Source organism: Streptomyces sp. NPDC000880, assembly GCF_053599675.1.
Genome location: NZ_JBSFMS010000001.1, coordinates 117208 through 173208 on the forward strand (window position 1 = coordinate 117208; position 56001 = coordinate 173208).

General features: G+C 70.3%; 54 protein-coding genes and 3 pseudogenes (2 of these 57 cut by a window edge). 30 read left to right on the top strand and 27 right to left on the bottom strand.

The features are described from left to right. From ACWDO5_RS00385 to ACWDO5_RS00450, 14 genes are all read left to right on the top strand, one after another. Positions 1-770 carry the 3' end of an eCIS core domain-containing protein gene (locus ACWDO5_RS00385; RefSeq protein ID WP_450527082.1) on the top strand. Its footprint begins 6010 nt before the window's first position, so 770 of the gene's 6780 nt are visible here — the last part of the coding sequence; the start codon falls outside the window, past its left edge; the stop codon is at positions 768-770. Between the two features lie 33 nt (positions 771-803). Continuing rightward, positions 804-1490 (top strand): hypothetical protein, encoded by a 687-nt coding sequence (locus tag ACWDO5_RS00390; RefSeq protein ID WP_450527084.1) that lies wholly within the window; start codon positions 804-806, stop codon positions 1488-1490. A 48-nt stretch (positions 1491-1538) separates the two neighbouring features. Beyond that, positions 1539-2219 (top strand): hypothetical protein, encoded by a 681-nt coding sequence (locus tag ACWDO5_RS00395; RefSeq protein ID WP_450527086.1) that lies wholly within the window; start codon positions 1539-1541, stop codon positions 2217-2219. Positions 2220-2225: 6 nt separating this feature from the next. Further along, positions 2226-2576 (top strand): LysM peptidoglycan-binding domain-containing protein, encoded by a 351-nt coding sequence (locus ACWDO5_RS00400; RefSeq protein WP_450527087.1) that lies wholly within the window; start codon positions 2226-2228, stop codon positions 2574-2576. After that, a complete protein-coding gene (locus tag ACWDO5_RS00405; protein ID WP_450527088.1) occupies positions 2569-3708 on the top strand; it encodes a hypothetical protein in 1140 nt (379 codons plus the stop codon). Before ACWDO5_RS00400 ends, ACWDO5_RS00405 begins: the two co-directional genes overlap by 8 nt. A gap of 26 nt (positions 3709-3734) precedes the next feature. Then, positions 3735-4262, top strand: coding sequence for a phage baseplate assembly protein V (locus ACWDO5_RS00410; protein WP_450527089.1), 528 nt, complete (start codon positions 3735-3737; stop codon positions 4260-4262). A 32-nt stretch (positions 4263-4294) separates the two neighbouring features. After that, positions 4295-4630, top strand: coding sequence for a hypothetical protein (locus tag ACWDO5_RS00415; protein WP_450527090.1), 336 nt, complete (start codon positions 4295-4297; stop codon positions 4628-4630). Continuing rightward, the gene (locus ACWDO5_RS00420) at positions 4627-5004 is read left to right on the top strand and encodes a GPW/gp25 family protein (protein ID WP_450527091.1); all 378 of its coding nucleotides are present in this window, start codon (positions 4627-4629) and stop codon (positions 5002-5004) included. Before ACWDO5_RS00415 ends, ACWDO5_RS00420 begins: the two co-directional genes overlap by 4 nt. Then, on the top strand, positions 5001-8219 hold the full coding sequence (locus ACWDO5_RS00425; protein ID WP_450527093.1) for a putative baseplate assembly protein: 3219 nt from the start codon (positions 5001-5003) through the stop codon (positions 8217-8219). Before ACWDO5_RS00420 ends, ACWDO5_RS00425 begins: the two co-directional genes overlap by 4 nt. Next, a complete protein-coding gene (locus ACWDO5_RS00430; RefSeq protein ID WP_450527095.1) occupies positions 8216-12007 on the top strand; it encodes a putative baseplate assembly protein in 3792 nt (1263 codons plus the stop codon). The genes ACWDO5_RS00425 and ACWDO5_RS00430 overlap by 4 nt, the downstream gene beginning before the upstream one ends. Further along, positions 12004-14163, top strand: coding sequence for a hypothetical protein (locus ACWDO5_RS00435; RefSeq protein WP_450527096.1), 2160 nt, complete (start codon positions 12004-12006; stop codon positions 14161-14163). The genes ACWDO5_RS00430 and ACWDO5_RS00435 overlap by 4 nt, the downstream gene beginning before the upstream one ends. A gap of 60 nt (positions 14164-14223) precedes the next feature. Then, the gene (locus tag ACWDO5_RS00440; protein WP_450527098.1) at positions 14224-15798 is read left to right on the top strand and encodes a DUF6519 domain-containing protein; all 1575 of its coding nucleotides are present in this window, start codon (positions 14224-14226) and stop codon (positions 15796-15798) included. Positions 15799-15824: 26 nt separating this feature from the next. Then, positions 15825-16709, top strand: a complete 885-nt coding sequence (locus ACWDO5_RS00445; protein WP_450527099.1) for a peptidoglycan-binding protein — start codon at positions 15825-15827, stop codon at positions 16707-16709. 103 nt (positions 16710-16812) lie between these two features. Further along, a complete protein-coding gene (locus ACWDO5_RS00450; RefSeq protein ID WP_450527101.1) occupies positions 16813-17751 on the top strand; it encodes an ornithine cyclodeaminase family protein in 939 nt (312 codons plus the stop codon). A 12-nt stretch (positions 17752-17763) separates the two neighbouring features. On the opposite strand, the gene ACWDO5_RS00455 is transcribed toward ACWDO5_RS00450, so the two are convergent. The 3 genes from ACWDO5_RS00455 to ACWDO5_RS00465 all read right to left on the bottom strand — a co-directional run bounded on the left by ACWDO5_RS00455 (position 17764) and on the right by ACWDO5_RS00465 (position 21949). Beyond that, positions 17764-19308: a hypothetical protein gene (locus ACWDO5_RS00455; protein ID WP_450527102.1), complete on the bottom strand. Its 1545-nt coding sequence runs from the start codon at positions 19306-19308 to the stop codon at positions 17764-17766. Next, on the bottom strand, positions 19305-21293 hold the full coding sequence (locus ACWDO5_RS00460) for a hypothetical protein (protein ID WP_450527104.1): 1989 nt from the start codon (positions 21291-21293) through the stop codon (positions 19305-19307). Before ACWDO5_RS00460 ends, ACWDO5_RS00455 begins: the two co-directional genes overlap by 4 nt. Before the next feature lie 269 nt (positions 21294-21562). Next, a complete protein-coding gene (locus tag ACWDO5_RS00465) occupies positions 21563-21949 on the bottom strand; it encodes a winged helix-turn-helix transcriptional regulator (RefSeq protein WP_450527105.1) in 387 nt (128 codons plus the stop codon). Between the two features lie 159 nt (positions 21950-22108). Between ACWDO5_RS00465 and ACWDO5_RS00470 the strand changes: the two genes are divergently transcribed. Further along, complete coding sequence (locus ACWDO5_RS00470) at positions 22109-23080, top strand: NADP-dependent oxidoreductase (RefSeq protein ID WP_450527107.1); 972 nt, start codon at positions 22109-22111, stop codon at positions 23078-23080. Positions 23081-23100: 20 nt separating this feature from the next. On the opposite strand, the gene ACWDO5_RS00475 is transcribed toward ACWDO5_RS00470, so the two are convergent. The 4 genes from ACWDO5_RS00475 to ACWDO5_RS00490 all read right to left on the bottom strand — a co-directional run bounded on the left by ACWDO5_RS00475 (position 23101) and on the right by ACWDO5_RS00490 (position 24151). Beyond that, positions 23101-23235 (bottom strand): DUF2000 family protein, encoded by a 135-nt coding sequence (locus ACWDO5_RS00475; protein ID WP_450527260.1) that lies wholly within the window; start codon positions 23233-23235, stop codon positions 23101-23103. A gap of 208 nt (positions 23236-23443) precedes the next feature. Continuing rightward, positions 23444-23617, bottom strand: coding sequence for a CsbD family protein (locus ACWDO5_RS00480; RefSeq protein ID WP_450527109.1), 174 nt, complete (start codon positions 23615-23617; stop codon positions 23444-23446). Positions 23618-23694: 77 nt separating this feature from the next. After that, a complete protein-coding gene (locus tag ACWDO5_RS00485; RefSeq protein WP_450527111.1) occupies positions 23695-24009 on the bottom strand; it encodes a WhiB family transcriptional regulator in 315 nt (104 codons plus the stop codon). Next, complete coding sequence (locus ACWDO5_RS00490) at positions 23987-24151, bottom strand: hypothetical protein (protein WP_450527113.1); 165 nt, start codon at positions 24149-24151, stop codon at positions 23987-23989. The genes ACWDO5_RS00485 and ACWDO5_RS00490 overlap by 23 nt, the downstream gene beginning before the upstream one ends. Before the next feature lie 198 nt (positions 24152-24349). Between ACWDO5_RS00490 and ACWDO5_RS00495 the strand changes: the two genes are divergently transcribed. From ACWDO5_RS00495 to meaB, 5 genes are all read left to right on the top strand, one after another. After that, complete coding sequence (locus tag ACWDO5_RS00495) at positions 24350-25882, top strand: MFS transporter (protein WP_450527115.1); 1533 nt, start codon at positions 24350-24352, stop codon at positions 25880-25882. Positions 25883-25984: 102 nt separating this feature from the next. Further along, entirely contained in the window at positions 25985-26212 is a 228-nt protein-coding gene (locus ACWDO5_RS00500) for a hypothetical protein (protein ID WP_450527116.1), read from the top strand. A gap of 96 nt (positions 26213-26308) precedes the next feature. Then, positions 26309-28189, top strand: a complete 1881-nt coding sequence (locus tag ACWDO5_RS00505; RefSeq protein ID WP_450527117.1) for a methylmalonyl-CoA mutase family protein — start codon at positions 26309-26311, stop codon at positions 28187-28189. Beyond that, positions 28189-30393 carry a methylmalonyl-CoA mutase gene (gene scpA / locus ACWDO5_RS00510; protein WP_450527119.1) on the top strand — a complete coding sequence of 735 codons (2205 nt, stop codon included), beginning with the start codon at positions 28189-28191 and terminating at the stop codon, positions 30391-30393. The genes ACWDO5_RS00505 and scpA overlap by 1 nt, the downstream gene beginning before the upstream one ends. 13 nt (positions 30394-30406) lie before the next feature. After that, positions 30407-31396 carry a methylmalonyl Co-A mutase-associated GTPase MeaB gene (meaB, locus tag ACWDO5_RS00515; RefSeq protein ID WP_450527120.1) on the top strand — a complete coding sequence of 330 codons (990 nt, stop codon included), beginning with the start codon at positions 30407-30409 and terminating at the stop codon, positions 31394-31396. A gap of 73 nt (positions 31397-31469) precedes the next feature. Here the strand turns inward: meaB and ACWDO5_RS00520 are convergent, their stop codons facing one another. Continuing rightward, on the bottom strand, positions 31470-32165 hold the full coding sequence (locus ACWDO5_RS00520) for a type 1 glutamine amidotransferase domain-containing protein (protein ID WP_450527122.1): 696 nt from the start codon (positions 32163-32165) through the stop codon (positions 31470-31472). Positions 32166-32340: 175 nt separating this feature from the next. Between ACWDO5_RS00520 and ACWDO5_RS00525 the strand changes: the two genes are divergently transcribed. The 3 genes and pseudogenes from ACWDO5_RS00525 to ACWDO5_RS00535 all read left to right on the top strand — a co-directional run bounded on the left by ACWDO5_RS00525 (position 32341) and on the right by ACWDO5_RS00535 (position 34533). After that, on the top strand, positions 32341-32928 hold the full coding sequence (locus tag ACWDO5_RS00525) for a putative glycolipid-binding domain-containing protein (protein WP_450527124.1): 588 nt from the start codon (positions 32341-32343) through the stop codon (positions 32926-32928). A 43-nt stretch (positions 32929-32971) separates the two neighbouring features. After that, a pseudogene (locus ACWDO5_RS00530) lies at positions 32972-33196 on the top strand (ArsR family transcriptional regulator); the annotation flags it as partial. Further along, positions 33193-34533: a 6-phospho-beta-glucosidase gene (locus ACWDO5_RS00535; RefSeq protein ID WP_450527125.1), complete on the top strand. Its 1341-nt coding sequence runs from the start codon at positions 33193-33195 to the stop codon at positions 34531-34533. The pseudogene ACWDO5_RS00530 and the gene ACWDO5_RS00535, both read left to right, overlap by 4 nt. 600 nt (positions 34534-35133) lie before the next feature. Here the strand turns inward: ACWDO5_RS00535 and ACWDO5_RS00540 are convergent. The 5 genes from ACWDO5_RS00540 to ACWDO5_RS00560 all read right to left on the bottom strand — a co-directional run bounded on the left by ACWDO5_RS00540 (position 35134) and on the right by ACWDO5_RS00560 (position 37571). Further along, a complete protein-coding gene (locus ACWDO5_RS00540; protein WP_450527126.1) occupies positions 35134-36105 on the bottom strand; it encodes an NAD(P)-dependent oxidoreductase in 972 nt (323 codons plus the stop codon). Between the two features lie 153 nt (positions 36106-36258). Beyond that, a complete protein-coding gene (locus tag ACWDO5_RS00545; RefSeq protein ID WP_450527128.1) occupies positions 36259-36519 on the bottom strand; it encodes a type B 50S ribosomal protein L31 in 261 nt (86 codons plus the stop codon). A 46-nt stretch (positions 36520-36565) separates the two neighbouring features. Further along, positions 36566-36730 carry a 50S ribosomal protein L33 gene (gene rpmG, locus ACWDO5_RS00550; protein ID WP_307665137.1) on the bottom strand — a complete coding sequence of 55 codons (165 nt, stop codon included), beginning with the start codon at positions 36728-36730 and terminating at the stop codon, positions 36566-36568. Between the two features lie 162 nt (positions 36731-36892). Continuing rightward, positions 36893-37078, bottom strand: a complete 186-nt coding sequence (locus tag ACWDO5_RS00555; RefSeq protein WP_450527130.1) for a hypothetical protein — start codon at positions 37076-37078, stop codon at positions 36893-36895. A gap of 226 nt (positions 37079-37304) precedes the next feature. Continuing rightward, on the bottom strand, positions 37305-37571 hold the full coding sequence (locus tag ACWDO5_RS00560) for a hypothetical protein (RefSeq protein WP_450527132.1): 267 nt from the start codon (positions 37569-37571) through the stop codon (positions 37305-37307). 278 nt (positions 37572-37849) lie between these two features. Between ACWDO5_RS00560 and ACWDO5_RS00565 the strand changes: the two genes are divergently transcribed. From ACWDO5_RS00565 to ACWDO5_RS00575, 3 genes are read left to right on the top strand one after another with little or no spacing between them, the layout of a single operon-like run. Further along, positions 37850-40201 (top strand): FHA domain-containing protein, encoded by a 2352-nt coding sequence (locus ACWDO5_RS00565; RefSeq protein ID WP_450527134.1) that lies wholly within the window; start codon positions 37850-37852, stop codon positions 40199-40201. A gap of 14 nt (positions 40202-40215) precedes the next feature. Beyond that, positions 40216-41010 carry a hypothetical protein gene (locus tag ACWDO5_RS00570; RefSeq protein WP_450527136.1) on the top strand — a complete coding sequence of 265 codons (795 nt, stop codon included), beginning with the start codon at positions 40216-40218 and terminating at the stop codon, positions 41008-41010. Then, a complete protein-coding gene (locus ACWDO5_RS00575) occupies positions 41010-42026 on the top strand; it encodes a serine/threonine-protein kinase (protein WP_450527138.1) in 1017 nt (338 codons plus the stop codon). Before ACWDO5_RS00570 ends, ACWDO5_RS00575 begins: the two co-directional genes overlap by 1 nt. Positions 42027-42034: 8 nt before the next feature. On the opposite strand, the gene ACWDO5_RS00580 is transcribed toward ACWDO5_RS00575, so the two are convergent. Beyond that, positions 42035-43303: a streptophobe family protein gene (locus tag ACWDO5_RS00580; RefSeq protein ID WP_450527140.1), complete on the bottom strand. Its 1269-nt coding sequence runs from the start codon at positions 43301-43303 to the stop codon at positions 42035-42037. A gap of 200 nt (positions 43304-43503) precedes the next feature. Here ACWDO5_RS00580 and ACWDO5_RS00585 point away from each other — a divergent pair, with 200 nt between their 5' ends. Further along, on the top strand, positions 43504-44814 hold the full coding sequence (locus ACWDO5_RS00585) for a DUF6777 domain-containing protein (protein WP_450527142.1): 1311 nt from the start codon (positions 43504-43506) through the stop codon (positions 44812-44814). Between the two features lie 46 nt (positions 44815-44860). On the opposite strand, the gene ACWDO5_RS00590 is transcribed toward ACWDO5_RS00585, so the two are convergent. The 7 genes and pseudogenes from ACWDO5_RS00590 to ACWDO5_RS00620 all read right to left on the bottom strand — a co-directional run. Next, on the bottom strand, positions 44861-45280 hold the full coding sequence (locus tag ACWDO5_RS00590) for a hypothetical protein (RefSeq protein ID WP_450527144.1): 420 nt from the start codon (positions 45278-45280) through the stop codon (positions 44861-44863). A gap of 44 nt (positions 45281-45324) precedes the next feature. Then, positions 45325-45705: pseudogene (locus ACWDO5_RS00595) on the bottom strand (amino acid permease); the annotation flags it as partial. Positions 45706-45823: 118 nt separating this feature from the next. Continuing rightward, positions 45824-46375: a cysteine hydrolase family protein gene (locus ACWDO5_RS00600; protein ID WP_450527145.1), complete on the bottom strand. Its 552-nt coding sequence runs from the start codon at positions 46373-46375 to the stop codon at positions 45824-45826. A 65-nt stretch (positions 46376-46440) separates the two neighbouring features. Further along, positions 46441-47991 (bottom strand): FAD-dependent oxidoreductase, encoded by a 1551-nt coding sequence (locus ACWDO5_RS00605; protein WP_450527146.1) that lies wholly within the window; start codon positions 47989-47991, stop codon positions 46441-46443. 24 nt (positions 47992-48015) lie between these two features. Beyond that, positions 48016-48981: an LLM class F420-dependent oxidoreductase gene (locus ACWDO5_RS00610; protein ID WP_450527148.1), complete on the bottom strand. Its 966-nt coding sequence runs from the start codon at positions 48979-48981 to the stop codon at positions 48016-48018. Positions 48982-49099: 118 nt separating this feature from the next. After that, complete coding sequence (locus ACWDO5_RS00615) at positions 49100-49456, bottom strand: hypothetical protein (RefSeq protein ID WP_450527261.1); 357 nt, start codon at positions 49454-49456, stop codon at positions 49100-49102. Between the two features lie 58 nt (positions 49457-49514). Next, positions 49515-50015, bottom strand: a pseudogene (locus tag ACWDO5_RS00620) (hypothetical protein); the annotation flags it as partial. A 98-nt stretch (positions 50016-50113) separates the two neighbouring features. Here ACWDO5_RS00620 and ACWDO5_RS00625 point away from each other — a divergent pair. Further along, the gene (locus ACWDO5_RS00625; RefSeq protein WP_450527150.1) at positions 50114-50359 is read left to right on the top strand and encodes a DUF6158 family protein; all 246 of its coding nucleotides are present in this window, start codon (positions 50114-50116) and stop codon (positions 50357-50359) included. A gap of 65 nt (positions 50360-50424) precedes the next feature. On the opposite strand, the gene ACWDO5_RS00630 is transcribed toward ACWDO5_RS00625, so the two are convergent. Beyond that, positions 50425-50961, bottom strand: a complete 537-nt coding sequence (locus tag ACWDO5_RS00630) for a type 1 glutamine amidotransferase domain-containing protein (protein WP_450527151.1) — start codon at positions 50959-50961, stop codon at positions 50425-50427. Positions 50962-50965: 4 nt separating this feature from the next. Then, positions 50966-51391, bottom strand: a complete 426-nt coding sequence (locus ACWDO5_RS00635) for a CBS domain-containing protein (protein WP_450527152.1) — start codon at positions 51389-51391, stop codon at positions 50966-50968. Between the two features lie 445 nt (positions 51392-51836). Between ACWDO5_RS00635 and ACWDO5_RS00640 the strand changes: the two genes are divergently transcribed. Both ACWDO5_RS00640 and ACWDO5_RS00645 read left to right on the top strand, forming a co-directional pair. Continuing rightward, positions 51837-52313 (top strand): Dps family protein, encoded by a 477-nt coding sequence (locus ACWDO5_RS00640; RefSeq protein WP_450527154.1) that lies wholly within the window; start codon positions 51837-51839, stop codon positions 52311-52313. A gap of 59 nt (positions 52314-52372) precedes the next feature. Then, positions 52373-53671: a cytochrome P450 gene (locus tag ACWDO5_RS00645; RefSeq protein WP_450527155.1), complete on the top strand. Its 1299-nt coding sequence runs from the start codon at positions 52373-52375 to the stop codon at positions 53669-53671. Positions 53672-53698: 27 nt separating this feature from the next. On the opposite strand, the gene ACWDO5_RS00650 is transcribed toward ACWDO5_RS00645, so the two are convergent. From ACWDO5_RS00650 to ACWDO5_RS00665, 4 genes are all read right to left on the bottom strand, one after another. Then, positions 53699-53971: an alpha/beta fold hydrolase gene (locus tag ACWDO5_RS00650; RefSeq protein WP_450527263.1), complete on the bottom strand. Its 273-nt coding sequence runs from the start codon at positions 53969-53971 to the stop codon at positions 53699-53701. After that, on the bottom strand, positions 53893-54081 hold the full coding sequence (locus ACWDO5_RS00655) for a hypothetical protein (protein WP_450527156.1): 189 nt from the start codon (positions 54079-54081) through the stop codon (positions 53893-53895). The genes ACWDO5_RS00650 and ACWDO5_RS00655 overlap by 79 nt, the downstream gene beginning before the upstream one ends. A gap of 124 nt (positions 54082-54205) precedes the next feature. Further along, positions 54206-54502 (bottom strand): hypothetical protein, encoded by a 297-nt coding sequence (locus tag ACWDO5_RS00660; protein ID WP_450527158.1) that lies wholly within the window; start codon positions 54500-54502, stop codon positions 54206-54208. 323 nt (positions 54503-54825) lie between these two features. Then, positions 54826-56001, bottom strand: partial view of an alpha-mannosidase gene (locus ACWDO5_RS00665; RefSeq protein ID WP_450527159.1) — the end only. It continues 1854 nt past the right edge of the window; only the last 1176 of its 3030 coding nucleotides appear in the window; the start codon falls outside the window, past its right edge — the gene reads right to left on this strand; its stop codon occupies positions 54826-54828.

Here is a 56001-nt window from a genome sequence, read left to right on the forward strand (position 1 = left end):
CAGATGGGCCGCTGGCAGCCGACTTCAAGGCCTCGTACATCAAGAAGAGGACACCCAAAGGCACCGAGATGGGAGAGCGCAACAAAGTTTCCCCAGAGGGTTGGGACACGCTGTCCTTGCAGGCCCGGCGGACAAATTGGGTGCGCATGCACATGCTGCCGGCACGGCTCGGCGGACATGCATCAACCTCGAACCTGGTGCCAGCGCGGAAGCTTCAGAACAACGATGCGGCGAACGAGGTCGAGCACCCCGCAGCGCTCGCGGTCGGGAAGACCGGAGACAACGGAACAACGCTCGGCAGACACAAGCTCCCGGCAAACCTGGAGAGGATGGTCTGGTATGACGTGAACATTACTTACCACTCCGGCCATCCAGGCTTCCCGAGCGCCGTCAAGGTGAGTTGGGGCAGCTACGAGATCAAGAGCGGCCGTTGGGAACGAGACGGCGGCAAGGGCCGATGGCCCGGTTCATTCCCCCCACCGACCGCAGCCGACCTGAACACGTCGGGCCGGCCGGTAAAGGTCAATGTCAACGAAGCCAGTGCGGGTGAGATTAGTCAGGCAACAGGCGTCTCCGACCACTTCGCACAGGCCATCGCGAGAATCGCCAATACCAGGCACATCAAGAATCTCAACGACTTGGTAAAGGCACTCGAAAACGGAGAGGATCTCAACTCCGGCGGCACCGGGACCGCTCCAAATCGAAGGGAACGCGAAGAGGCGATCGATCTGGTGATACTTGCAGCGAAGAAGATCAAGTTCCGGCGTTGAGCTGCCACCACCCGCAAGGAAAATGGACAGAGCATGACCATCCTGACCCCTTACGAGAGCCTCTGGCTCGAAGTCCTCGAAGAGTTGAAAAATTCTCCGGCGATCCATGTCTACAGCGACCTCGAAGAGCCAATCGACGAGCTTCTCGCGGATGCTCGCACGGCAGCCAGCGAAATCGCCGAGGACTACGGGGTCAACCTGGATCCGATGCTCAGCCAGTGCTACCTACGGTTCACCAGGCTCGGCAGTTCCTGGGAAACCACTGAGCAATACCCTCATGTGTCCGGAGAGTTCTCTATTGCGAGCCTTCAGCGGGAACTTGAAGAGCCCCCACCTGAGCTGGGGTGGGTGAACCCATCGGCTGACGACCTTCAACTTCTGTCCGAATTGCGCGCGATCGACGGAACCCCGGACAGTGGCGTGGGCACCCTCGCCGCACTCCGCATTCAGCCCGGGGTGGACAACCCCGAGATCTGGTTCGATCACGGACCGCGTGGCGCCTGGAAGATGGACATCGACTACCGCGGATACCTGGAGGTCCTCCGTGTAACAAAGGGCACCTTCGGCTGGCAGTACCTGTTCACGGACGTGTCACTCCGGAGCGATGACTTCGAAGCCGTTGGCAGACGGTTGGCGGACATGATCAAGGTCTTCCCTGCGCTCTTCCCCGGCCACGACTACGAATCTCTGCGCACGCGCTTGGCCGAGCGCCTCAGGTAGCGAAGGCAGAATCCGGGACCAAACGAATTCAAAGAAGGTGAAGGCAAATTGACTCGCTATGCCGACATCCCCAAGCCCATCCGCTCCGGCATCGTCATCGTCGACCCCGAACGCGGCACCCCCCAGCGCATCATCGTCCTCCAGTTCAACCCCGACACCCTCGAACGCTCCGTCGCCCCCCAGTCCGCCGGTGGAGGCGGTGATGCCGGCGGCGGAGGCAGTGGAGGGGACAGAAACGAGGCCCTCCGGCTCAAGGGCCCCGCGCAGGAGACGTGGAAGTTCACCGCTGAGATCGATGCGACCGATCAGCTCGACGTCGCGGCTCCCGACGGGATTCATCCGCAGCTCGCCGTGCTGGAGATGCTCGTGCAGCCCACCACCGCTCAGCTCCGGGAAGCCTCGCGTCTGTCGCAGAAGGGAACCATCGAGATCAGTCCGATCGAGACGCCGCTCACCCTCTTCACCTGGGGCAGCAAACGCGTCATGCCGGTGCGGCTCACAGAACTCTCCGTCAACGAGTCTGCATTCGACATCAATCTCAATCCGATACGGGCGAGCCTCAGCATCGGGCTGAAGGTGCTGACCGTCAGCGATCTGCCCGCCGGCCACCGCGGGGCCGAGCTCTATCTCGCGCATCTCGCGCAGAAGGAGCAACTCGCCAGGGCCGCGTCCGCCGGGCAGCTCGGGATCCTCGGGCTCAGCGGTACTGGAATCGGGACGGGGAGGTAGACGCACATGGTCGAGCCCTACGAGAGCGCCTGGGACGGGATACCGGGGGCACATCCGTACCCCCGCACCAGCCGGTACCACGACGCCGAGATCGGCGTGCACCGCCTGCCCGACGGCACCGAAGTGCGCTACACCAAGCGGCGGTTGCTGCCACCGCTCGGCGAGGCCGCCGAGGAGACCGCGCCGCACACCGTGAACAGCGGTGAGCGGCTCGACCACCTCGGGCAGCGCTATTTCGGCGACCCCGGCCAGTGGTGGCAGATCGCGGACGCCAACCCCGTTCTCGACCCGGGCGAGCTGACCGCCGAGCCGGGGCGGGAGATCGAGATTCCTTTGCCGGGTGGATTCCATGGCTGATGAGCCAATCGGGAGCGGGCCCATACATCTCACCCTGCGCATGGGGCCCAAGCTCACCCGCCCGGTGCCGGCCGAGGTGACCGAGGCGCTGCTGTCCGCGCAGATCACCATGACCGCCGGTGAACGCAGCGGGTTCCAGCTCGCCTTCGACCTGACCAAGCGGGGGCTGATCACACAGCGGCTGCTGCCCGAGGGATTCTTCGATCCGAAGACCCGGGTCATCGTCATCACCTCGGTCAAGGGGACCCCCACGGTCGTTCTGGACGGCCTGATCGTGCGGCAGGAGGTGGGGGCGAGCAATATCCCGGGCCAGACCACGCTCACCGTCACCGGCGAGGACCTGACCCTGCTCATGGACCTGGAGGAGCGCACCGACCGGTATCCGAATCTGGCTCCTTCGAAGCGCGTCGAGCGGATTCTCCAGAAGTACGCCGACTACGGCATCGACCCCCGGATCTTCCGCGAGCAAGTGCACCAGCCACCCCACGAGCAGCTGCGCGTCGACTACCAGACCGGCACCGATCTGCAGTACGTGAACGAGCTGGCCAGGGCGAACGGTTACACCTTCTACCTCGACCCCGGGCCCCGCCCCGGCCGGTCCACGGCCTTCTGGGGACCCGAGCAGCGCCTCGGTGAGCGCCAGCATGCGCTCAACGTCAACATGGACGTCAACTCCACCGTCGACCAGCTGACTTTCGCGTACGACGGGACAGCGAGCGAGGAGCCGCAGGCGCGCTGGCAGGACCCCCGGACGCGGGACACGCAGCTCCTCCCCCAGCCCGACATCAGCCCGCTGCGCCCGCCGCTGGGCCGCCGCGCCTCGCCCGCCCTCAAGCGGAAGACGCTCTCCGGGACCGCGAAGAAGGCCCTGGAACAGGCCCAGGCCGAGATCCTGGGCCGCGCCGCGACCTCCGCCGACGCGATCTCCGGTTCCGGTCAGCTCGACGTCAACCGGCACGGATACGTGCTGCGGCCGCGCGAGCTGGTCGGAGTGCGCGGGGCGGGCGTGACCTACGACGGCGACTACTACGTCAAGTCCGTCACCCACAATCTGCGCCCCGGCTCGTACCAGCAGAACTTCACGCTCTCCCGCGAGGGCCTGATCGCCCGCGGCAAGACAGTGCGTCCGTAAAGACGTAAGGACCAGGAGAACTTCGCATGGCTGCAGGACCGAACAACCGGTTTCTCGGCAAGTTCCGGGGGCGGGTGATCGACAACAGGGACCCGCTCAGGCTCGGCCGGATCACGGCCCAGGTCCCGGACGTGCTGGGCGACGAGGCCTCCACCTGGGCGCTGCCCTGCCTGCCGTTCACCGGGCGGCAGGCGGGCCAGTACGTCGTCCCGCAGATCGGCGCGGGCGTGTGGCTGGAGTTCGAGCAGGGGGATCCCAGCTTCCCCATCTGGACCGGGAGTTGGTACGGGGACGCCTCCGAGCTGCCGCCACGCGCGGCCGCGGAGCTGCCCGGCTCGCAGCCTGTGGTGATCCAGACGCCGGGCGATCACAAGCTGGTGATGTCGGATGTGCCTGGCGGCACGGGGATTCTGCTCGAGGCCAAGGGCGGGGCGTACATCCAGATCGACGAGAAGGGCGTGACCATCGGCAACGGCAAGGGCGCGTCCATCGTGCTGATCGGGGACGAGGTCAACATCAACGAGGGCCGGCTGATCGTGCCCAAGAAGCGATGAGCGCAAGGACCAATGGAACGGGGAGAATCGTGATGTCCGGGAATCTCGTGAACGGCGGGTCCGCGATCAGTTGCCCGCACGGCGGCCGGGTCGTGCCCGCCTCCGCCCAGTCGTCCGGCGTCCGGATCGACGGCCACCAAGTGCCCACCGCCGCCGACGTCTTCATCGTCAGCGGCTGCCGCCACAGGATCGACGGCGTACCGCATCCGTGCGCCACCGTCCGCTGGACGCCGCACCGCGACAGCGTGCTCGTCGACGGCTCGCCCGTGCTGCTGGACAGCACATCCGCGCTCTGCTTCAGCGCCGCGCTGGTGCCGCAGGGGCCGCCGGTCGTCGCCGCCTCGACACGGGGGGTGTCCTCCCGATGAGGACGACGAGGAGCGACATCGCCTTCCCCTTCCGCACCGACCGGCGGGGACGCACCGCGCATGCCGCCTACGACGAGCATGTGCGCGACCTCATCGAGCAGTTGCTGTTCACCAGCCCCGGCGAGCGCGTGATGCGCCCCGACTTCGGCTGCGGGCTCCTCGATCTGGTCTTCACGCCCAACAGCCCCGAGCTGGCCTCGGCGCTGGAGCTGTCGGTGCAGGCCTCGCTGCAGCGCTGGCTGGGCGAGCTGATCGAGGTGGAGTCCCTGGATGTGGTGAGCGAGGAGAACGTGGTCCGGGTGTATCTGAGCTACGTGGTGCGCTCCACCGCGAGCCGTCGCGACGAGGTGTTCGAGGGGAGCGGCCCGGCATGAGCGGTACGAGCAAGGAGTTGGTCTGCCGTACGGACGGCAGGCGTACGAAGGTACGGGCGGCGCAGCTCGGCGGTGTGGACGCGGTCGAGGTCGGTGACGACGGGCTGACCCTCACCGTCACTTTCCTGGGCAAGGCGCCCCACGGGCTGTGCCCTGAGAACATTCGCATCGACTGCGGCCGCCGGATCACGGACATCGAGGCTGTGGAGCTGTCCGTCGAACGCGAGGAGGATCCGGAGCTCGACGACCGGCTGTACGTCACGCTGGGCCGGATCGGGGACACTCCCCCAGTTACAGCTGGGGGTGCCCCCACGCGCTACCGGCTCTCGGTCGTGGACACGGACCCGTACGGGCGGCCGGGCACCGAGCCCTTCCCCGGCTTCGACCAGCGGTACTTCTCGGCCGAGTTCGAGTTCCGGCCCGACTGCCCCACCCCCTTCGACTGCAAGGACGAGCAACCGGACTGCCCGCCCCCCTACGCTCCCGCGCCGGTCATCGACTACACCGCGCGCGACTACGACACGATCCGGCGCCTCATCCTGGACCGGCTGGCGCTGACCACCCCGGACTGGCTCGAACGCAATGGCGCCGACCTCGGCACGACGCTGGTCGAACTGCTGGCCCACACCGCGGACCGGATCAGCTATCAGCAGGACGCGGTCGCGACGGAGGCGTATCTCGACACGGCACGCCGCCGGGTGTCGGTGCGCCGTCACGTACGGCTCATCGACTATCCGATGCACGACGGTGTCAACGCGCGCGCGTTCGTCGCGGTCGAGACCGTACGGGCGCTGACGCTGGCGCCCGGCACCTTCCGCTTCGCCGCGGTCGACGTCCGTACGCTCGGGCCGCGCGACCGGCCCGAGATCGGCACCGTCATCGACGACCGGGATCTGGCCGTGCTCGACGAGCGTGGCTCGGTGGAGGTGTTCGAGCCGGTCGTCGGGGAAGAGCCGCTGGTGCTGCGCCCCGAGCACAACACCATCCGCTTCTGGACCTGGGGCGACGAGGTGTGCTCGCTACCCAAGGGGGCCACCGCGGCGACGCTGCGGGACGCCTGGGCGGACGAGGAGTGCGCCGCCAGAACGCTGGAACTGTCCCCCGGCGATCTGCTGCTGATCGAGGAGGTGCGAGGGGCGCGGTCCGGCACGCCGGGCGACGCCGACCCGGCACACCGACAGGCCGTACGCCTCACGTCCGTCACCCCGGCCGTGGACCGGCTGACCGACCAGCCGGTCCTGGAGGTCACCTGGGCGCCGGAGGATGCGCTCGCCTTTCCCGTCTGCCTGTCGACACGTGGCGGTCCGGACTGCGGGCCCGTGGAGGATGTGAGCGTGGCGCGCGGCAATGTCGCGCTCGTCGATCACGGCCGGTCACTGACGTGTCGCGGCTCCGCGCCGGAGACGGTCACCGTGCCGCCCGCGCCGGCTGTCCTCGGGTCCTGCGATCCGTCCGGCTTCGGCTGCTGGGACCGCGACGAAGGGAATCCTACGGCGGATCTGATCAACTCCCTCCTGGAACGGACCCGTTGCGGAGAGCTGCTGACCGCCGATCAGATACGGGAGCTGTTCAGCGTCGTCGGCGAGGACGCGACCGGGCGCGCCGGTCTCGGTCTGGAACTCGCGGGCCGGCGACGCGAGAAGGTCGTGCCGGGCACCGCGTACGCCCAGGCCGAGGCGCTTGAGACGCTGCTGGCGCAGGTCGTCTACCCGGGCATCCCCCCGCGCCTCCGCCCGGTGCTGCAGCGCTCCCCCGTCGTCCAGTCCGTGCCGTTCCCTCAGCCGCGCCATGTGTCGGCCGGGCAGGCCGTGCGGCTTGCGGCCATTGCGGGCCGGGTCCGGCAGCGGCTGGTGGAGTTGTGGCGCAGCGCCCGCGACTGCGACGGTCTCACCGAGGCGGAGATCGCCGAGCTGACCGTGCTGTTCGGGCTGCGGGTGCTGGAGCGCCTTGAGCTGCGCCGCCATCCGGTACGTGCGCTGCGGGAGTTGCTGCACCGCAGCGAACGGCTGCTGGCCGCGAAGCTGCGCCGGATCCAGGTGCTGAGTGCCCGGGCCCGGGCGGGCACGGTACTCGACGACAGTGTCGCCTGGGAGATCACGCACACCTGGGGCCCAAAGTACGCGGCCGGCCTCGACCCGGACGAGCCGGTGCTGAGGGGGCCTGCCGCCGCCCTCGTACAGGATCCGCGGGCAGCGCTGCCCGCGGTGACGGTCGCGGACGGCGACGAGCACTGGACGCCGAAGCGGGATCTGCTCGACTCCGGTTCGCGCGAGCGGCACTTCGTCGGCGAGTTGGAGGACGACGGGCGGATCGCGCTGCGGTTCGGGGATGGGCGGCACGGGGCCCGTCCGCAGCCGGGCGCCCGGCTTGAGCTGCACTACCGGCTCGGCGGCGGCACAGCCGGCAACGTGGGCGCGGAGGCCATCAACCACCTCGTCCTGTGCCGTGATCCGGAGGCTTCGGACGCCGGGGACCCGATGCCCGTCGCGGGGGTGCGCAATCCGCTGCCCGCCGTCGGCGGCACCGAGCCCGAACCGATCGAGCAGGTACGCCAGTTGGCCCCGCTCGACCTCAAGCGCACCCGGCTGCGGGCCGTCACCGCCGACGACTACGCGGCGCTGGCGTCGAAGCTGCCGGGGGTGCAGCGGGCGGCCGCCGAGATCCGCTGGACCGGCAGTGTGCAGGAGGTGCATGTCGCCGTCGACGCACAGGCCACGGGGGATCCCTCCCCGGAGCTGCTCGACTCGGTGTCGTACGCGCTGGAGAGCTACCGCCGGATCGGCCACGACCTGGTGGTTGGACCGGCCAGATCGGTGCCGCTGGACATCGCACTCACGGTGTGTGCCGCGCCCGGCCATCAGCACGGCCAGATCCTCGCCGAGCTGTACCGGCTGCTGGGCAGCCGTCGGCTGTCCGGCGGACGGATCGGCTTCTTCCACCCCGACGCGCTCAGCTTCGGCGAACCGGTGCGGCTCAGCCGTCTGGTGGCCGTGGCTGCGGCCGTCCAAGGCGTGGAGAGCGTGACTGTGACCCGGCTTCGCCGGCTCTTTCACGAGGACCCCGCCGACGACACACACGACAACGGCACAGACGACACCGCACTGGAGGCAGGCGTGCTGCGGCTCGGCCCGCTGGAAATCGCGCGTTGCGACAACGACCCCGACCGGCCGGAGCTCGGCCGGCTGTCGATCGAGCTCGGCGGAGGTGCCCGATGAGCGGCTCCTGCGGTTGCGGCTGCGGTGGACACGACGAACGCCACGCGCCCGAGGCCCTGTACAACCCGCCGGGCCGCACCGCCCTGGACTACCGGGTGGGAGAGTACGGATCGTTCCTGGCGGCCATGCTCGACCGGCTCGCATCCCCCGCCTATCCGGCGCTGCGCGGGCTGACCGTCCGCACCCCGGACGATCCGGTGATCGGACTGCTCGACTCCTGGGCGGTCGTCGGCGACCTGCTCACCTTCCACTCCGAGCGCATCGCCGACGAGGGCTATCTGCGCACTGCCAACGAGCACCGCTCGCTGGCCCTGCTCGGGCGCCTTGTGGGGCACCGGCCGCGGCCCGGTATCGCCGCCGACACCCATCTCGCGTACACGCTGGACCGGGATCCACGGGCCGAGGACGTACCGGTGCTGATCCCGCGCGGCGCGCGCAGCAACAGCGTGCCCACCACCTCCGACGAGGAGTCGCAGGCCTTCGAGACCAGCGAGGACCTCGTCGCCCGCTGGGCGTGGAACGAGCTGGCGGTCCGCCGGCGCCGGCCGGCGCTGCTCACCCCGGACGATCTGCGCAAGCAGTCCGAGATCTTCGTCTCCGGGACCGGTACGTCCCCGCAGACGGGGGACAAACTGCTCTTCGTCTTCGGAGCGGACAAGGACGCGGCCGGACAGCGGCTGCTGCTGCCCGTCGCACGGGTCCGGATCGACCGGGACGACGATGTGACGGCGATCGGACTGCCGCAGTCCGCGCCGCCGTCGCTGACCGAGCTGGTGACGGAGCTGCGCGAGTGGATCACCGAGGACGAGCGGGAGGTCGAGGAGGGCGAGCCCGCCCCCGACAACCCCAATCCGCGTCCTGTCAGCCGGTTCATCGAGGCCTTCGACACGCAGGTGCTTGCGCCGCTGCGCGCCGATCTGGACGGAATCAAGACGCCCACGCAGTTCGCCAGGCGGCTCGTCGATCCGCATGAGCGGCTCGCCGAGGCGCAGGCGATCGCCGCCGCGTACGAGGAAGTGGCCGGCTGGTTCGAGCAGTTGGAGGCCGTGGTCGGCGAGCTGATGGAGCGCGCGGCGGATCTGGAACCCTCCCGCCCACAAACACCGGCGGTCGTGTCCGAGTCTCCTGCCATGGTGGCGCTCGGCGCCGTACTTCCGGCGTTGCGCACCCGCGTCGTGCGGCCGCCGTCGGGCGCACGCACGCTGTCGCACGATCCGGGCCGGTACTTCGCGGCGGGCTCCGATCTGGGCGCGCAGCTGCTGTCCGCGCTCGACCCGCGGGGCGCGGACGGGATGTACGCGGCGTGGCGGCAGGCCGCCCCGGCCGTGCCCGCGCTGCTGCGCGAGCTGCAGGCGATGCGGGTGACCGCCGCTCCGTTCGGGGCGACGGCGCCGCTCAAGCCCGTACAGGACGACCGCGGGCGGGTCGTCCGGCAGACGGACTGGCCGCTCTCCGGATCAGCTCTGACGGCCATGCGGGTCGTGTACGACACGGCGGGCCGCGTTCCGGTACGCGCCGAGTTCCAGCACATCGAGACCGGATCCTCGGTTCAGCGGTCGGAGAACCTGCCCGCCGAGACGAGCTTCGGCCTGGGTCCCGGACGGGTCGTGCTGCAGACCCGCGTGGGCCAGGACCACGATCTGAGCTGGCTGACCAGGCGTCCTGCAGACTCTCAGGAGCCCGGTGTAACCGCCCAGTTCACGTCCGGGCTGCCCGAGCGGTCCCTGTTCGTGTCCCGGCCCGCCGACGACGGGCGGGTACATGTGGCCGTGCACAACGGCGAACCGCTCAACTGGCTGCTGGCCCCCGGCGACCACAAGCAGGTCACGCACGGCGGGTTCGAGGTGACCGTGCGGTACACAGTCGGCAGCGAGCCGGCGAATGTCGAGGTCGGCATCACCACCGTGCCGGAGCAGGCGAACCGTCATGTCCTGGCGCTGGACTCCGTGCAGGACGGCATCACCGTCGGCAGCTGGGTCGCGATCGAGCGTCCCCGCAAGGGTGCCGAGGGCCCGGACGGGATTCCCGGCGACAAGAAGCTCGCGTTCGTGACCACTCGCGTCACCGCCGTACGCACCGCCGCGTACACCAACTACGGGATCACAGGCCGCGGCACCGAGCTCACCCTCGCCGACCCGTGGCTGGACGAGCACGACGTGCTGCTCTCGACCATCCGGGACGCCACCGTGCATGCGGGCGGCGAGGCGCTGCGACTGGCCGAAGAGCCGCTCGGCGAGGATGTGCACGGCAATGAGCTCGAACTGGCCGAGCTGTACGACGGGTTGCGGCCCGGCCGTCATCTGGTGGTGTCGGGCGAGCGCACCGACATCCCGAACACGGCCGGTGTGCGCGGCACCGAACTGGCCGTGATCGCCGCGGTGGAGCAGCAGCTTGACCCGCGGCTGCCCGGTGACCATGTCCATACGAAGCTGACGCTCACGACGGATCTGGCCTACCGCTACCGCCGTGACACGGTCCGCGTCCAGGGCAATGTGGTCCCGGCGACGCACGGCGAGAGCCGCGACGAACCGATCGGCAGCGGTGACGCCGACCGGCCCAACCAGACGTTCACGCTCTGGCAATCGCCGCTGACCTGGCTGCCCGCCGACAATCCTCCCCCAGCCTCCGGCCGGGGGTACCCCCATCTCGCTTCGCTCGGCGCGACGCCCACATTGGAGGTGCGCGTCGACGGGCTGCTGTGGCACGAGGTGGACAGTCTGGCCGGGCGTGGGCCGCGCGACCGGGTCTATGTGTCCGGGACGGCCGGGGACGGGCGCACGACCGTTACCTTCGGCGACGGGGTGCACGGCGCGAGGCTGCCCACCGGGCAGGAGAACGTCCGGGCCCGGTACCGCTTCGGCACCGGCAAGGCCGCAAACGTGCGCGCCGACCGCATCACCCAGGCGATCACCCGGCCGCTGGGCGTCACCGCCGTCACCAATCCGCAGCCCGCGAGCGGCGGCGCGGACGCCGACGGTCCGGGTCTTACCCGGCGCACGATCCCGCTCGCGGTCTCCGCGCTCGACCGGCTCGTGTCAGTCACGGACTACGAGGACTTCGCACGCTCGCGAGCCGGCATCGGACGGGCGGCAGCCCGCGAGATCTTCGACGGCCGGCGGCGGGTGCTGCATGTGACGGTCGCCGGGGTGGATGACATCCCGATCGCCGACGACTCCGCGGTGCTGCGCGCGCTGCGTTCCTCGCTGGCCGAGTACGGCGACTCACGGCTGCCGGTCCGCGTCGACGTGCGCGAGCTGGTGCTGCTGCTGCTCGCGGCGAAGGTGAAGGTCGCCCGCGACCACACCTGGACTGTGGTCGAGCCGCGGCTGCGGCAGGCGCTGCTGCGTGAATTTGGCAGCGGGCGGCGCGAGTTGGGCCGTCCGGCACGGCTGTCCGAGGTGCTGGCGACTGCCCACAAGGTGCCCGGCGTCGACTACGTGGACGTGGACGTGTTCACCGGAGTGCCGGCGTCCGTCACGCCCGATGAGCTGACGTACCTCGGGGAACAGCTTGCCGAGCCCCGTACGGCGGTCGGGTCCAGGCTCGCCCAGTACGACGAGGACGTGCACCGCGTCACAGCCGATGGCGGTCAGACGCTCACCCACATCGCCGCCCGGTACGGCATCCCGCTCGGCGAACTGCTACGGCTGAACCCGGACATCACCGATACCCGGCGGCTCGAGAAGGGCCGGGCGGTGTTCGTCTTCCGCGGTATCCGGCCCGCGCAGCTCACCCTGCTCACCCCGCATGTCGCGGACACGCTGATTCTTACGGAGGTCACCGCATGACGAGGGAACCGGACGGGCTCGCGGAGCTGCTCCCGCAGTGGCACCGCCTGCGGGACGCCGAGGGCGGGGAGCCGCTGCGCGCCCTGCTCGCGGTGATCGCCGAGCAGGTCGACCGGGTGCGGGACGGGGTCGAGCAGAGTTACGAGGACTGGTTCGTGGAGACCGCGGCTGAGTGGGTGCTGCCGTATCTCGGCGATCTGGTCGGCTACACCCCGCTGCCGGGCTACGCGCGGGTGCAGGCGAAGGGCCTTGAGGGCGCGGACGGGAACGATTCACGCAACCGCCTCGCCGAGGCCCTGGCACCGCGCCGCGATGTGGCCGCCACGGTCGCGGGCCGGCGGCGCAAGGGCACCCTCGCCCTGCTGGAGGAGCTGGCAGGGGACATCGCCGGATGGCCTTCGCGGGCCGTGGAGTTCTCCCGGCTCGTCTCCCACCAGCAGCCGGTGAAGCTGTACGGATCGGGCACTGAGGCAGCCAACGCGCGTCGGCGGGACCGGGGCAGGCTCGTGGACGTACGTGAGGGGGCGGTGCTCGATCTGGCGGGCGGGCCGTTCGGCGCGGTCGCGCAGTCGGTGAATGTGCGGCGGGCGGGCTCGGCGCGCACGCAGGGCGGCTACTCCCCGGCGGGGGTTGGACTGTTCGTCTGGCGGCTGAAGCCGTACCACGTGACCGAGGCGCCGGCGTACTGCGTCGACCGGGCCCGTAACCTCTACACCTTCTCGATTCTGGGCAATGACACGCCTCTGGTGACCAAGCCGGTGCCGGAGCCGTCCACCACTCATATCGCGACGATCGACAATGTGCCCGCGTACATCAGGCGCAGGCAGCTCGCCGAGCGGCTCGCGGACTACTACGGGCCGGGCAAGAGCTTCACGATCTGGCGCGACGGGCAGGACGAGCCGGTGCCGCTGTCCGACGTTGTGGTGGCGGATCTGACGGACTGGCGCTACCGCCCGGGGCGCGGGCAGGTGGCCGTCGACCCGGCGCTCGGCCGGATCGCCTTCGGGTCGCGGTCGGCGCCGCGGCAGGGCGTGTGGGTCACCTACCACTACGCGTTCGCGGACGACACGGGCGGCGGCGAGTACCCCCGCGAGCGTGAGACGCCGACGGCCGCGACGGTCTACCGGGTCGGCCCAGGTCAGACGTACCAGCGGATCATGGACGCGTACAACGACTGGCGGGGCGAGAGGCGGTCGGGGCGCTGTGGCCCCGACGGCATCATCGAGATCACGCACAGCGGCGCCTACCAGGAGCAGCTGGACTTCGATCTGGACCCGGGCGACCGCCTGGAGTTGCGCGCGGCCGAGGGCACCCGGCCGGTCATCCGGCTCCTCGACTGGTACAGCAACAGGCCCGACGCGCTCAATATCCGTGCCCAGGAGGAGGGTGAGGGCGATGCCCCGCGGATCGTGCTCGACGGTCTGCTGATCACCGGTCGCGGGCTCAACGTCACCGGTCCTGTGGGCGCGGTCGTGCTGCGGCACTGCACGCTCGTGCCGGGCTGGTCGCTGGAGCCCGAGTGCGAGCCGCACTCCCCCGAGGAGCCGAGCCTGGTCCTGGACCGGACCACCGCGTGCGTGTCCGTCGACCGCAGCATCCTCGGCACGATCGAGGTGATCGGCGACGAGGTGAACCACGACCCGCTGTCCATCCACATCCGGGACAGCATCCTGGACGCCACCGGCCACGACCGGGCGGCTCTGTCCGCCCCGGACTGCCGCCACGCCCACGCCGTGCTGCACGCGCACCGCATCACCGTCATCGGCGAGGTCCACACCCACGCCGTGGAGATCGCAGGGAACAGCATCTTCACCGGGCGGCTGCACGTGGCCCGGCGGGGCATCGGCTGTGTGCGGTTCTCGTACGTGCCTCCTGGCTCCCGCACTCCTCGCCGCCACCGCTGCCAGCCGGACCTGGTGGGCAAGGAGAACGCGCCACTGGTCCGGCCGCTGTTCACCAGCGAGCGGTACGGCACGCCCGCGTACGGACAACTGGCCGCGGGCTGCGCCGAGGAGATCCGGCGCGGCGCCGAGGACGGCGCCGAGATGGGCGCCTTCCACGACCTCTACCAGCCGCAGCGCGAGGACAGCCTGCGGGCCCGGCTCGCCGAGTACACCCCGGCCGGTACCGACGCCGGGATCATCGCGGTCACCTGATCCCCGTCACCCGACACGACTTCTCACCGACTGCCGAACTTCCGAGGGGGACCCCTTCCCATGCACGCTGACATCTCCCGCATCACCTTCCGGCCGGACCGGCGCTACTCGGCGGTGATCGCACAGCAGGGCCGTGTCCAGCTCGACGCCGACGCCAACGAGCAGACCGCGATCCAGCTGGTGCAGGCACGTACCACCGCCGCCGATCTGATCGGGCAGCACGGCGGCCCGCGCGGCGCGACCGGCTTCGAACTGCACTTCCTGGGCGGCAGCCGGGAACTCGACGATCTGTCCATCGGCGGCGGCCGCTACTACGTGGACGGCATCCTGCTGGACGCGACGCGCCTGCAGCCCGGCATCCCGGTCGTCGACGACGGGCACAGCGCCGAGGAGGGCGAGAAGGACGCGCCCGCGGCCACACAGCCGCCGGTCACCTGGACATACTGGGACCAGCCGGACGGCCACCGGGACCCGGAGCGCCCCGGCGACCGTTTGCCGTCCCAATTCCCGTATCTGGCCTATCTGAAGGTGTGGGAGCGCTCGGTCACCGCGGCCGAGGACCCGCTGCTGCGCGAGGTGGCGCTGGGTTCGGCGATGCCCGACACCGCGGCCCGGCTGAAGGTCGTCTGGCAGGTACTGCCGCTGCCGGGCTCACAGCTGGAGCTGGAGGACGGCGCGACGAAGGACCAGGTACGGGCGGCGTTCGCGAAGTGGACGGCTGCGCAGGCGCCGAGCGCGCGGATGGCGGCGCGCAGCGAGCGCCCCGAGCATGCGGACGAGGACCCGTGCCTGGTGACGCCGGATGCCCGCTACCGGGGCCAGGAGAACCAGATGTACCGGGTGGAGATCCACGAGGGCGGCGCGGCCAAGGACGCGACCTTCAAGTGGTCGCGGGAGAACGGCTCGGTGACCTTCCCGGTGGACGAAATCGATGGCACATGGGTGGAGTTGGCGTCCCTGGGCAGCGACGACAAGCTCGATCTGAACGTCGGTGACTGGGTCGAGTTCGTGGACACCGCCTACATCAACCGCGGCGAGCCGCTGCCGCTGCTGCGGGTCGAAGAGGTCGATCTGCCGGGACGCCGCGTGCGGCTGTCGGGCGAGCCGGACCCGGCGGTCGGGCGCCGTCCGGAGCTGCACCCGTTCCTGCGGCGCTGGGACCACCGGTCGGCTTCCCGGAGCGGTTCGAGCCGTACGAAGCAGGGCGCCCCGAAGCTGCGGGGCGGCGCGCTGCGGATCGAGGAGGGTGGCTGGCTGCCGCTGGAGGACGGCGTGTTCGTGTACTTCGAGCCGGGCAGGACGTACCGTCCTGGCGACTACTGGACGGCCCCGGCGCGTACGGCGACGGGCAATGTCGAGTGGCCGACGGACGCGGCACGCCGGCCGCTGCTGCAGGCCCCGGCCGGGAATCAGGTCCACTACGCACCGCTGGCCTGGGTGCTGGGCGAGGGCTCGGTGGCGGATCTGCGGCTGGCGTTCGGGCCGCTGGCGACCGCCATCCCGGCCGCCGACGCACAGACGCTGGAGGCGGAGGCCACGTTCGAGGCGGAGGCCGCGGCCGCCGAGGGCGCGGCGCCGGACGGTTCCGGCTCGCAGCCGGCGGAGCAGCACGACGAAGCACTGCCCGAGAACTGACGTACCACCTGGGAAGGAGCACCACGATGGCAACACCTCTGTCCGCCTCCAAACTGCTCAAGGTCCTGCGTGACGAAGGGCTGCAGGTCGTCGAGCACCGGAGCTGGCGCACGCACAACCGCAATCACAAGGGCCCCTGGGGGCCCATGCACGGGGTGATGATCCATCACACCGTGACCTCGGGCACCCAGAACTCCGTGGACCTCTGCTACAACGGCCACTCCAGCCTGCCGGGGCCGCTGTGCCACGGGGTGATTGCCAAGGACGGCACGGTCCACATGGTCGGCAACGGCCGGGCCAACCACGCCGGACTCGGCGACGACGACGTCCTGCGCGCGGTGATCAACGAGACGGCGCTGCCCGCCGACAACGAGGCCAACACCGACGGCAACCGGTATTTCTACGGCTTCGAGTGCGTCAACCTCGGCAACGGCAAGGACCCGTGGCCGGCGGCTCAGCTGGAGGCGATCGAGAGGGCCTCGGCGGCGATCTGCCGGGCGCACGGCTGGTCGTATCGCTCGGTGATCGGCCACAAGGAGTGGCAGCCGGGGAAGATCGACCCGCGCGGGTTCACGATGGACTCGATGCGCGCGCGGATCAAGGCACGGCTCGGCGGCAAGCCGGACGGCCCGGCCAAGCCGCCCGCACCCAAGCCCCCGGCGAAGTACGAGCCGTTCCCCGGCGCCGCGTTCTTCGCGCCGGGCCGGCGCAGCCCGATCATCACTGCGATGGGAAAGCGGCTGGTGGCGGAGGGCTGCGGCCGGTACGAAGTGGGGCCGAGCCCGGACTGGTCGGAGGCCGACCGCAAGTCGTACGCCGCATGGCAGCGCAAGCTGGGCTTCACAGGCAGCGACGCGGACGGCATTCCCGGAAAGTCGAGCTGGGACAGACTCAGGGTGCCCAACGTGTGACGTGCTCGGTGTGTCGCCGGCCCGGCGGCCCTGTCAGTGGACGAGGGGCCGCCGGGCCGGTGCGTGCCCTGTAGCGTTTCACTCACAGGGCAGTGGAGGGCAGATGAGCAAGGGTGCGACAGCGGTCATCGGGGCCGACGAGGTACGTGAGGCCCTCCCCATGGTCGCCGCGATCGCCGCCGTCCAGGATGCGCTGTGCGAGGGACTCGACCCGGAGACCGACCCGGCCCGCTGTGTGGTTCCGGTCGACCATGGACAGCTGCTGCTGATGCCCTCGCACTCCCGCCGCTACGCGGGCGTCAAGATCGCCACGGTGGCGCCGGGCAACCCCGCGCTCGGACTCCCCCGCATTCAGGGCACCTACCTGCTGCTGGACGCCGAGACGCTCAGCCCGCTGGCCGTGCTGGACGGTGTCGCGCTGACCGCCATCCGTACCGCGGCGGTCTCGGCGGCCGCGGCCGACCTGCTCGCCGTGCCGGGGGCCGAGCGCCTGGTCGTCTTCGGCACCGGCCCTCAGGCGCACAGCCATGTCGAGGCGCTGCGCGCCGTTCGCCCGATCCGGCACATCACGGTCGTCGGCCGCGATCTCGACCGTCTCGCCTCCTTCCTTCAGCAGTACGGGGATTCGGGGCAGGATTCGGCACCGGTGGTCGAGGCGGGTACGGCGAACGCGGTGGCGCAGGCCGATCTGGTGGCCTGCTGCACCACGGCCCGTACTCCCCTGTTCGACGGATCGGCGCTGCCCGCGCATGCGACGGTCGTCGCCGCCGGCTCCCACGAGCCGCAGGCGCGCGAGGTCGACGACGAGACGGTGCGCCGCTCGACGGTGGTGGTCGAGGCGCGCGCCGCGGCGCTGCGCGAGGCCGGCGACATCATCCTCGCCGTCCAGTCGGGTGCCCTGGATCCTGAGTCCCTTGTGAGTCTCGCGGAACTCGCCCGGGGCACGGCCGAGGCCGACGTCTCCCGGCCCCGGCTGTTCAAGAGCGTCGGCATGGCCTGGGAGGACCTGGTCGTCGCCGGGGTCGCGTACGAGGCCCGCTGAGGCTGGGGGAGTTCACTCGCTGCGTGGCGCCGTGCAGTCCTTCGGAGTCGGGCTGCCGGTCGGCCAGGCGAGGCCGACGAAGCGGATGCGTCCCGGGATGTCCGGGGCGAGCTCCACGACGGAGACGGCCTTGTTGTACGGGTTTCCGTAGTTGTCCAGGCAGATCCAGCCGCTCGCGCCCTCCACCTTGCCCATGCCGTGCAGCCGCAGCCAGGAGTCGCTGATGCGGGCGAGCGCGGGGATGACCGGGTCGCCGTCGTCGCGCATCCTGATGGCGGTGATCGCGGTGAGGCCGGCGTCGTAGAAGGTGATGGTGCGCGAGTCGGTCAGCTCCACCCGGCCGATGTCGCCGACCGCCGGGTCGGCGGAGAGCGCTTCGAGCGTACGGAAGGCCGCCGCGGAGCCGCCCGTGGCGGGTGCCTCGGCTCCTGTCCAGGCATCGGGGTGGGTGACGGCCGCGTACTGCAGGGTCACGCCCTTGCCGAAGGCGCCCCAGTCGAGCCGCGTGTCGGAGGAGAGGGTGGAGGCTCCGGATCCGGTGATGACCGTGTACTTCTTCTCGGTGCAGCCGCGGTTGCCGAGTTCGTTGATGAACTGCCGCAGCTGCACGGGCCGCCCGGCGAAGTAGATGAACTGGGCGGAGGAGGTGCAGATGGTGTCGACCATCTGGTCGAACGCGTTGGCTGTGGTGCCTTCCTCATGGAATTCGTCGGGCGCGCGGTACTGCTCGGGGGCACGCGGTGAGCCCTTGGTCCGGTCGGCGAAGGCGCGCTTGAGGGCGTCCACATAGTTGTCACCGGTGCGAACGTCCTCGACGACCAAGGTGTTCTCGGGCTTGATGCCCTTGTTGTAGTGGGACAGCGCGGCTGCCTGGTCGCTGGTGGTGGGGACGACGCGGGCGAGGCCCGGGTATGCGTTGGGGTTCTGCTTGCTGTTACCGGAGTCGTCGGCGGTGATGGGACCGCCGACGACGGGGATGTGCCGCTCGTTCGTCAGATAGGCGATGGCCTGCTGCGTGCTGGTGGTGCTGACATCGAATCCGATCACCGCGCGCAGGTTCGCGCTGCCGCTCTCGGAGAGGGAGCCGAGCTGTTCGGCGACCGGACGCCAATGGGTGTGGTTGCGGCCGGGGTTGGCGAGCAGCAGCCGGATAGCGGGCTTCTTGCCGTTGGACTCGTGGTTGGCCCGGTACTGCGCGAGGTAGGCGCCCTGCAACTCGTGCAGCGTCTTGTCCTGCTCGAAGGCCTGGGTGGGCGCCATCGGCAGCATGACGGCGATGGATACGTACGGCTCACCCTGGATCCGCTCGTTCTCGGCCCTGATCCGGGCGCTGACCTCTGTGAGGTTGGGGGCGAAGGCGAAACTGCCGTCGGTCACTCCGGTGCATTCCTGCTCGCCGTCCGGTCCACGTCGCTCGACGCCCTTCCCGCAGGACGGGTCGGGGCCGAAGAACGCGTAGCCGGTCCACGCGGCGGCGGTGAGCACCACCAGGGTGACGAAGAGGACGGCAGCCTTGGTGAGCGGGCCGCCGGGGAGTCTCCTGATGAAGGACGTCATGACGGGGAGCCTTCCGAGATCGGGAGGTCGGGAGCCTGGACGCCGGCCCTGAGGCGGGCGGGCCATGCGGCGGAGGCTGTGCGGTAGGCGGCGTGGGCGGCCCTGTTGCCGTAGAGCGTCTCCAGCGCGATGCGCACGCTGGTCAGATCGTCCTCGCGCGGTGCGAGGGTGAGCGGGTCGGACAGCCGCCACAGGATGGGGACGAGGCTGTTCACCGCGTCGTGGTGCGGTCCTGGTCCTTGGCTGCCGCAGGCCGTGCACGAGAACGGACCGGCGGCGTCCGGCGGCCTGTAGTCCTCGCGCGGATGAGGTGCGGAGCAGATCTGGTTGAGCGCCGCCAGCCACTGCGGCGGGGGCGTGGCGGTGAACCGGTGGTGGAGCCCGCACACGACTTCGTCCACCCGCCCGAGCGCGAGGCTGTGATGGAGATACGTGGTGCCACTCGGGTCGCACAGCGAGCGCAGGCGCAGATGGGTGTCCCGCCATCGGTCGTGTGATGTGGTGGCCGCCAGCCGGTGGCGCAGCAGCATGTCGAGGGCCCGGTCGCCGTCCAGGCAGGCGCGGGTGCGGTAGTCGTCGGCCTCGCGGACGCGGGCGGCGACGAGGTCTTCGGAGTGGTCCTCGGGGTGGGCGAAGCTCCACAGGCCGCGCCGGGTGTCCTCGTCGACCGCGGCGGACAGCAGCACGAGGCGGTCGCGCATCGCGGGCTGCGGCAGCAGTTTGGCGAGGAGGTCGGGGGCTGCCGCGTCCAGTAACTCCCGGGTGCCTATGGCGCCGACCTCCTGGACCCGGCGTATCGCGGCGTCGGCGAGCGTACGGGCGCTGGCCGGGCGGCCTCCGCTGTAGCGGGCGACGAGCCGGGGCAGATGCTCGGGGTAGTCGACTGCGCCGAGCATCTGGCCGATGTGTCCGTGCTCGATGGCCGGGATACGGAGCACGAGCGGGCGGCTCGCGGGGGTGGCGACGCCGGCGACCTCACTCAGCAGCGGGTACTGCTCGCCCTTACCGAGCCATGTCGCGATCACAACGGGCCGGGTGGGGTCCTTCATGCTCGGGGCGTAGCCGGGTTCGAGCAGCCCGGCGAAGGTCTGGCCGACATCGGTGTGCGCATTGTCGAGGAGCATCAGCGGGCGTGGCTTCTTGTTGAGCCGCCTCAGCCGGCCGTAGTTGCCGTCAATGTCGTCGAGGAGGGCCGCGACGAGGTGTTCCTCGGCGGTGCGCCGCCGGTCGTCCAGCCGCCGGAAGCCGCGTGCGAACTGGAACAGCCGCTGCAGCGAGTCCCCTTGATAGCCCTGGGACGGGTGCAGCCGGTCGCCCCACCAGGCCAGCGCGCCGCGGTCCGGCTCGCCCTTGAGGAGCTGGATGCGGGCGGTGTCCAGGACGATACCGGCGATGCCCGAGAGGCCGGGCACGACCGCCAGCACCTGCGGCAGGTTCTGGGAGACGACGTCGAACCACTGGCCCAGGCTCTCGCGGCGGCGCTTCACATCCGGGTCCTCGGCTGTGATGAAGTCCCGCAGATCCGCTTCGGCGCGCCGCAGGTCGGCGGGCCTCACATCAGCTTCGACGCTGTTCAGCGGCCGCCAGGCGGTCACCACCAGCAGGCCGAGCGAAAGCCTCGGAAAGGCCATGGGTTTGCCGAAATGCCGTACGTCCAGGCCGAGTTTGTAGGCGAGGAGATACAGCAGATGCGTGATGTGCGAGGCGTTCGGCACCTCGTCGTCGCTGAGTTCGGCGACGCCCGGCTCGCCGAATCCGGGCGCTGCGAGGTCCACGCGCGCCAGCGGGACGCGCCCGTTGTACGCGTCGTGCACCGCGTTCAGCAGCGCGGTCTTGCCGCTGCCGCGCCCGCCGACGAGATGGACGAGGGGCGCGCCCCTCGGATAGGCGAACGGGATCTGGTACCCGTCGCTCTGGTGCAGGCCGACCAGCCGGGGCACAAAGCCTTCGTGCAGCGCCCCCTGGCCGTAGAGTCTCCCGTCCACTGCGCTCCCCCGTCTCCTGGTTGCCGGCAGGTTCACTGAGATCAACTGCCCGAGCACAGAGGGAATTTACCCGACCCGGGGCCGCCGGGGCGGGTGTTGAGAATGCCCGGGGCAACGACTTCGACCAGGAATGTGACTCGCCGTCAGCCAGGCCTGCTCGCTCGCGTCGAGCAGGTCGGCGATCAGGTCGGCGGGCGGCAGCGGACCATGATCGCCGCTGACCCGCAGCGCCAACCCCGCGGCGAGGTGTCCGACCCGCGAACGGGCCCTCAGCCGCAGGCGGGCTCTTCCGCCCCGGCGGACCGTATGCCGTCGAGGTTGGCCTCCACCCAGGCACGCAGCTGACCCAGCGGCTGCGCAACGCCTCTCCCCAACTCCGTCAGTTCGTACTCGACATGCAGCGGTACGGCCGGATAGACCGTGCGGTCGACGAATCCATGGGCCTCCAGCCGGCGCAGCGTATTGGTCAGCACCTTGGGGCTCACACCCTGGAGCCGCCGTTGCAGCGAGCCGAAGCGATGCGGGCCTTCCTCCAGCGCCCCGATCGCCAGCGCCGACCACTTGCCGGCCAGCACGTCGAGTACGTCGCGGCACGGACACTGCGCTTCGTACACATCGTGCTCACCATGCTCGCCGGTGGTACACGCAACGGCCATGAGAAGTTGCCTCCGGAACGACTGGGACCTCAATACTTTCCCATCGATAGTAGTGTCCCTTGCGGGTTACCACTACCCCGCAGGTAGCTTTTCGGAGTCGATGATCAACCGGCCGGGCGGTGCGTCCGCACCCCCGGCATACACCGCAGGAGACCCGACATGAGCAGCCATCCGACCATGCGCGCGATCACGCAGGACGCCCTTGGCGGCCCCGAAGTGCTGCGGCTCGCCCAGGTGCCGCGGCCCGAGCCGTTGCCCACCGAGGTACTGGTGCGGGTGCATTCCGCCGGCGTGAACCCGGTGGACTGGAAGACCCGTGAGGGCGGCGGCATGGCCGGTGTTCTGGGAGAGCCGCCGTTCATCCTGGGCTGGGACGTCTCCGGCGTCGTGGAGGAGGTCGGCTTCGGCGTCCACACGCTCGAGGTCGGCGACGAGGTATTCGGTATGCCGTGGTTCCCGCGTCAGGCCGGTGCGTACGCGGAGTATGTGACCGCGCCCTCACGCCAGTTCGCCCGCAAGCCCGCCGGGCTCGACCACGACCGGGCCGCCGCGATGCCGCTTGCCGCGCTCACCGCCTGGCAGTCGCTCGTCGACGCCGCGCACGTCGAGCCCGGACAGCGGGTGCTGATCCACGCGGCGGCGGGCGGCGTGGGGCATTTCGCCGTGCAGTTCGCCAAGCACCTCGGCGCGCATGTCATCGGCACGGCGCGCGCGGCGAAGCACGACTGGCTACGCTCGCTCGGCGCCGACGAGCTGGTCGACTACACCGCGGTCCGTTTCGAGGATGCGGTGGGCGACGTCGATGTCGTCATCGATCTGGTCGGTGACGGGCAGGACGCGACGAGCACCCGGTCGCTCAAGACGCTGCGCCCCGGCGGCACGATCATCGCCGTGCCGTCCGGCGTCTCCTCCGAGCTCCTGGAGACGGCCCGCTCCCAGGGACTGCGGGCGAGCGCCTACCTGGTGGAGCCGGACGGTGCGGCGCTCGCCAAGATCGCCGAGCTGGTCGACAAGGGCACGGTGAGCGTCGAGGTGGAGGCCGTACTGCCACTGGCCCAGGCCGCGGATGCGCACCGCCGGGGCCAGGAAGGCCGCACGCGCGGCAAGCTCGTGCTGCGGGTGACCGACTGAGCGAACGAGGCGAGGCGGACTCAGCGCAGCAGAGGGAGCTTCCCGACGAGTTTGCTCACCTGGTTGCGCGGGCCGACGAGGCTCACCGCGTGGTACGTCAGGTCCTCGTGCTTCGTGCCGGCGAGGCGGACGAGGTACTCGTCGTAGTCGACGATGGTCTACGAGCATGTGCAGTCCCGGTCCATCACGGCGCCGGCCGACCAGCGACGGGGCACGGCACGGCGCGGTCGTTGAGCACGCGACCGGTGCCGGGCTCGGGAGCGGCCACCCACGGGCCCCGCCCTGGCAGCCGTACGGACGCGACAGCGTCGGCACGGCGGCACAGGAACGGGGCCCGTGCGTGGTTCTTCCGGCCTGCCGGACTTACCGTCCGGACTTCTTGATCCGGTCGCCGGCCGTCTCCGCGGCCTCCTGGGCCTTGCCCATCATCTGCTCGCTGCGGCCTTCGGCCTGCATGCGCTTGTCGTCCATGGCGTTGCCCGCGGTCTCCTTGAGCTTGCCCTTCATCTGCTTGGCCTTGGCCTTGCTCTTGCTCATGACGGTTCCTTTCACCGTGGAGGTTTGACTGACTCATCCACATTGCGCCCGTCACCCAATGTTCGCAATCGGGCACTTTAAGTTACATTTTCCCGGGAGTGCCGACGTCGCACGCAGCGGCGTTCCGACGGCTCCGTCCCGCCCCACACGCCGGTCCCCTGCCCGGTCCTCAGCGCCCAGTCGGCCGTGACCGGGCAGCGGCGGCACACCTTCTTGGCCCGGTCGACCTGATCGGCTCCCGAGCCGGTGGTGCTGACGGGGAAGAACAGATCCGGGTCCTCGTCCGCGCAAGCGGCTTCCTGTAGCCATTCCAAGGGTTCGCGGCCGGGGTCGTCCGGAGCTTGGTCCGTGGGGGCCCAGGCCATGCACTCAGTCCTCGCCACGGACGACATTGCTCTCCAGTTCCGGGGCGTCGTTTCCCTCGCCGCCGCCGTCCCGTAGTCCCGCACGGGCTGGGATGTACGTGCGTATCCGGCCCTTCCTCGTCTTGTCTTCCACCACCAGGCGCACGCCGGCGCTGCCGCCGGGTTTCATGGGAATGCCTCCTCGGTCCGGTACGCGGAGTTGCCTTCGGCTTCGGGTACCCCTACGACAGCCGCCAAACCGGCGCAGGAATACAGGAATAAGGGCGGGGCAGAGAAGCGTTCACACTGCACGCAATTGGCGGCCGCCGCTGTCCGCCGGATCCGTTTCCGACGCGCTCCACTCCTGCCTTCCCCGGAGGCCGCACGCATGCCGCAGACCACAAACGAACAGCCCTCCGGGGCACTTATGGACGTGCGGGAGCGCAGAACCAGGGGCATCGTCCCCGTCCTCGCCTTCGCCGGCATCACCGTCGCGGTGATGCAGACCCTGCTCGTGCCAGTCATCAAGGACCTGCCTGAGCTCCTCAACACCACGCCCGCCAACGCGACATGGGTCTTGACGGCGACCCTGCTCGCGGGCGCCGTCGCCACCCCCATCATGGGCCGGCTCGGCGATCTGTACGGCAAGCGGCGGATGCTGCTCGCCAGCCTCGCGGTCATGGTCGTCGGCTCGGTGCTCTGCGGATTCACCGACGACCTGGTGACCATGATCGTCGGCCGGGCACTTCAGGGCTTCGGCATGGGCGCCATCCCGCTCGGCATCGGCATCATGCGTGACGAACTGCCGCGCGAGCGGCTCGGCTCGGCGATGGCGCTGATGAGCTCCTCGATCGGAGTCGGCGGCGGGCTCGCCCTCCCCGCCGCTGCCCTGGTCGCCCAGCACACCGACTGGCACATGCTGTTCTTCGGCGCGGCGGGCCTTGGCGTGCTGTCGATGCTGCTGACCGTTCTCCTCGTACCCGAGACTTCGCTCCGCGCCAGGGGCGGCTTCGATGTGCTCGGCGCGATCGGGCTGAGCGCGGGTCTGGTCTGTCTGCTGCTGCCGATCACCAAGGGCGGCGACTGGGGCTGGGGGTCGTCCACCACACTGAGCCTGTTCGGAGCGGCGGCCGCCATCCTCGGGCTCTGGGGAGTGTGGGAGCTCAGGAGCGCCGCGCCGCTGGTGGATCTCCGTACCACCGCACGACGCGAGGTGCTGCTCACCAACCTCGCCTCGATCATGGTCGGGGTCGCGTTCTACGCCGTTTCGCTGGTCCTCCCCCAGCTTCTGCAACTGCCGCGGTCCACGGGCTACGGCCTTGGCCAGTCGATGGTGGTCGCGGGCCTGTGCGTCGCGCCGCTCGGTCTGACGATGATGTTCGTCGCCCCGCTCTACGCACGGATCTCCGCCCAGCGCGGCCCCAAGGTCTCCCTGCTGCTCGGTATGCTGATCATCGCGATCGGTTACGGGGCGGGGCTCGGCCTGATGACCGCGGCCTGGCAGACCGTCATCATCTCGGTCGTCCTGGGAGCGGGCATCGGGCTGGCGTACTCGTCGCTGCCGGCGCTGATCATCCGGGCTGTCGATCCGTCGGAGACCGGCGCCGCCAACGGCCTGAACACCCTGATGCGTTCGATCGGCACATCGGTGTCGAGCGCCGTGATCGGGATGGTGCTCGCGCACACATCGGTGCAAATGGGCCCGGCGCTCGTGCCCAGCATGGAGGGCTTCCGTACCTCCTTCCTGATCGCCACGGGCGCGGTGGTCATCGGGCTCGTGCTGGCCGCGTTCCTGCCGTCGCAGAAGGACGCGATGCGTCCGCGGCTGCACGCGAGCAGCAGCGAGGACGCCCAGGACTCGGTGGGGTCCGGGGAGAGGTACGGGACCCCGACGGCGCGCCCGTCCGGCGGGCGAATGTGACTCTGATCGACCTGTGGGGCCGCCAGGCGGGGTGACGACCGCGGACGAAGTACGATCGGTACCCGCTCGCCGCACCGGCCGCGGGCGACCGCTGCACCCGGCGTGGCCACCTCCACGCAGGCCACCGTTTGCCACATCGGCATCGCCGCCGGGCCCCTGACCGGCGGAATCGTCCTCGAAGGCACCGGCGCGGGCGCCCTGCCCCGGACCGCCATCCCCCTGATCTCCGCGGCTCTGGCCATCGTCGGCGCGGCACGTCGCCAACGCGTTCCCGGCCCTACCGCGCCGCCGCTCCCGCGCCGGTGGGGAACCGGATCCCCGGCCGAATAGGCCATCGCCCCGTAAGGATCAAGTGCCGCCCGGAGAGTGCAAGGTCACAGCCCTCGCCCCTGCTGCGCCTTTGTCGGCTTGACCTAACATCTGAGCATGACGGTCCTCCCCAATGACGGGTTCTCCCTGGCCGCCGAATTTCCGGATGCGACCCACGAGCAGTGGCAGCGGCTGGTGGCCGGCGTGCTTCGCAAGGCAGGCAAGGACACCCCGGACACCGCAGCCGACGATCTGCTGTCCACATCCCTCGAGGACGGGCTCACCACCCGCCCTCTGTACACCGCGGACACCGCACGCAATGGCGCGGACAGCGCCGGGTATCCGGGCTTCGCGCCCTTCACCAGGGGTGGCAGGCCCGAAGGCGGCGCTGTCGCCGGCTGGGACGTACGCCAGCGCCACGACCGGCCGGACCCGGTGCGTACGAACGAAGCCGTGCTCGCGGACCTGGAGAACGGGGTCACCTCGCTCTGGCTGTCCGTCGGCGCGGCCGGGGTTCCCGTCGCCGGACTCGCCAAGGCACTGGAGGGCGTCTATCTCGACCTCGCGCCCGTCACCATCGATGCGGGGGCCGAATTCGACGCCGCTGCCCGGGAGTTGCTGCGGCTCTACGAGGAGAAGGGCGTGCCCAGGCAGTCGGCACGCGGAATCCTCGGCGCCGATCCGCTGGGGTACGAGGCGCGGACGGGCGAGGCCCTCGACACCTCCGACGCGGTCGCGATGGCGGCGCTGTGCGCACGAGAATGGCCCGAGCTGCGTGCGCTGACCGTCGACGCGCTGCCGTACCACGAGGCCGGCGGGTCGGCGGCGCAGGAGCTGGGCTGCTCGCTGGCGACCGGGGTCGCCTATCTGCGGGCGCTCGGCGCAGGTGGGCTGAGCATCGAAGAGGCGTGCGGCCAGCTGGAGTTCCGGTACGCGGCCACCGCCGACCAGTTCCTGACGATAGCGAAACTGCGCGCCGCCCGACGGGTGTGGGCCCGCGTCGCCGAGGCCTGCGGTGCGGATCCCATCGCCGGAGCACAGCGCCAGCACGCGGTGACCTCCCCGGTGATGATGACGCGGCGCGACCCCTGGGTGAACATGCTGCGCACCACGGTCGCCTCGCTCGCCGCGGGCGTCGGCGGCGCCGATGCCGTGACCGTGCTGCCCTTCGACCACGCCCTCGGCCTGCCGGACGGCTTCGCCCGCCGCATCGCCCGCAACACCTCGACAATCCTGCTCGAAGAGTCACATGTGGGCCGGGTCATCGACCCGGCGGGCGGCTCCTGGTACGTGGAGCAGCTCACCGACGAGCTGGCACACGCGGCCTGGGCCTGGTTCCAGGAGATCGAGCGCGCCGGGGGCCAAGAGACTGCCCTGCGCAGCGGTCTGATCTCCGGGCGGATCGGCGCCACCTGGGACAGCCGTACGAAGAACCTGGCCAAGCGGCGCGAACCGGTCACCGGCGTCAGCGAGTTCCCGCTGCTCGGCCAGGCTCCGGTCGAGCGCGACCCCGCGCCCGCACCGCCCTCCGGCGGACTGCCGAAGGTGCGCCGCGACGAAGCCTTCGAAGCTCTGCGGGCCCGCTCGGACGCGCATCTGGTCACAACCGGCGCCCGGCCGCGCGTCTTTCTCGCGGCCCTCGGCCCGGCGGCCGCGCACACCGCACGCGCCTCCTTCGCCGCCAACCTCTTCCAGGCGGGCGGCATCGAACCGGTCCACGACCCGGTCACCGTCGACGCGGCCTCGGTCGCCGAGGCGTTCACCCGCAGCGGGGCGACCGTGGCGTGCATCTGCTCCAGCGACGCCCTCTACGCCGAGCAGGCCGCGCCGGTGGCCGAGGCGCTCAAGGCTGCCGGCGCACTGCGGGTGTTCCTCGCGGGCCGCCCCGGCGAGCAGCGTGAGACGTATGTACGGGCCGGAGTCGACGAGTTCGTCGTCGCGGGCGGCGACGCGGTCGCCGTCCTCACCTCCGCCCTCGACCGGATCGGAGTGGCGTGATGCGGATCCCGGACTTCTCAGGAATCGAGCTCGGGCCCGGCGACGCGTCGGGGGTCTTCGAGGACCAGTGGCGTACGGCCGTCAAGGAGAGCACCGGCAAGGACGACGGCGATCTGGTGTGGGACACGCCCGAGGGCATTCCCGTCAAGCCGCTGTACACCGGGCAGGATCTGGCAGGCCTCGACTTCCTCGGCACGTATCCGGGCATCGCGCCGTATCTGCGCGGCCCGTACCCGACGATGTACGTCAACCAGCCCTGGACGATCAGGCAGTACGCCGGGTTCTCCACGGCCGAGGAGTCCAACGCCTTCTACCGGCGCAACCTCGCCGCCGGGCAGAAGGGTCTGTCGGTCGCCTTCGATCTGCCGACCCACCGCGGCTACGACAGCGACCATCCGCGGGTGACGGGCGATGTCGGCATGGCCGGTGTGGCCATCGACTCGATCTACGACATGCGGCAGCTCTTCGACGGCATTCCGCTGGACCGGATGAGCGTGTCGATGACGATGAACGGAGCCGTGCTGCCCGTTCTCGCGCTGTACATCGTGGCCGCCGAGGAACAGGGCGTACCGCCCGAGAAGCTGGCAGGGACCATCCAGAACGACATCCTCAAGGAGTTCATGGTCCGCAACACCTATATCTATCCGCCCGGGCACTCGATGCGGATCATCTCGGACATCTTCGCGTACACCTCGCAGAAGATGCCCCGCTACAACTCCATCTCCATCTCGGGCTATCACATCCAGGAGGCCGGGGCCACGGCCGATCTTGAGCTGGCCTATACCCTCGCCGACGGCATGGAGTACCTGCGGGCGGGCCTGGGCGCCGGGCTCGACGTGGATGCCTTCGCACCGCGCCTTTCCTTCTTCTGGGCGATCGGCATGAACTTCTTCATGGAGATCGCCAAGCTCCGGGCCGCGCGGCTGCTGTGGGCTAGGCTGGTGAAGAAGTTCGACCCGCAGAACCCCAAGTCGCTCTCCCTGCGCACCCATTGCCAGACCTCGGGCTGGTCGCTGACCGCACAGGACGTCTTCAACAACGTCACCCGCACCTGCGTGGAGGCGATGGCTGCCACCCAGGGGCACACGCAGTCACTGCACACCAACGCCCTGGACGAGGCGCTGGCCCTGCCCACCGACTTCTCGGCGCGCATCGCCCGCAACACCCAGCTGCTGCTCCAGCAGGAGTCCGGGACCTGCCGGGTCATCGACCCCTGGGGCGGCAGCGCGTACGTCGAGAAGCTCACGTACGACCTCGCGCGGCGCGCCTGGCAGCACATCGAGGAGGTCGAGGCTGCGGGCGGCATGGCGCAGGCCATCGACGCCGGCATCCCGAAGCTCCGCGTCGAGGAGGCCGCGGCCCGTACGCAGGCCCGCATCGACTCCGGCCGTCAGCCTGTCATCGGCGTGAACAAGTACCGCGTCGAGACCGACGAACAGATCGATGTGCTCAAGGTCGACAACTCCTCGGTGCGCGCCCAGCAGATCGAGAAGCTGCGGCGGCTGCGGGCGGAGCGCGACGAGAACGCCTGCCAGGACGCGCTGCGCGCGCTGACCGCCGCCGCGGAGACGGGCCCGGGCGGCGCCGGCCTGGAGGGCAATCTGCTGGCGCTCGCGGTGAACGCCGCGCGCGCGATGGCGACCGTCGGTGAGATCTCCGACGCCCTGGAGAAGGTGTACGGGCGGCACTCGGGGCAGATCCGTACGATCTCCGGTGTGTACCGAAACGAGGCCGGCACGTCGCCGGCGGTGGAGCGGACCCGCGCTCTGGTCGAGGAGTTCGAGCAGGCCGAGGGCCGCCGTCCGCGCATCCTGGTCGCCAAGATGGGCCAGGACGGTCATGACCGCGGCCAGAAGGTGATCGCCACCGCCTTCGCCGACCTGGGCTTCGACGTGGATGTCGGTCCGCTGTTCCAGACGCCGGCCGAGGTGGCCCGCCAGGCGGTGGAGGCGGACGTCCACATCGTCGGCGTCTCCTCGCTGGCCGCCGGGCATCTGACGCTCGTACCGGCGCTGCGGGAGCAACTGGCCGCCGAGGGACGGGAAGACATCATGATCGTGGTGGGCGGGGTGATCCCGCCCCAGGACGTCGAGACGCTCCACGAGGCCGGGGCCGCCGCGGTCTTCCCGCCCGGCACAGTGATCCCGGACGCCGCCCGGGACCTGCTGAGCACGCTGGCCGGTTCGCTCGGCCACGAGTTGTGAGACTGTGCCCCGGATGCATCCCACCGTCGACATCGACAGCTATGTCAAGGGCGTGCGTGAGGGGTCGCGGGCGTACATCGCCCGCGCCGTCACGCTCGTCGAGTCCACCCGCGCCGACCATCGCGCGCTCGCCCAGGAGCTGCTGACCGAGCTGCTGCCGTACTCCGGAGCGGCTCGGCGTGTGGGTGTCAGCGGCGTGCCCGGCGTCGGCAAATCGACATTCATCGACGCGCTCGGCACGATGCTCACCGGTCTCGGCCACCGGGTGGCGGTGCTGGCCGTCGACCCGTCGTCGACCCGTACGGGCGGCTCCATCCTGGGTGACAAGACCCGGATGGAACGGCTCGCGGTGGATCCGGCTGCCTTTGTGCGGCCCTCCCCCACTTCGGGCACGCTGGGCGGGGTGGCCAAAGCGACCCGCGAGACCATCATCGTGATGGAGGCCGCCGGCTACGACGTCGTGCTCGTCGAGACGGTCGGCGTCGGGCAGTCGGAGACCGCCGTGGCGGGCATGGTGGACTCCTTCCTGCTGCTGAGCCTGGCCCGTACCGGTGACCAGCTCCAGGGCATCAAGAAGGGTGTACTGGAGCTGGCCGACGTCATCGCCATCAACAAGGCGGACGGCCCGCACGAACGCGACGCCCGTTCGGCGGCCCGTGAACTGGCCGGTGCCCTGCGGCTGATGCACCCCGCCGACGCGGCGTGGACTCCCCCGGTCCTGTCCTGCAGTGCCCGCGAGGGCTCCGGCCTCGACACCCTCTGGGAGCGTCTTGAGCAGCACCGCGCGCTCCTCGACTCGACGGGCCGGCTCGCCACCAAGCGCCGTCACCAGCAGATCGACTGGACGTGGGCGATGGTCCACGACGAGCTGCGGGACCGGCTGCGCGGCCATCCGGAGGTGCGGGCGCTCACGCCCGGTCTCGAACAGCAGGTGCGGGACGGGGAGTTGACGGCGACGCTTGCCGCCGAACGGATCCTGGACGCCTTTCAGCGGCCCCGGTAGCGGCTCCGGGGCGGGGCTACTTCGGCGCCTGCCCCGGACCCTGACCACCCGCACTGGTGGCCGCGTCAGCGCCTCAGCCCAGGACCTTGAGGATCTCGGCGGCGAGCGGAGCGGACGAAGCGGGGTTCTGGCCGGTGACCAGGTTGCGGTGCACGACAACCTTCGGGGCCCACGGCTCGCCCCCCTCGAAGTCCGCGCCGAGCCCGACAAGCCGGTCCTGGAGCAGCCACTTCGCCTTGTCCGCGAGGCCCGCCTGCCTCTCTTCCGCGTTGGTGAAACCGGTCAGCCGATAGCCGGTGAACGGCCAGGAGCCGTCCTCGCGCTCCGCGGCGAGCAGCGCGGCGGGCCCGTGGCAGACCACGCCGAGCGGCTTGCCGGAGTCCAGGGCGGCGGTGATCAGCTTGCCGGAGTCCGCGTTGACGGCCAGGTCCTCCATCGGGCCGTGGCCACCGGGGTAGAAGACCGCGGCATAGTCGGCCAGGTCGGCCTCCTCCAGCTTCAGCGGTCGCTGCAGGGCAGTGAACGAGGCCAGCTCGGCGGCGATCGCGTCGGCGTTCTCCTTACCTCCATTCACTTCGGGCGCGAGGCTCGCCCTGTCCACGGTGGGTACGACACCACCCGGCGTGGCGACGGCGATCTCGTGCCCCGCCTCGGTGAACGCACGGTAGGGAGCCACGACCTCCTCCGCCCAGAAGCCGGTAGGGTGCCGGGTGCCGTCGGCCAGGGTCCAGTGGTCCGCGCCGGTCATCACGAAAAGGATCTTCGCCATCTCACTTCTCTCCGTTCAAAGGTCAATGATGTCCTTGAACGTAGACCGATGAGCCATTGGGATCTATCTCGTCCAGCGCCCGGGCGCGTCGGTCAACCCCCACCTGGCCCTGGTCCGTGACCGTCTGCTGCGCGAGGCTCCCACCTGGTGAGTACTCCGGCTCGTAGGGTGAGGCATGGTCACTTCTCACGTCATCACCTGGGAAGTCACGGAGAGCCAGGGATACGAGACCTCCTGGATCGAGCTCCGCGGCACGACCCTGCTGGCCCGTGGGCGCGCGGTCGGAACCGAGCCCAATCCGCACTGGATCTCGTACGAACTCGAAACCGGCGACCACTACCTCACCCGTGAGCTGCGGGTTCACGCCGCGACCGCCACGGGTTCGCACGAACTCCACCTGCGGCACGACGGTCACGGCCGGTGGACCGCCGACGGGGAGCCGCTGCCCGACGTCGACGGCGCGCTCGACTGCGACCTCGCTCTGTGCCCACTCACCAACACCATGCCGGTGCGACGGCACGGGCTCCATCTGGCACCCGGTGAGCGGAGCTTCCTGATGGCCTGGGTCTCGGTGCCGGACCTGACCGTGCACGCGTCACCGCAGACCTACACCCATCTCAGGCGTACCGAACACGGCGCGCGCGTCCGGTTCGCGTCGGGCGACTACCGCAGCGATGTGGAGTTCGACACGGACGGGCTCGTCATCGACTACCCGGGCATGGCTCGCAGGCTTTCGGGGCGTGCGGGACGGCCGCGGCCGTAGCGCCGGTGCCGTCGTATCCGGCGGACGACACCGGGATCGAGACGGCCAGGTCATGGACACTACGGTGATCGAGGTATCGGTCAAGCGGGCGATGATCGCGGCGGCGGACTCAGTGGTGCTCCTCGCCGACGCGGGCGAGTTCCCCGGCACCGGCATGATGAAGTCGTGCGGCCCCGCGGCCCTCGACACAGTGGTGGCCAGCGCACTCGCGGACCCGGCGACCAGCGCGGCGTTCGACGAGGCAGGAGTGAAGGTGGTTGAGGTATGAGGCTCACGATCCTCGGCGGCGGGGGCTTCAGGCTGCCGCTGGTGTACGGTGCCCTGCTCGGCGATCACGGCGAGGGCCGTATCACCCACGTAACCCTCCACGACCTGGACGCCGGCCGGCTGGCCGCGATCGCGCGCGTCCTCGCCGACCAGGCACGAGGTGTGCCGGACGCCCCGTCGGTCACCGTCACCACCGACCTCGACGAGGCACTGCGCGGCGCCGACTTCGTGTTCTCCGCGATCCGTGTCGGCGGCCTCGAGGGCCGCGCGGCCGACGAACGCATCGCCCTGGCCGAGGGCGTGCTGGGCCAGGAGACGGTCGGCGCGGGCGGCATCGCGTACGGACTGCGTACCGTCCCGGTCGCCGTCGACATCGCGCGCCGGGTCGCCCGGCTCGCCCCCGACGCCTGGGTCATCAACTTCACCAACCCGGCCGGTCTGGTCACCGAGGCCATGGCCCGACACCTCGGCGACCGCGTCATCGGCATCTGCGACTCGCCGGTGGGCCTCGGCCGCCGGGTCGCCCGCGCGCTGGGCGCGGACCCGGGCACCGCGTGGATCGACTATGCGGGCCTCAACCACCTCGGCTGGCTGCGCGGCCTGCGCGTCGAGGGCCGCGACGAACTGCCCCGGCTGCTCGCCGACCCTGAGCTGCTCGGCTCCTTCGAGGAGGGCAAGCTCTTCGGTCCCGACTGGCTCCGCTCCCTCGGCGCGATCCCCAACGAGTATCTGCACTACTACTACTTCAACCGCGAGGCGGTACGCGCCTACCAGGAGGCGCAGCAGACCCGCGGGGCCTTCCTTCATGAGCAACAGGCCCGGTTCTACGCGGAGATGGAGCGGCCCGACACTCCGGCGCTGGCGACCTGGGACCGTACCCGAGCGGAGCGCGAGGCGACCTACATGGCGCACAACCGCGAGGCTGCGGGCGCCGGCGAGCGCGACGCCTGCGACCTTCAGTCCGGTGGCTACGAGCAGGTCGCCCTCGCTCTGATGCGGGCCATCGCGCACAACCAGCGCACGACGCTCATCCTCAACGTCCGCAACCGCACGACGCTTTCCGTGCTGGACGAGGAAGCGGTCGTCGAAGTGCCCTGTTTCGTCGACGCGAACGGCGCGCACCCCGTCTCCGTGTCCCCGCTGCCGCTGCACGCCACCGGACTGGTCTGCGCCGTCAAGGCCGTCGAGCGCGAGGTCCTGGCGGCGGCCGACAGCGGCTCGCGTGCGACGGCGGTGAAGGCCTTCGCCCTGCATCCCCTCATCGATTCCGTGACCGTCGCCCGCCGCCTCGTCGACGGCTACACCAGCGTGCACCCCGCCCTCGCGTATCTGAGGTAGGAGCCCGTCGTGGACGGCGGGGTGGCGCTGACGCTGCGGCCGTTGCAGATCCTGACGCTGCGTCCTTCGCGGGCGTAGAGCTGGGCGTCCGCCGGCCCTGGTCCCGCCGGCCGAACGGCAACCGGCGGGCTTGACGCGTTTCCGCGCCTGAGACGTGCTTGCGCCGCGGCGGTTTCGTGAGCGTGGCGCGGAATCGACTCCCCCGGCATGGTCTGCTGCAGATACCGGTACTCGGCCGGCGCGGCGGGCCCGTGAACGGGCCGGTACACGTCCGGCGGACACCGGGCAGCGCCGCGACCGCGGGCGCCGCGAGTGTCGCGGCGCCCACGAGCGAGGCGAGGACCAGCTGAAGCAGACGTCTGTGCATAAGCGCCCTCCTCATCGTCATGACCACTTCAAAACGTGACGACGTTACGAGAGGGGGCCAGTGCAACAGAAGGGCGCATGTTGGACTTTGTGGCTCGGGAGACGGGAGGGGCTCGGGGCACCGGCGCCCACTCAGCCGGTGCCCCGGGGATCCAGGCCCGGCCGGTTGCGCGTCAACTGCCCGTCAACTGCGCACCGGCAGCCTCGGCGGTACCGATCCCACGGCTCCCCGTCTTAGGTGTCCCGGCTGCCCTGGGCGTCCTGGCTGTCAGGGCCGCTTGGGGAAGGCTCTCGGCCTTCGTCGAAGGATGCCAAATACGTGGCCGCCATGTCGCGTTCGCCCTGCCCCTGGCGCTCCAGCCGCTCGAAGCGCGCCACCCCCGCCCGCGCGACATCCAGCCGTACGCCGGACCGCTCCCCCGCGTCGACGATCAGCCGTGCGTCCTTGAGCGCGTTGGTGACACTGAAGCTCGGCGTGTAGTCGCCGCTGAGGATTGCCGCGGACTTGACCCGCAAGTACCCGTTGTCCAGCGGTCCGCCGGACACGCTGTCGAGGAAGGCCTGCGGATCGACGCCGAGGCCCCGCGCCAGGGCGATCGCCTCACCCGTGGCATGCGTCAGCGCGCCGACCCAGCTGTTCAGAACGAGCTTGAGCCTGCTCGCGGCCCCGGTGGAGCCGTCGTCGTCGACCCATGTGGTGCGCTGACCCACAGCGTCGAAGACCGGCGTAAGAATGGCGCGCGCACTCTTCGGGCCCGCGGCCACTACCAGCAGCTGCCCGGCTTCCGCGGGCTGCTTCGTACCGAGAACGGGTGCGTCGACAAAGGTGAGGCCGTGCTGCTGCGCGAAGTCGGCCAGCTCGGCCGTGGCGGCGTCCCCGACGGTGGCCGACTGCGCCCACACCGCTCCGGGGGTGAGACCCTTGCTCGCCTCCCGCATGGTTGCGAGCACGCGCGGTCCGTCGTTGAGCATGGTCAGCACCACGTCCGCGCCGGTGACGGCGTCGGCCGGGGATTCGGCACAGTACGCTCCGTCGGCCACGAGCGCTTCCGCTTTGGCCCGCGTACGGTTCCACGCGCGGACGGCCAGGCCACTGCGGAGCACGTTGCGTGCCATCGCGGCGCCCATAATGCCGGTGCCGAGCACCGCCACCGTGGGACGGTCCGCGCTGTCGCTCTGTGCGGTGGGTGCGGTGGGTGAGGTCACTTCAATCGCCTCTCGACGTCGTAGGTGCTGGCTGTCACAGGGCCAGCCAATCAGCCCGCCCGGCCTCCTGTGGGGATCAGGCGGCATCCGGACAGGAAACACAACGGCGCGGCCGCCCATCGTGGGCGGGCCGCGCCCGGCTGGTCGACCGGGTCAGTTCCGGGCCGATGCGGCGGTGCCGTAGCGGCGCTCGAAGCGTTCCACACGGCCGGCCGTGTCCAGCACCCGGGAGGTGCCGGTATAGAAGGGGTGGCTCGCCGAGGAGATCTCCACGTCGATCACCGGATAGGTGTTGCCGTCCTCCCACTCCACACGCTGCGCGGAATCCGCGGTCGAGTGGATCAGGAAGGCGACGTCAGCGGCACGGTCCCGAAAGACGACCGGGCGGGAGACGGGGTGGATACGAGGCTTCATGCGGATTCCTTCCTCGGTGCAGGGGCGGCTGGTGTCCGGTGGCAGGTCAGCGTTCCTCGCGGAACAGGACGTGCTCGCCGAGGACGGGGTCGAACTTGCGCAGCAGCAGCCGGTCGGGGTTGTTGAGGCGGCTCTTGCGCGTCACGTATGTCTGGCCGGTCCCGGCGGACGACCGCAGGGTAATGACGGGACGGGTATTACTGCGTGCCATGCGTTCCTCCCGGCGCCTCACAAGCCCACCGGAGGGTGGGGTGAATGTCACGTTCACGTCAGCGCCTGATGATGTAACCGCGCGGACCCCGGCGGCATTCCCGCCGTCGCCCCGGCCCGTGCCCGCAGCCCCGCCAGGCGGTCGCCCCTGTCCGGCAGCGGCCTACTGTCGCCTGCCGCGGCGCCGGACCAGCGCGGATGCCGCCACCGCGAGCAGCCCGAGCAGAGCGGCCACCCCGCCGACGAGGACGGCCTGCTTGTCCTCGACGCGCTCGGCGGATGCCGCGGCCTGCCGCTCGGCGGGCTCGCCGCCCGGCTGCGGCGGCTGAGCCGTATCGCCTGTCAGCACCAGGTCGGAGCAGGAGTAGTAGGTGTCCCGGGGTATCCGAGTTCCGCCAGACCGTATAGAGCACATGGCGGCCCGTCAGTCCCTCAGGGACAGGTCCCTCGCGGCAGGCAGGCCCCCCGTCGCCGGGCACGGATCATCCACAGCCGGTTTCGCACCCGCGCCCTCCTGGCCGGCGGCACCGCTCCGCCCCGACGAACTCCTCGACATCGACAAGGAGTTCTACGCTTCACGGCGCCACGCCGACGCGACCCCGGTCATCGGTCCCGACGCCGCCGGCCGGGCCGTCCGCTACGCCCTGGCAGTCGGGCTGCTCGACGATGCCTACGCCGGGAACCTGGAGCGCCACTCGCCGGGACCACAGCTGCGACGCGCCGTCGCGGGCGCCGGACCGATCACGGTCACCGGAGGCATCGGCTACATCACCCACCGCACCTACGAAGCCCTTCTGGAGTGCCCGGGTCCCGGTCCGGGTGACCGCGTTCGTACTGCGCACGGTCCCGTACCGACCGGTGATCGCCAGCCTTGCCCACTACGGTCCGGTCACCCGGACGGAGTACTCGCGGACCTTCCCGCAGCGGCTGTTCACCGGCCCGGCAGAACAGCACGCGCCATCGAGCAGACCCTTCGCGCGGGTTACGACCCCACCCGGCTGGAGACGGAAGGCCGCTACCACACCCAGCTGTACCAGTCCCGCCCACGGCACCGGCATGAGCGGGCGGTGCCGTGGGCGCAGATCGGGCGCAGATCTGGACCAATCGCTAGAATTCGACCATGGGAGAGCGGCCTGTCGCGCCGACTGCGCCCGAGCTCGTCCTCGAAACCGATGCGGGCTCCATGGTGATGAGCCCGAACCGGGACTATCACGTCGGGCGCGACCCCTTGAGCGATATCGTCATCGACGACGCCCGGGTGTCCTGGCACCACGCGGTGCTGCGGCCCGTGTCCGGCCACTGGACGATCGAGGACGCGGACAGCACGAACGGCACGTACACCGATGGCAGGCGGATCCACGCATGGGGCGTCGGCCCCGGCAGCGTCATCCGGTTCGGCAATCCGGCCGACGGCCCGCGTGCCGTTCTCGTCGACCGGAACCCGCCCGCCGCGCAGGCGCCTGCCCGTCCGTCCGCCGTCTCCATGCCGTCAGCGACCGGCACCTTCCGGCAGCCGAACGCCGTACGTCCACTGTCGGACCGCACCGTACGCATCGGGCGCGGACCCGACAACGACCTGGTCGTCGACGATCTCGTCGTCTCACGGCAGCACGCGGAGCTATGTGCGCTCCCGGACGGCACCTACGAGATCGTCGACCTCGGCTCTCACAACGGCACCTTCCTCAACGGCCGGCCGGTCGCCCACGCCCTCGTCTCCCCCGGCGACATCGTCGGCATCGGCCACTCGGCGTTCTGTCTCGTCGGCGACCAGCTGCAGGAGTACGTCGACACCGGCGACGTCTCGCTCGACGTCCAGGACCTGGCGGTCTCGGTGGACCGCGGCCGTAAGACACTGCTCGACCATGTCTCGTTCCCCGTGGGCGAGAAGTGCCTGCTTGCCGTGGTGGGACCCAGCGGCGCCGGCAAGTCCACCCTCCTCAACGCGCTGACCGGGCTGCGCCCCGCCGACCAGGGCACCGTCCTCTACGACGGCCGCGACCTCTACCACGACTACGCGGAGCTGCGCCAGCGCATCGGCCTCGTACCGCAGGACGACATCCTGCACTCGCAGCTGAGTGTGCGCAGTGCCCTGGGTTACGCCGCCGAGCTGCGCTTTCCGCAGGACACCGCGAAGACCGAACGCCAGGACCGGGTGGCCGAAGTGGTGCGCGAACTCGGCCTCGAACAGCGGGCCACCCAGCCCATCCACAGCCTGTCGGGCGGCCAGCGAAAGCGGGTCAGCGTGGCCCTGGAACTGCTGACGAAGCCGTCCCTGCTCTTCCTCGACGAGCCGACCTCCGGGCTCGACCCCGGCATGGACCGCTCGGTCATGCATATGCTGCGCGGCCTCGCCGACGACGGCCGAACGGTCATCGTCGTCACGCACAGCGTGCTCAGCCTCGATGTGTGCGACCGGCTGCTGGTGCTCGCGCCCGGCGGCAGGATCGCTTACTACGGGCCCCCGGACGACGCCCTCCCCTTCTTCGGCTTCGAGCAGTGGCCGGAGGCGTTCGAAGCCTTCGAGAACGACCGGGACCGGGACTGGGCGGGGACGTACCGCGAGTCCCCCTTCCACCGGCAGTACATCGCGAACTCCACCGCGCAGCCCCGCCTGCCGCAGGCCGCGGCGGACGGTTTCGTCGCGCCGCCGCCGAAGGCGCAGAGCTGGGGGGCACAGCTGAGGACGCTGGTCCGGCGGTACGCGGCCGCGCTGAGCGCCGACCGGACCTTCCTGGTCATCATGATCGCACTGCCGTTCGTGATGGGCGCGATGACCCGCGCCCTGGCCGGCAGCAGGCTCACCCAGGAGACGGCGGTGAACGCCCCGCTCATCCTGTGTGTGGGCGGCGTCCTGACAGGTGCCGCCAACGCCGTGCGCGAGCTGGTCAAGGAGCGGGTGATCTACCAGCGGGAGCGGGCTGTCGGGCTGTCCCGGTCCGCGTATCTGATGTCCAAGGTCGTGGTGCTCGGCACGATCACGGTGCTGCAGGCGGTCGTGCTGACCCTCGTCGGGCTCGTCGGCGTCGACCTGAACGCCCCGGGCGGTGAAGGCGTGCTGATGCCGCCGCTCGTGGAGATCACCCTGGCCGTGGCGGTGCTGTCGTTCACGGCGATGATGCTCGGCCTGCTGGTGTCCGCGCTGGTGCGCAAGGAGGAGGGCACCATGCCGCTGCTGGTCCTGCTCGCCATCGTCCAGGTCGTGTTCTGCGGTGCGCTGTTGAAGCTGGACGGCGTTCCGGGCGTCGAGCAGCTGGCGTGGCTGATTCCGTCCCGGTGGGCGCTGGGAGCGATGGCGGGGACCATCGGGCTCGCCAGGATCATGCCGGGCAAGCTGACGGCGGACCCCCTCTTCGAGCACTCGGCGGGCGTGTGGCTGCTCAACATGGGGATGCTGGTGGTCCTCTCCGTCGTCTTCGGGTACGCGGTCGCGAGGCTCCTGCGCCGCCATGAACCCGCTGTCATGCGAAAGTAGAGACGGGACCGCCGATGACGATCGAGGACTTCCGCCCGACACACGTCATCCCCCAGGACGGACTGCCCGCCTGGGAGGCACCGGACGCGTCCCGCCCGACCGACCCGCTCGACCCGTTGCTTCCGGTCCAGCTGGTCGACCGGCGCGGCGACTGGGGGCGGATCGTCTGCGCGAACGGCTGGTCGGCGTGGGTCGACGGCCGCCTGCTGGTCTCCGTACCGCAGGAGCCCCCGGCGGCCGGGCAGCCACTGGCCCGCACGGCGGACCCGCGCCCGCTGCTGGCCCGCGCCGAGGAGTCGCTTGGCCAGTACCGCCGCGCGGCACAGGACCTGGCGGCCGGGCGGACGGACGGCGAGACGTTCCGCCGCAGCACGCAGGGGCTGCGGGTGGGGATGGTCGTGGACGGCGAGTCGGTGTGGCTGTACGACGCGGAGCATGAGCGCTGGGTGTACTGCGACGGGACGCACCTGAGCACGTATGCGGCGCAGCCGGGCCCGGCCGGGGGCGGGGCACCTGGGCCGCCGGAACCGACGGGGGCGGCCGCCTCGGGAGAGGCGGCTGGCGGAACGGCGGGCACGGGGGCGACGAGGGTCGTCGACCCGGACCAGGCGGTCGGTGCGGACCGGTCCGGGGCAAGCCCACCTCATCCGGGCGCAGCAGACGGCCCGGAGCCGACGCAGGCCATCGCCGCAAGCGGGCTGCCCGGCGGGGGACAGGCCGGGCCGGCGCAGGTGAGCGAGCCCGGCCGACAGGCAGACGCGTACCCCGGCCGCCCCCCACACCCCCGCCCCTTGCCCGGTGACGTTTGATGGTCCGCGTTCCGCGCGATACCAGCCTGCCCATCGGGAGGCCGTCCGACCTGCTCGGGAAGCAGATCGCGGGGTACCTCGTCGAGAGCGAGATCGGCCGCGGCGGCATGGCCGTCGTCTACCGCGCCAAGGACCTCCGCCTGGACCGCACCGTCGCCCTCAAGCTGCTCGCCCCCGAGCTCGCGCGCAACGACACCTTCCGCAAGCGGTTCACCCACGAGTCCCGGGTCGCCGCCGCCATCGACCACCCCCACATCGTGCCGGTGTTCGAGGCGGGCGAGACCGAAGGCATCCTCTACATCGCGATGCGCTACGTCGCCGGACAGGACCTCCGCGCCCTCCTCGACCGCAAGGGCCCCCTCCCGGTCCGCGTCGCGGGCCGGATCGCCTCGCAGGTCGCGTCCGCGCTCGACGCCGCCCATGACCACGACCTGGTGCACCGGGACGTCAAACCCGGCAACATCCTCATCGCAGCGGGCACGGACAGCGATCACCCGGAGCACGTCTACCTCACGGACTTCGGTCTGACGAAGAAGTCTCTGTCGTTGACCGGGTTCACCACGGTCGGCCAGTTCGTCGGCACCCTCGACTACGTCGCCCCGGAGCAGATCTCGGGCCGCCCGGTGGACGGCCGGTGCGATGTCTACAGCCTCGGCTGCGTCGTGTTCGAGAGCATGGCCGGGACTCCGCCCTTCCAACGCGACGACGACATGGCGCTGTTGTGGGCGCACCAGTTCGATCCGCCGCCACCCCTGACCGAGCAGCGCCCCGATCTCCCGGCCTCCGTCGACGACGTACTGGCGAAGGCGCTCGCCAAGTCGCCCGACGACCGGTACGACAGCTGCCGGGAGTTCGTCGCCGCGCTGCGTGTCGCGTGCGCCGGGCTCGAGGCGGGCGATCATCCGCCGACGCGGGTGGACATGCGTGTAGCCAAGGCGGCCGGGGCACCAGGGCCGCCGCCTCTGCCGCCTCGCTGGGCGCGGCCCGTGTTCCCCGGGCTCGGCCCGGATGAGTGATCCGCGGTTCAGACCTCGCCCCGGCGACGTACCCGCGAGGCGAGCAGGCTGCCGAGGAACCCGGTGACCAGCCCCCACGCCGCCGCCAGGCCGAGCGCCGACCACAGGTGCGGCCGAAGCGTCACTTCTCCCCCCAGGTCGCCGCCGAGGTCGCCGATGCCCAGCAGGGACAGGCCGGCATGCGCGGAGATCCGGGCCACGAGGCAGATCGTCAGGACCGTGAGAGTGAGCGCAACCGCCATGTGTACGGCGTGCCGCCAGGGCCGCATCCGGGCAGGTGAGCGGACCGCCATGACAAACGCGGCGCCCAGCAGCAGCACCGCGGCGACGACAAGCAGCCACCAGAACCGGCTGTCGTAGTCGGACAGCGAGCTGAGATTGAGGGTGGAGTCCTCGGGCGTGCGCAGCACCGAGTCCAGGACCTGCGGCATGGGCAGCCCGAACGGACCGTCCACCCTTCCCTCCCAGGAGGCGCCCAGACCGAGCGTCAGGGCGAGCCAAGCGAGGTTCGGCAGCCCGAGCAGGATCACAGCAAAGGTCTCCGCGGTATGGCCGCGGGTCGCCGCCACGACGAGTGCGATGACCACGCCCAGTACGACGTAGGCGAGAAGCAGCAGGACCATGGCGAACGCGGCCGGGCGCACCGACTCCTGGAAGCGCACCAGGCGGGCGGGGAGCGGAGCCTTGCGCGATACGAGCAGCGCGAGGATCAGCAGGCCCGCCAGCCACAAGAGGCCGAAGACGAGGGTGCTCGGGATGTCGGCGCGGAACCCGATCTTGGGGGAGGCGTCCAGCAGATCGCCGATGTCCGCGATCGTCCCCTCGCCGAGGGGAATGTCGAAGCTGTGGCGGGCCAGGACCGAGAGGCCGATGAGAGCCAGCACCCACAGCACTGCCAACCGGGCGGCCCAGCTCGCGAGTTCGCGGCTTCCGGCGACGGCTCGGTGCCGCAGCGGACGGAGAAAGCCGATGGCGATGACCAGGGCTCCGGCGAGGGTGACGGAAAGCGGCAGCGCGGTGAGGTCCGCGTCGGTGTCGGCGATCAGGCCGGCGTCTCCGGAGACTTCGACGGAGCCGCCGACCGCGATGACGACTACGGCCGCGACGACGCGCGGGAACGCGCCCCCGGGCAGCTCTGCGGCGCCCGCCGCCCACAGGCCGAGGGCGGCCGTGACGACCATGACGACCAGTCCGGCCAGCACCGCGACGAGGGCCTCGCCCCAGCCGTGGGAGACGCGCTTCGCGCGTTCCCGGTCGCTGGTCTGCTGCTGGCTCACTCTTGCCACGCTAAGCAGGGGTCCGGCGCTCCGCCCGCTGGGAGAGCCGACCGCGTCGGCTTGCGGGCCCTACGGGTACGGGGCACACAATAGGTTCGTCATATGTGAACTGCGGATCTTTACTCTTTTATCCGCAGTTCACTGACATTCCTGTGCCGTGTTTCCTGCGCTGAATGGTTCCTACGCTGGGAAGAAGACCCGTGAGTGCCCAACCGCCGCCGCCCGAACGCCCTACAGGACCTCCGTCAGGCCCGCTCTCGGGCCCGTCACAGGATCGTCCTACCCAAGCCACGCCGCCGCCCGGCACCCCGCCGGGGCCGCCGAGTGGCGGAGGATCGGGGGGCCCCGGCGGGGGCGGAGGATCGGGGGGCCCCGGCGGGGGCGGAGGGGCGAAGGGCTCCGGCGAGGGCCCGGGCCGCCCCTGGTGGCGGTCCTGGCCCAGAATCGCGACGATCGCGGTCGCGCTGGTCGCCGCTGTGGTGCTCACCATCGTCCTCACCCGACCCGAGGGAGGCGGCGCGGCCGCGGCCGATGAGATCGTCAGGGACCCCGTCAATTCTTCGGGCGAGGCTCCGTTCACGCCCCCGTCGACGGTCGAGGAGGCCCCCTCCAGGGAATCGCCCGCCCCGCCGGCGACAAACCTGAAGGGTTCGGATGCCGGCGTGTACGGCGGAACGCAGCAGACAGCCAGCTGCGACGTCGAGAAACAGATCGGCTATCTCTCCGCGGACCCGGCCAAGAACAGCGCGTTCGCCTCTGTCCTGGGCCTCAGCCCCTCCCAGGTGCCCGGGTATCTGCGGTCGCTGACCCCCCTTCGGCTGAACTATGACACCCGGGTCACCAACCATGGCTACAAGAACGGCGCCCCCGACGCGTATCAGTCGGTGCTGCAGGCCGGTACGGCGGTCCTCGTCGACAACCACGGCGTCCCGCGAGTGCGCTGCGCATGCGGCAATCCGCTGCGGCCTCCGGTCAAGGTGGAGGGCAACGTCCGGCTGACGGGCCCCACGTGGTCCGGATTCCGGCCGACGAAGGTTGTGCAGGTGCAGCGCTCCGTCACGGTGATCAACGTCTTCGTCGTCTACGACCCGCACCGCAAGGACTGGTTCGAGCGGAAGCCCGGTGACCATCAGGGCCGCCACGACAAGAAGGTCCCGCCGCCGCCCAAGCCCAAGCCGTCCCCCTCCCCGCACACGTCCTCTCCGTCCACGAGCGTGCCGCCGACCAAGTCGTCGCCGTCCTCCAAGTCCCCGTCGCCGGAGTCCCCGTCGCCGAAATCGCCGTCACCGAAATCGCCGTCGCCGGAGTCCCCGTCACCGAAGTCCCCGTCGTCCGAGCCGCCGACCTCCGGGACCCCGTCCTCGAAGTCGCCCGAGCCCGAGCCACCGCCGCAGTCGGACAACTCGGCGCCGGCGCCGCCACCGGCCGATACATCCGCCTCGGAGTCCATGGCCTCCAGCGCGTCGAGCCCGCCCGTGGCCCCCGACGCCGCTCTTGACTTGTCCTCGTAGTCTCCCGCCTCACCGGAGTACTTCAGACGGGCCGCGGCGGGTGTTCTCAGCCGAGTTCGAGTGTGGTGACGCCGTAGGTACGCTTGGTCCGGACCTCGGGGACCGGGCCGGTGTACATGCGCACGGTGTGCGAGCGCGTCTCGAGACCGCGGGCCGTTGCCAAGGCCCCCGCGGCGTGCTGGGGTTCGGGAATGTCGATGGAAACCTCGTCCTCCGCGCCGACGTGGGCGGTGAGAGCGTCGAAGAGGGCTTCGGCGTCCTCGGGGGTGTCGGCGAACAGTGGCCCGATCCGCCGGCCGTCCAGCGCCGGGCGGATCACGCCGTAGCCGGTGACGCGGCCCTCCCGCAGGCGGGCGTACGCGATGTGGCCGGCAGCGGTCAGCCAGCGGCTGACGAAGGCGGGCCGTTCGGCGGGGAAGCACTGCCGGTCGTACGCCGCGATCGCGTCGATGTGCTCCCCGGCCACGGGGTGCGATCCGCGCGTAGTTGAACGAGGTGGGGGTGATCGGAGATCGCGGTGAACGCGGTGTGGGACCACCAGGCCGGAATGATCAGCACCAGTGGGCAGGCCGCCGCGAGCCATACCGCCTTGACGGGCGTACGGGTGCGCAGGGACACCGAATGCCACCAACGGGAGCCGGGCATCGCCCCGTCACGGGAGAAGGCGAAGATCTGGCGGGTATTGCTCGTCATGTTGGCGAGGCCACAGAACAACATGGCGCCGATCACGACCAGCAGGAGCAGCTTGGCGGCGCCCGTGCCAAGCGCATCGATGAGGATCTGCACCGGCGGCGCCGCCGAGCTCGCGGTGGCGGCGTAATCCCGGATCGCGTACACCAGAGCAAGCATGAGGATCAGACCGGCGCCCGCGCAGTACGCGATGGCGCGCATGCCACTCCACCGTCCCCGCCACGTCCGAAGCGGCCGACCAACACCTCGCAGTGGTGAACTCCGGCCCGTTCGAAGCCCGTTCAGCTCGCCCGGGGCCGTCTGCGCGCTGCGGCCGTGATCAGCCGCGGTCGGGTGCGAATTCGATCGAGTTCCCCGCCGTGATCTCCGCTCCCATGTTGCGCTGCATCATCCGCAGCGCGGCGTCCGCCAGATCGGCGTGGATATGCGCGACGGCATCCTCAGCCACGGTCACGTGCAGATGGCGGATGTGCGCGTCCAGGGCGGAGTACAGGACGCACTGCTCGGTCACCTGCCCGCACAGCATCACATGGTCGATTCCCAGTTGGCTGAGCAGATACGAGAGCGGCGTCTCGTAAAAAATTGAATGCCGCGCCTTGATCACGAAGAGTGATTCTTCATCTGGCCGGATCGGTTCGACGAGATCGGCGTGGGGGCCCGAAAGCGCGGTCTCAAGGAGCTCTCCGTGATGAGATCTCCATTGGCCGAAGTTGTCGTTCACATAGATCACGGGAACCTCGTGCGCGCGGGCGCGTTCCAGCAGCTGGACGATGGCGGGCACGATCTTGGAGACCGAAGGAAGAAGCAGGTCGGCGTCAGCGTGCTCATATGTGTTGATCATGTCGATGACAATGAGTGCGCTCTTCCTCATACTCGCCATCGTCGCACTCCTGCAGGCCGCTCACCGCTCGGCAGGCTTCGAGCCCTGGTCGGGCCCTAGTCCTCGGGGCCCGGCACCTCACGAGGCTCCAGGGGACGGGTGGCCGGGCCGTGCAGGACGGATCCGTCCGTGCCGAAGCGGGAGCCGTGGCAGGGGCATTCCCAGACCCGCTCGGCATCGTTGAACTGCACCAGGCAGCCGAGGTGCGTACAGCGTGCGGAGAGCGCACTGGCGTACCCCGCCTCGTCGCGGTAGACGGCGCACCGCCGTCCCTCCAGCCGCACGACGGCTCCACTGCCGGGCGGGACGTCGGTCACCGAGTCGACATGGCTGGTGCGCAGGCGGTCACCGACGAAGTGTTTGGCAACAGCGGTCTGGAACCGGGCGATTTGGGCTGTCTCACGTACCTGGGGCAGCCTTCGCGGGTCGTACAGGTCGGTCCACGCCGGCCGGCCGCCGCCCGCGATGTGGGCGGTGAGCAACCGGCCTGCCATCACGCCGTTGCTCATACCCCAGCCGCCGAAGCCCGTGGCCACATAGACGTGTTGTGTCCCCGGATGGGCGTGTCCGACGTACGGCAGGTGGTCACTCGAGTCGTTGTCCTGCGCCGCCCACCGATACGTCATGTCCGCGTCGGCGAAGCCCGGCAGCCGCTGTCGCGCCCAGGCGTCGAGGCGCGCAAACCGTTCCCTTACATCGCCCGCTCCCGGCTCGAACGACTCCCCGGTGACGATCAGCAGCCGCCGCGCCGCGTCGTAGGGCGCGCTGCGCACGGACCGCACCGTGTCCTCCGGGCTGAAGTACATGCCGGTGGGGGCGGCTTCGGTCGGCACCGGTGCCGCGACCACCAGTTCGCGCCGGGGCTTGAGCCGGGTGAAGAGCATCGTGCGGTCGAAGACCGGATAGTGCGTCGCGATGACCGCGTCGCGCGCCTCGACCGACGCCCCGTTCTCGGTGGTCAACCGGCAGCGGCTGCCGTCGTGGAGCCCGGTGGCGCGGGTGCGCTCATGGATGCGGCCTCCCGCGCCTGTGATCCGCTCGGCCAGGGCCAGCAGGAACTTCCGCGGGTGGAACTGGAGTTGCCCCTCGACGCGCACCGCGGCGGCCACCGGGAAGGACAGTTCTGTCTCGGTCACGTACGACGCGTCGAGTCCTGCCCGCCCGGCCGCCTCCGCCTCGGCCTTGATCTCGTCCGCTCGCCGCGGATCCTCCACGTACGTGTGGGCGGGGGCGCCCTCCAGGTCGGCGTCGATGTCGAGGTCGGCGCAGAGGGCGGCTGTCCGGTCGACCGCGTCCTGCTGCGAGAGCGCGTACAGCGCGGCGTCGTCGGCGCCGTGCCTCGCCGCCAGCCGCGCATAGCCCAGACCGTGCAGGGCGGTGAGCTTGGCCGTGGTGTAGCCGGTCACGCCTGCGGCGATCCGGTCGGCCTCCAGGACGACGACGTCCAGACCTGCCCGGACCAGGTCCCAGGCGGTGCACAGGCCGGCGATGCCCGCTCCGACCACGGCCACGTCCGCGGTCGCGTCCACGCCGAGGGGCGGATAGCCCGTGCCTGGCGTCGTGGCCATCCAGTACGACTCGTCAACAGTGGGGCGTTGTTCAGCCATGTCTCCTCGGCCTCCGGGGTGTCGTCAGATGTCACCGCGAAGGCGGGGCAGGACGCTGGTGCGGTAGAAGTCGAAGAAGCCCTGCTGCTCCGGCCCGATCTGGTTGACGTACACCTCGTCGAAGTCGGCATCCGCGTAGGCGCGGACGGCTTGCACGTGCTCGTCGACGTCGTCGCCGCAGACCACGTTGGCGCGCACCATCTCTTCGGTGACCAGTTCACAGGCCTGCTCGAAGTGTTTCGGGGTCGGCAGGACCTGACCGAGTTCCCCGGGCAGCTGGGTATTCGGCCAGAGGCGGTGCACGGTCTTGACCGCACGGTCGCGATCAGTTCCCCAGCAGACCTTCAGCCCGCCGACGACCGGCTTTGGGCCGCCGCCGGCCCTTCGGAACTGGCCCACCAGGCCTCCGTCGGGGGCCATCGTGACGAATCCGTCCCCGATACGGCCGGCGAGTGCGGCGGCCTTGGGGCCGAAGCCCGAGACATACACGGGTGGCGGCTTGTCCGGAAGCGTGTATATACGGGCGTTCTCCACCGTGTAGTGCCGCCCCCAGTGGTTGATCTGCCTGCCGGTGAAGAGATGCCGTATGACCTGGACAGCCTCTTCCAGCATCTCCATCCGCAGGTCGGCGGCGGGCCAGGCATCACCGAGCACATGCTCGTTGAGGGCCTCGCCGGTGCCCACGCCGAACCGGAAGCGCCCGTCCGTCAGCACCGCGGACGTCGCCGCTGCCTGCGCGTTGATCGCCGGATGCATCCGCACGGTCGGGCAGGTCACCAGTGTGATCACCGGCAGCGAGCAGACCTGGGACAGGGCGCCGATCATCGACCAGACGAAGGGGCTCTGCCCCTGCTCGTCGTTCCAGGGGTGGTAGTGATCCGAGATCGCGAGCAGATCGAACCCGGCCTGCTCGGCCAACCTCGCCTGCGACAACAGCTCGGCCGGCCCGAACTCCTCGGTGGTCAGAAAGTATCCGTACGCAGTGGTCATTGCGGCCTCACTCCCCGTTCCTTGTCATCGTCGTACGGCCGGCGCAGCAACGCTCCCAGGCCGCCGACCGGGACGTCGTCGTGTCCCTGGGGCGGCACCCGGAGTGCCTCCGCGCCGCTCACCGCCGCGCAGCGGAGCAGCGCGTCGTCCGCGCGCGCCGACGAGGGTTGCGGTTCGCCCAGGTACTGGAGGTCCGTACGGCGTACCGCCAACTGCTCGGGCTCGCTGCCCACCCAGACTTCGTGGTGCGCGTCCGCCCCTTCGGGCCGTATGAACAACTGGCGATCCGGTCCTCGCGTGCCGCGTCGACCAGGGCCGGTAGGCCCTCGGCTGTCGCGGCGGGGGCGGCCCGGAAGCGATCCAGCTCCTCCTCGGCGCGCCGGTTCAGATGGTCCTGGCGGGACCGCAGGTCCCCCGCCAGAACGACCAGGTCGGCACCGCAGTCCTCCTGGTTCGCTGCGATCGCCGGCGCGATCTCGCCGGCGTTGTGGTCCCGGGTATCCCAGGTTTCCCAGGTGTCCCACGCTCTGCTGGTGGTGGCTCGCGGACCAGTGGGTGCTCGTGGCGGTGCGGTGGATGGGCCACTGCTTGCCCTGGGCCTGTCCGACCGCCCGACTGCCCAGTGGGCTGCGCGGCTCCAGGTGCGCGCCCGTGCGATCGATGTACGCGACGAGGCAGACCGGTTCCTGCACGGCGAGGTCCAGCAGCGGGGCGACGCACGGATGCGCCGACCAGGAGACGTCGGAGGCGCCCGGCGGGCGATGGGCGAGCGGTGGGTCGAGGCCTACCTCGCCGCCCGTGGCGAAGACGGCCGGGCCGGACTCTCCCGGGTAGTGCGGCCGGGTGGTGAGCGCCTCGTACACCGCGGGGCCGGTGGCCTCGTCCGCCCCTTGTACGGCCAGCTCCCGGCACGCCTCCCTGACCTGGAGCTCACGGCGGGAAGGAGGGGACTCGTCGGTCCAGGCGGTGTCGAGGTGAACGCCGGCCCAGGGACCGGGACGCTCATAGAGAGGCGCGAGAAATGCGAGTTGCATGGATTCCTCCCGGAGTGGCCGGGTACTGCGTCCCTGCGGGTACCCGGAAGGTCATGAGTCACACAGCGCATCCGCCGGAACGGAAAGAGGACAGTCCCATGTCAGCGACTGAAAACCCGGGCCAAGGAATCGACCCGACCCATCTCGACGATCATGATTTGCAGCGCGAGCTCGAAACCATCCACCGGAGTCGGCACGACACGTTGCTGCACGGCTCGCCTGCCGCGCTCAATGCCCACAACATCCGGATGGCCCAGTTGGAGGGCGAGTATCTGCGTCGTCATCCGGAGCGTCCGGTGACGCCGGGCAGGACGCGGGCCGGTGCCCGCGCGCGGGAGGAGTGAAGGGGGGCCGGGGAGCCCGCCCTCCGTATCCTCTCCGACGCAGCGGCCAGCCGGTTGTCGAGCCGTCAGCTCTTCGCGAACTCCGCGGTGAACGCCGCCGAGAACGCCTTGAGGTCGGCCGGCTTCCGGCTGGTGATCAGAACGTTCGGACCGGCATCGCAGGCCCTGACCTGCTCGTCGACCCAGTCTCCTCCCGCGTTGCGGATGTCGGTGCGCAGGCTGGGCCACGAGGTCAGCGTCCGGCCCCGCACCACATCCGCTTCGACGAGCGTCCAGGGAGCATGGCAGATCGCGGCCACCGGCTTGCCCGCCTCGAAGAAGTCCCGTACGAACGCCACCGCACGCTCGTCCAGGCGCAGCGCGTCGGGGTTGGCCACGCCGCCTGGCAGCACGAGGCCGCCGTACTCGTCCACGGTGGCGTCGGCGACCGTCAGGGCGACCGGGAAGGTGTCCGCTTTGTCGAGGTGGTTGAAGGCCTGCACCCGGCCGGGCTTGGTCGAGATCAGCCGGGGCGTGTCCCCGGTGTCGGTGACCGCCTCCCACGGATCGGTGAGTTCAATCTGCTCCACGCCTTCGGGCGCCGTCAGAAATGCGACCAACATGCGATCACCCCTCACTGTTCGGGTTTGCCAGGCTGATCTCGGCGAGTGCCGAGTCCGGGTTCTCGGAGACAGCGAGATCTCCGATGCTGACCACGCCCACCGGACGGCCGTCCTCCACCACAGGCAGCCGGCGTACCGCACGGCTGCGCATCAGTCTCGCGGCGGCCGCGATCCCGTCGCCGGGGCTGACGCACACCGGGTCGCGCGTGCACACCGAGCCGGCGCTGACGGTCAGCGGGTCGTTGCCGTCCGCGATCACCCGCACCGCGATGTCACGGTCGGTGAGGACTCCGACCAGCCGGTCGCCGTCGGCGACCAGCACATCTCCGATGTCCTGGGCACGCATCAGCCGGGCCGCTTCGACCAGCGAAGCATCGGGCCGTACCACCACCACTCCGAACGTCATGACTTCCCTCACGAACTGTGCCATGGCTGCTCGCCCGCTCTCCCTGGCTCTTCGGCGCTCTTGGGTCGGAGACTGTGAGACCCCGCCTGAAGTACCCAAGGCGGGCTCCCCCATGCCTCCGAAAAGAACAGAAGCTCTGAAGGTTCCAGGTTTGAAGGCTCCTGGGTCGGGGACTCGACGAACCGGCCGAGCGGCCATGGGATGACGCACAGAGCCTCGGGCGCGGACGGCGGTCCGCGCCCGAGGCGTATCACCGGCCCTCAGCTCCAGTGCGGTGCCTGGCGCTGCCGCTCATGTGTTCGTCTGCCCTGCCCCAAGGTCTGGAACGAACGGTCTGGCGTGTCGAGCGGCCAACACCCGCGACGGCCCGGTAGGCGCGTCGGGCCGTCCGTTTCCCTCGACCGCTGCGGGGCACCCGCCAGGTCCGTACGGCGCACGACACGAAGCACGACACAAGGAGAAGACCGGCATGACTGTTATGAAGAGCACTCTTTCCGAACCTGCACGTCAGGTCACCGGGGACGCGCTTCAGGGCACGCTCGTCGACCTGCTCGCGCTCTCGCTCATGGCCAAGCAGGCACACTGGAACATCGTGGGCCCGCGTTTCCGCAGCATCCACCTCCAACTCGACGAAGTGGTCGCCGCGGCACGCGCCTACGCGGACACCGTCGCGGAGCGCGCGGCGGCACTGGGCATCTCCCCGGACGGGCGCGTCACGACGGTCGCCGAGACCGGTTCGGTGGCCGACCCCAAGGAGGGCTGGCTGCAGGACACCGAAATCGTGTCCCTGCTGGTCGACGCATTGGAGGAAGCGGTCCTACGGCTGCGCGAGCGGATCGCCGCGACGGAGGAGTCCGACCGGGTGACCCAGGACCTGCTGATCGAGATCACGGCCTCGCTGGAGAAGCATCGCTGGATGTTCCAGGCAGAGAACTCGCCGCTCTGACACAGGTCAGCAGCGGCCATCCCGAGCCGGCGTGGATCAGAGGAAAGGGGCGCCGCTGTATGAACCGACACGAGGGAATTGCTCTCGACAGCACCCTGTCCCTGTGGACCCACGGCTATGCCTGGCTGCCCGACCTCAGGCGGCGCTCCGGGGACAAGCCGGTCCGGACCCGGTTGCTGGGGCGGCCCACGACCGCTGTTCACGGTCGCGAGGCCGTGCAGTTCTTCTACGACGAACAGCATGTGAAGCGGCGCTCGGCGCTTCCGGGACCCGTCCTCGACACACTCTTCGGCCACGGCGCGGTCCACATGCTCGACGACCAGGCGCACGAGGCACGCAAGGCGCTGTTCATGTCGCTCCTCAAGGACGAGAACGCGGTCGCCGCGCTGGTGGAACGCGCGCTGTCGGAGTGGGACCGCGCGGCCGTCTCATGGGCTCGGCGGCCCCGGATCGAACTCTTCACCGAGTCGAGCCGGGTCATCACCCGCGCGGTGTGCGCCTGGGCCGGGATTCCCCTCCCTGACGAGCCTGGCGGCCCTGACGCCGGTGACCACGCAGATAACGGGGCGCGTCGGCTGGCTGCCGATCTCGTGGCCTTGGTCGACGGATTCGCGGCGGCCGGCCCGCGCCACTGGCGAGCACGTCACGCACGCGCCCGCCAGGAGGAATGGCTGAGGACGCTGATCGAGGACGTACGAGTCAAGGAGCAGGCCCGCGAAAGAGAAGCGGAACCCGAACGCTCGGCGCTCGCGTCCGTGGCACTGCACCGCGATGAAGCCGGTGTCCTGCTGGACACGCACACCGCGGCGGTCGAGGTGCTCAACAACATCATCCGCCCCACAGTCGCGGTGGCCTGGTTCGTGACCTTCGCGGCTCACGCGCTGCACCGCTGGCCGCACCTCGGGGAGTCACTGCGCAAGGGCGATGCCGCGTACGCGAAGGCCTTCGCCCACGAGGTACGCCGCTTCTACCCCTTCGTGGCGTTCGTGGGCGGTCTCGCCGCCGAGGAACTTCAGTGGCACGGCACCACGATTCCCGCCGACTCGGTCATTCTCCTGGACATCTACGGGCAGAACCACGACCCCGAACTGTGGAGTGCCCCCTACGCCTTCGACCCCTCGCGCTTCCTGGGAAGGGCCCCGGCGAGCGACGAGCTCATCTCCCAGGGCGGCGGCGAGGCCGCGACGGGTCACCGCTGCCCGGGCGAGGACATCACCGTCGCTCTTCTGCAGGCTCTGGCGATGCGACTTGCGTCGATGAACTACCTCGTCCCGCAACAGGACATGACGATTCCACTGCGCCGTATGCCGACCCGCCCCCGCAGTGGCTTCGTCATGTCCCTCCAGCGTCCCGACTGAGCCCCGCGATGTGCCGTGCGTCGTCCCTCAGCCCTTCAGGAAGGCGAGCAGGTCGTTGGTGAATGCCTGCTCGTAGTCGCCGGTCAGGTCGTGCGGTGCGCCTGGATAGACCTTGAGGGTGGCGTCCTTGACCAGCTGTACGGACTTGTGGGCGGCGGCCCCGATGGGCACGATCTGGTCGTCGTCGCCGTGCGCGATGAGGGTGGGGACATCGATGCGCTTCAGGTCCTCGGTGAATCCGAGAACTGCTTGATGCAGTCGTACGCGGCCTTCGACCCGGCCTGCATGCTCTGCAGCCAGAACGCGTCGCGGGTGCCTTGCGAGACGGTGGAGCCGAGCCGGTTGGCGCCGAAGAAGGCTTCGCTCAGATCCGCGCCCGCGGTCCGGCGGCCCGTGCTCGGCTCCGCCACCGTGGAGTTGCTGCGGGCACTGATCGCCTCGGCGCGCAGGAACCGACGGCCTTCTGGCGCGCTGGGGGCCTGAGTGTCGATGCGGGTGCTGAGATCTCAGGGGCCACCCGCATCGAGCGCTCTTTCAGTGGTCGTCCCAGTGCCCTTCGTGGTCGGCGTGCCGGTGACCGTCGTGCACATAATCGATGTGGTCCCCATGGGGCACCGCCACGTGTCCACATCCCTCGCCGTGCTGGTGCGCGTGGTCGCCGTGAGTGGTGTGCCCGCCGGCCTCACACTCGTCCACATGGTCGTCGTGGACCCGGTGGAGGTGTCCGTCGTGGGCGTAGTCCACGTGGTCCCCGTGCGGGAGCGCGACATGGCCGCAGCTCCCATTGTGCTGGTGCACGTGGTCGGGATGGGGGGCGTGTGCAGTAGTCATGAGATTCCCGGTTGCCTTTCGGAGCCCAGCAGCGCTCGTACGTTTTGCGCCACTGGCTCAATTCTCCTCTCCGATGAGGCGTACCACAGCCGCTAACACGCCAGGGGTCACCCGGTCGTATGTTCGCCCCTCAACGTGCCCAGTCCAGGCCGACTTGCTGATTATCGTCGCCCTCGGCCGACTGTTCGGCGCCGGCCGGCGGCTGACGCACCCCGGCTTCCGGGCGTGGCAGAAGCAGATCGACCCCGGCTTCCGGCACGGCCCCGCCGCGCCGCAGGCGCTGGATCCCCGAAGCCCCCCGCGGGGGGGCAACGGGGATCAGGTCATGACCCGGCGCGCGCCAGGCGCAGCGTCACCAGCTCGAAGGGGCGCAGCGTCAACTTCACCGCGCCGCCCGCCAGTTCCGGCTCCGGCACGTCGGCGAGCTGTCTCTCCAGCAGGTCGGTCGCGGTGACGTCGCCGATCTCGAAGCCGATATTCAGCAGGGCTCGCGCCCGGCCGCCCTCCGACTCGTAGAGGCGTACGACGACATCGCCGCTCGCGTCGTCCGCGAGCTTTACCGCGCTGACGACGACCGCGTCGTTGTCGACCGCCACCAGCGGCGCCACCTCGGCGTCACCGGCGACCCGGCGCTCCGGCAGATTGATCCGGAAGCCCTCACGGACCGCGTCGCCGATCACCGCGCCCGGCACCAGGGCATGGCGGAATCGGTGCACGCCCTGGTCGGTCTCGGGGTCGGGGAAGCGCGGGGCACGCAGCAGAGAGACGCGGAGCGTGGTCGTCGTACCTGAGTCCGACGCCCGGACGGTACGGGTGACGTCGTGGCCGTACGTCGAGTCATTGACCAGCGCCACGCCCCAGCCGGGCTCCTCGATGTGCACGAAGCGGTGATTGCATGCCTCGAACTTGGCTGCCTCCCAGCCGGTGTTGGTGTGAGTGGACCGGTGGAAGTGGCCGAACTGGGTCTCCGACGCGTACCGCTCGGCGTGGATGTCGAACGGGAAGGCGGCCTTGAGGAACTTCTCGGTCTCGTGCCAGTCGACCTCGGTGTCGATGTCGAGACGCTTGACGCCGGCGGCCAGAGTCAGCAGCTGGGTGACCTTCGAGTCGCCGAAACTGCGGACGACGCGCACGGAGGCCGAGCCCCCGACCGCGGTGACCTCGTCGGCATCGGTCAGATCGGTGACGGTGTTCCGGTAGAACTCATCCACGTCCCATGCGTCCCACATGTTCGGGAAGTCGGGGTGGATCTGCAGCAGGTTCACCGCCTGCCCGGGGGCGACCGTCTCTCGCTCCGCGCCGATGTCGTACGCGGAAACCACCAGACCGCGTGCGTCGATCTCGACCCGGAGAAGACCGTTGTCGAGAACGAAGCCGCCGCCCTCCCGCGGCGACAGCTGGGCTTTGCCGCCGACGGTGGCGACCGCGGCGCCACCCGCCGCGACGCCGTGCCGCTCGTGCGGCGCAGCATTGAAGACCAGCTGTGTGCCGGCCGCCGC

What these genes read in the sequence shown, in the direction of transcription:
- ACWDO5_RS00390 (WP_450527084.1), top strand. Translation starts at nt 804, where the DNA reads ATGACCATCCTGACCCCTTACGAGAGCCTCTGGCTCGAAGTCCTCGAA.
- ACWDO5_RS00400 (WP_450527087.1), top strand. Translation starts at nt 2,226, where the DNA reads ATGGTCGAGCCCTACGAGAGCGCCTGGGACGGGATACCGGGGGCACAT.
- ACWDO5_RS00405 (WP_450527088.1), top strand. Translation starts at nt 2,569, where the DNA reads ATGGCTGATGAGCCAATCGGGAGCGGGCCCATACATCTCACCCTGCGC.
- ACWDO5_RS00410 (WP_450527089.1), top strand. Translation starts at nt 3,735, where the DNA reads ATGGCTGCAGGACCGAACAACCGGTTTCTCGGCAAGTTCCGGGGGCGG.
- ACWDO5_RS00415 (WP_450527090.1), top strand. Translation starts at nt 4,295, where the DNA reads ATGTCCGGGAATCTCGTGAACGGCGGGTCCGCGATCAGTTGCCCGCAC.
- ACWDO5_RS00420 (WP_450527091.1), top strand. Translation starts at nt 4,627, where the DNA reads ATGAGGACGACGAGGAGCGACATCGCCTTCCCCTTCCGCACCGACCGG.
- ACWDO5_RS00425 (WP_450527093.1), top strand. Translation starts at nt 5,001, where the DNA reads ATGAGCGGTACGAGCAAGGAGTTGGTCTGCCGTACGGACGGCAGGCGT.
- ACWDO5_RS00430 (WP_450527095.1), top strand. Translation starts at nt 8,216, where the DNA reads ATGAGCGGCTCCTGCGGTTGCGGCTGCGGTGGACACGACGAACGCCAC.
- ACWDO5_RS00435 (WP_450527096.1), top strand. Translation starts at nt 12,004, where the DNA reads ATGACGAGGGAACCGGACGGGCTCGCGGAGCTGCTCCCGCAGTGGCAC.
- ACWDO5_RS00440 (WP_450527098.1), top strand. Translation starts at nt 14,224, where the DNA reads ATGCACGCTGACATCTCCCGCATCACCTTCCGGCCGGACCGGCGCTAC.
- ACWDO5_RS00445 (WP_450527099.1), top strand. Translation starts at nt 15,825, where the DNA reads ATGGCAACACCTCTGTCCGCCTCCAAACTGCTCAAGGTCCTGCGTGAC.
- ACWDO5_RS00450 (WP_450527101.1), top strand. Translation starts at nt 16,813, where the DNA reads ATGAGCAAGGGTGCGACAGCGGTCATCGGGGCCGACGAGGTACGTGAG.
- ACWDO5_RS00455 (WP_450527102.1), bottom strand. Translation starts at nt 19,308, where the DNA reads ATGACGTCCTTCATCAGGAGACTCCCCGGCGGCCCGCTCACCAAGGCT.
- ACWDO5_RS00465 (WP_450527105.1), bottom strand. Translation starts at nt 21,949, where the DNA reads ATGGCCGTTGCGTGTACCACCGGCGAGCATGGTGAGCACGATGTGTAC.
- ACWDO5_RS00470 (WP_450527107.1), top strand. Translation starts at nt 22,109, where the DNA reads ATGAGCAGCCATCCGACCATGCGCGCGATCACGCAGGACGCCCTTGGC.
- ACWDO5_RS00480 (WP_450527109.1), bottom strand. Translation starts at nt 23,617, where the DNA reads ATGAGCAAGAGCAAGGCCAAGGCCAAGCAGATGAAGGGCAAGCTCAAG.
- ACWDO5_RS00485 (WP_450527111.1), bottom strand. Translation starts at nt 24,009, where the DNA reads ATGTCGTCCGTGGCGAGGACTGAGTGCATGGCCTGGGCCCCCACGGAC.
- ACWDO5_RS00490 (WP_450527113.1), bottom strand. Translation starts at nt 24,151, where the DNA reads ATGAAACCCGGCGGCAGCGCCGGCGTGCGCCTGGTGGTGGAAGACAAG.
- ACWDO5_RS00495 (WP_450527115.1), top strand. Translation starts at nt 24,350, where the DNA reads ATGCCGCAGACCACAAACGAACAGCCCTCCGGGGCACTTATGGACGTG.
- ACWDO5_RS00505 (WP_450527117.1), top strand. Translation starts at nt 26,309, where the DNA reads ATGACGGTCCTCCCCAATGACGGGTTCTCCCTGGCCGCCGAATTTCCG.
- scpA (WP_450527119.1), top strand. Translation starts at nt 28,189, where the DNA reads ATGCGGATCCCGGACTTCTCAGGAATCGAGCTCGGGCCCGGCGACGCG.
- meaB (WP_450527120.1), top strand. Translation starts at nt 30,407, where the DNA reads ATGCATCCCACCGTCGACATCGACAGCTATGTCAAGGGCGTGCGTGAG.
- ACWDO5_RS00520 (WP_450527122.1), bottom strand. Translation starts at nt 32,165, where the DNA reads ATGGCGAAGATCCTTTTCGTGATGACCGGCGCGGACCACTGGACCCTG.
- ACWDO5_RS00525 (WP_450527124.1), top strand. Translation starts at nt 32,341, where the DNA reads ATGGTCACTTCTCACGTCATCACCTGGGAAGTCACGGAGAGCCAGGGA.
- ACWDO5_RS00535 (WP_450527125.1), top strand. Translation starts at nt 33,193, where the DNA reads ATGAGGCTCACGATCCTCGGCGGCGGGGGCTTCAGGCTGCCGCTGGTG.
- ACWDO5_RS00545 (WP_450527128.1), bottom strand. Translation starts at nt 36,519, where the DNA reads ATGAAGCCTCGTATCCACCCCGTCTCCCGCCCGGTCGTCTTTCGGGAC.
- rpmG (WP_307665137.1), bottom strand. Translation starts at nt 36,730, where the DNA reads ATGGCACGCAGTAATACCCGTCCCGTCATTACCCTGCGGTCGTCCGCC.
- ACWDO5_RS00565 (WP_450527134.1), top strand. Translation starts at nt 37,850, where the DNA reads ATGGGAGAGCGGCCTGTCGCGCCGACTGCGCCCGAGCTCGTCCTCGAA.
- ACWDO5_RS00570 (WP_450527136.1), top strand. Translation starts at nt 40,216, where the DNA reads ATGACGATCGAGGACTTCCGCCCGACACACGTCATCCCCCAGGACGGA.
- ACWDO5_RS00575 (WP_450527138.1), top strand. Translation starts at nt 41,010, where the DNA reads ATGGTCCGCGTTCCGCGCGATACCAGCCTGCCCATCGGGAGGCCGTCC.
- ACWDO5_RS00600 (WP_450527145.1), bottom strand. Translation starts at nt 46,375, where the DNA reads ATGAGGAAGAGCGCACTCATTGTCATCGACATGATCAACACATATGAG.
- ACWDO5_RS00605 (WP_450527146.1), bottom strand. Translation starts at nt 47,991, where the DNA reads ATGGCTGAACAACGCCCCACTGTTGACGAGTCGTACTGGATGGCCACG.
- ACWDO5_RS00610 (WP_450527148.1), bottom strand. Translation starts at nt 48,981, where the DNA reads ATGACCACTGCGTACGGATACTTTCTGACCACCGAGGAGTTCGGGCCG.
- ACWDO5_RS00625 (WP_450527150.1), top strand. Translation starts at nt 50,114, where the DNA reads ATGTCAGCGACTGAAAACCCGGGCCAAGGAATCGACCCGACCCATCTC.
- ACWDO5_RS00630 (WP_450527151.1), bottom strand. Translation starts at nt 50,961, where the DNA reads ATGTTGGTCGCATTTCTGACGGCGCCCGAAGGCGTGGAGCAGATTGAA.
- ACWDO5_RS00635 (WP_450527152.1), bottom strand. Translation starts at nt 51,391, where the DNA reads ATGGCACAGTTCGTGAGGGAAGTCATGACGTTCGGAGTGGTGGTGGTA.
- ACWDO5_RS00640 (WP_450527154.1), top strand. Translation starts at nt 51,837, where the DNA reads ATGACTGTTATGAAGAGCACTCTTTCCGAACCTGCACGTCAGGTCACC.
- ACWDO5_RS00645 (WP_450527155.1), top strand. Translation starts at nt 52,373, where the DNA reads ATGAACCGACACGAGGGAATTGCTCTCGACAGCACCCTGTCCCTGTGG.
- ACWDO5_RS00660 (WP_450527158.1), bottom strand. Translation starts at nt 54,502, where the DNA reads ATGACTACTGCACACGCCCCCCATCCCGACCACGTGCACCAGCACAAT.